This is a genomic window from Escherichia sp. KTE114 (assembly GCF_000407765.1).
GTDB classification, from domain to species: domain Bacteria; phylum Pseudomonadota; class Gammaproteobacteria; order Enterobacterales; family Enterobacteriaceae; genus Escherichia; species Escherichia ruysiae.
Map to the genome: position 1 here is coordinate 2,351,459 of NZ_KE136626.1, position 57,671 is coordinate 2,409,129.

The 57,671-nt window shown below is 52.6% G+C and carries 44 protein-coding genes, 1 other RNA gene and 1 other annotated feature (2 of these 46 running past the window's edge); of the genes, 27 read left to right on the top strand and 18 right to left on the bottom strand.

The annotated features are described in order from the left end of the window. On the bottom strand, positions 1-1,367 hold the 5' portion of the coding sequence (locus tag WC5_RS09790) for an SgrR family transcriptional regulator (protein WP_001238154.1). The gene continues 334 nt to the left of window position 1, outside the view; the window shows 1,367 of its 1,701 coding nt (coding positions 1-1,367); the start codon lies at positions 1,365-1,367; its stop codon lies beyond the left edge, outside the window. A 99-nt stretch (positions 1,368-1,466) separates the two neighbouring features. Between WC5_RS09790 and cof the strand changes: the two genes are divergently transcribed. From cof to amtB, 6 genes are all read left to right on the top strand, one after another. Next, complete coding sequence (gene cof / locus WC5_RS09785) at positions 1,467-2,285, top strand: HMP-PP phosphatase (RefSeq protein ID WP_010351660.1); 819 nt, start codon at positions 1,467-1,469, stop codon at positions 2,283-2,285. Between the two features lie 152 nt (positions 2,286-2,437). Then, positions 2,438-2,896 (top strand): DNA-binding transcriptional regulator DecR, encoded by a 459-nt coding sequence (decR, locus tag WC5_RS09780; RefSeq protein ID WP_000884589.1) that lies wholly within the window; start codon positions 2,438-2,440, stop codon positions 2,894-2,896. 29 nt (positions 2,897-2,925) lie between these two features. Beyond that, entirely contained in the window at positions 2,926-4,698 is a 1,773-nt protein-coding gene (locus WC5_RS09775; RefSeq protein WP_001235639.1) for a SmdA family multidrug ABC transporter permease/ATP-binding protein, read from the top strand. Then, a complete protein-coding gene (locus WC5_RS09770) occupies positions 4,691-6,472 on the top strand; it encodes a SmdB family multidrug efflux ABC transporter permease/ATP-binding protein (RefSeq protein ID WP_001256163.1) in 1,782 nt (593 codons plus the stop codon). The genes WC5_RS09775 and WC5_RS09770 overlap by 8 nt, the downstream gene beginning before the upstream one ends. Before the next feature lie 180 nt (positions 6,473-6,652). Further along, complete coding sequence (gene glnK / locus WC5_RS09765) at positions 6,653-6,991, top strand: P-II family nitrogen regulator (RefSeq protein WP_000780338.1); 339 nt, start codon at positions 6,653-6,655, stop codon at positions 6,989-6,991. Positions 6,992-7,020: 29 nt separating this feature from the next. Further along, positions 7,021-8,307: an ammonium transporter AmtB gene (gene amtB, locus WC5_RS09760; RefSeq protein ID WP_000685029.1), complete on the top strand. Its 1,287-nt coding sequence runs from the start codon at positions 7,021-7,023 to the stop codon at positions 8,305-8,307. A gap of 48 nt (positions 8,308-8,355) precedes the next feature. Here amtB and tesB read toward each other — a convergent pair whose 3' ends face one another. Then, complete coding sequence (gene tesB / locus WC5_RS09755) at positions 8,356-9,216, bottom strand: acyl-CoA thioesterase II (protein WP_010351654.1); 861 nt, start codon at positions 9,214-9,216, stop codon at positions 8,356-8,358. 217 nt (positions 9,217-9,433) lie between these two features. Here tesB and WC5_RS09750 point away from each other — a divergent pair, with 217 nt between their 5' ends. Beyond that, the gene (locus WC5_RS09750) at positions 9,434-10,006 is read left to right on the top strand and encodes a YbaY family lipoprotein (RefSeq protein ID WP_000779815.1); all 573 of its coding nucleotides are present in this window, start codon (positions 9,434-9,436) and stop codon (positions 10,004-10,006) included. A gap of 30 nt (positions 10,007-10,036) precedes the next feature. On the opposite strand, the gene WC5_RS09745 is transcribed toward WC5_RS09750, so the two are convergent. After that, on the bottom strand, positions 10,037-10,348 hold the full coding sequence (locus tag WC5_RS09745; RefSeq protein ID WP_000409909.1) for an MGMT family protein: 312 nt from the start codon (positions 10,346-10,348) through the stop codon (positions 10,037-10,039). Between the two features lie 162 nt (positions 10,349-10,510). Here WC5_RS09745 and ffs point away from each other — a divergent pair. Both ffs and WC5_RS09740 read left to right on the top strand, forming a co-directional pair. Further along, positions 10,511-10,607: signal recognition particle sRNA small type (gene ffs, locus WC5_RS24060), an RNA gene on the top strand. 118 nt (positions 10,608-10,725) lie between these two features. Continuing rightward, positions 10,726-11,079, top strand: a complete 354-nt coding sequence (locus WC5_RS09740; protein WP_000878148.1) for a DUF1428 domain-containing protein — start codon at positions 10,726-10,728, stop codon at positions 11,077-11,079. Between the two features lie 38 nt (positions 11,080-11,117). Here WC5_RS09740 and pdeB read toward each other — a convergent pair whose 3' ends face one another. The 7 genes from pdeB to acrA all read right to left on the bottom strand — a co-directional run bounded on the left by pdeB (position 11,118) and on the right by acrA (position 19,678). Further along, complete coding sequence (pdeB, locus tag WC5_RS09735) at positions 11,118-12,668, bottom strand: cyclic di-3',5'-guanosine monophosphate phosphodiesterase PdeB (protein WP_016231607.1); 1,551 nt, start codon at positions 12,666-12,668, stop codon at positions 11,118-11,120. 162 nt (positions 12,669-12,830) lie between these two features. Then, on the bottom strand, positions 12,831-13,301 hold the full coding sequence (locus tag WC5_RS09730) for a YlaC family protein (protein ID WP_010351650.1): 471 nt from the start codon (positions 13,299-13,301) through the stop codon (positions 12,831-12,833). Positions 13,302-13,415: 114 nt separating this feature from the next. Beyond that, a complete protein-coding gene (gene maa / locus WC5_RS09725) occupies positions 13,416-13,967 on the bottom strand; it encodes a maltose O-acetyltransferase (RefSeq protein ID WP_000102548.1) in 552 nt (183 codons plus the stop codon). Positions 13,968-14,138: 171 nt separating this feature from the next. After that, positions 14,139-14,357 carry a hemolysin expression-modulating protein Hha gene (gene hha, locus WC5_RS09720; RefSeq protein ID WP_001280991.1) on the bottom strand — a complete coding sequence of 73 codons (219 nt, stop codon included), beginning with the start codon at positions 14,355-14,357 and terminating at the stop codon, positions 14,139-14,141. A 4-nt stretch (positions 14,358-14,361) separates the two neighbouring features. Next, complete coding sequence (tomB, locus tag WC5_RS09715; protein ID WP_000344801.1) at positions 14,362-14,757, bottom strand: Hha toxicity modulator TomB; 396 nt, start codon at positions 14,755-14,757, stop codon at positions 14,362-14,364. A 555-nt stretch (positions 14,758-15,312) separates the two neighbouring features. Then, positions 15,313-18,462: an efflux RND transporter permease AcrB gene (acrB, locus tag WC5_RS09710; protein ID WP_001132458.1), complete on the bottom strand. Its 3,150-nt coding sequence runs from the start codon at positions 18,460-18,462 to the stop codon at positions 15,313-15,315. A gap of 22 nt (positions 18,463-18,484) precedes the next feature. Beyond that, positions 18,485-19,678 carry a multidrug efflux RND transporter periplasmic adaptor subunit AcrA gene (gene acrA, locus WC5_RS09705; protein WP_010347661.1) on the bottom strand — a complete coding sequence of 398 codons (1,194 nt, stop codon included), beginning with the start codon at positions 19,676-19,678 and terminating at the stop codon, positions 18,485-18,487. Between the two features lie 141 nt (positions 19,679-19,819). Between acrA and acrR the strand changes: the two genes are divergently transcribed. Continuing rightward, positions 19,820-20,473, top strand: a complete 654-nt coding sequence (gene acrR, locus WC5_RS09700) for a multidrug efflux transporter transcriptional repressor AcrR (protein ID WP_000101734.1) — start codon at positions 19,820-19,822, stop codon at positions 20,471-20,473. A 121-nt stretch (positions 20,474-20,594) separates the two neighbouring features. Then, positions 20,595-23,957, top strand: a complete 3,363-nt coding sequence (gene mscK, locus WC5_RS09695) for a mechanosensitive channel MscK (protein WP_000177767.1) — start codon at positions 20,595-20,597, stop codon at positions 23,955-23,957. A gap of 31 nt (positions 23,958-23,988) precedes the next feature. Here the strand turns inward: mscK and rsmS are convergent, their stop codons facing one another. Both rsmS and priC read right to left on the bottom strand, forming a co-directional pair. Further along, positions 23,989-24,156, bottom strand: coding sequence for a pleiotropic regulatory protein RsmS (gene rsmS, locus WC5_RS09690; RefSeq protein WP_000051150.1), 168 nt, complete (start codon positions 24,154-24,156; stop codon positions 23,989-23,991). A 13-nt stretch (positions 24,157-24,169) separates the two neighbouring features. Further along, positions 24,170-24,697: a primosomal replication protein N'' gene (gene priC / locus WC5_RS09685; protein WP_000858964.1), complete on the bottom strand. Its 528-nt coding sequence runs from the start codon at positions 24,695-24,697 to the stop codon at positions 24,170-24,172. Between the two features lie 69 nt (positions 24,698-24,766). Here priC and WC5_RS09680 point away from each other — a divergent pair, with 69 nt between their 5' ends. The 8 genes from WC5_RS09680 (at position 24,767) to hemH (ending at position 32,826) form a co-directional block, all read left to right on the top strand. Next, positions 24,767-25,144 carry a DUF454 family protein gene (locus tag WC5_RS09680; protein WP_001188909.1) on the top strand — a complete coding sequence of 126 codons (378 nt, stop codon included), beginning with the start codon at positions 24,767-24,769 and terminating at the stop codon, positions 25,142-25,144. A 152-nt stretch (positions 25,145-25,296) separates the two neighbouring features. Continuing rightward, positions 25,297-25,848, top strand: coding sequence for an adenine phosphoribosyltransferase (gene apt, locus WC5_RS09675; RefSeq protein WP_001515901.1), 552 nt, complete (start codon positions 25,297-25,299; stop codon positions 25,846-25,848). Positions 25,849-25,966: 118 nt separating this feature from the next. Then, a complete protein-coding gene (gene dnaX / locus WC5_RS09670) occupies positions 25,967-27,898 on the top strand; it encodes a DNA polymerase III subunit gamma/tau (RefSeq protein WP_016231608.1) in 1,932 nt (643 codons plus the stop codon). Beyond that, positions 27,231-27,295 (top strand) — a sequence feature (DnaX frameshifting element). (Overlaps the previous gene by 65 nt.) Before the next feature lie 52 nt (positions 27,899-27,950). Continuing rightward, complete coding sequence (locus WC5_RS09665; RefSeq protein ID WP_001515903.1) at positions 27,951-28,280, top strand: YbaB/EbfC family nucleoid-associated protein; 330 nt, start codon at positions 27,951-27,953, stop codon at positions 28,278-28,280. Further along, positions 28,280-28,885 carry a recombination mediator RecR gene (recR, locus tag WC5_RS09660; protein ID WP_001195027.1) on the top strand — a complete coding sequence of 202 codons (606 nt, stop codon included), beginning with the start codon at positions 28,280-28,282 and terminating at the stop codon, positions 28,883-28,885. The genes WC5_RS09665 and recR overlap by 1 nt, the downstream gene beginning before the upstream one ends. Before the next feature lie 109 nt (positions 28,886-28,994). After that, positions 28,995-30,869, top strand: coding sequence for a molecular chaperone HtpG (gene htpG / locus WC5_RS09655; protein ID WP_000678201.1), 1,875 nt, complete (start codon positions 28,995-28,997; stop codon positions 30,867-30,869). A gap of 218 nt (positions 30,870-31,087) precedes the next feature. Further along, positions 31,088-31,732: an adenylate kinase gene (gene adk / locus WC5_RS09650; protein WP_001313630.1), complete on the top strand. Its 645-nt coding sequence runs from the start codon at positions 31,088-31,090 to the stop codon at positions 31,730-31,732. Between the two features lie 131 nt (positions 31,733-31,863). Continuing rightward, complete coding sequence (gene hemH / locus WC5_RS09645; RefSeq protein WP_001250102.1) at positions 31,864-32,826, top strand: ferrochelatase; 963 nt, start codon at positions 31,864-31,866, stop codon at positions 32,824-32,826. On the opposite strand, the gene aes is transcribed toward hemH, so the two are convergent. Beyond that, a complete protein-coding gene (gene aes, locus WC5_RS09640) occupies positions 32,823-33,782 on the bottom strand; it encodes an acetyl esterase (RefSeq protein WP_000801862.1) in 960 nt (319 codons plus the stop codon). The genes hemH and aes overlap by 4 nt on opposite strands. Before the next feature lie 151 nt (positions 33,783-33,933). On the opposite strand from aes, the gene gsk reads away from it, so the two are divergent. Next, entirely contained in the window at positions 33,934-35,238 is a 1,305-nt protein-coding gene (gsk, locus tag WC5_RS09635) for an inosine/guanosine kinase (RefSeq protein WP_000671589.1), read from the top strand. 120 nt (positions 35,239-35,358) lie between these two features. On the opposite strand, the gene ybaL is transcribed toward gsk, so the two are convergent. Together ybaL and fsr are read right to left on the bottom strand one after the other, a co-directional pair. Next, a complete protein-coding gene (ybaL, locus tag WC5_RS09630) occupies positions 35,359-37,035 on the bottom strand; it encodes a YbaL family putative K(+) efflux transporter (RefSeq protein ID WP_000546194.1) in 1,677 nt (558 codons plus the stop codon). A 237-nt stretch (positions 37,036-37,272) separates the two neighbouring features. Beyond that, positions 37,273-38,493: a fosmidomycin MFS transporter gene (gene fsr / locus WC5_RS09625; protein ID WP_001251623.1), complete on the bottom strand. Its 1,221-nt coding sequence runs from the start codon at positions 38,491-38,493 to the stop codon at positions 37,273-37,275. Between the two features lie 220 nt (positions 38,494-38,713). On the opposite strand from fsr, the gene ushA reads away from it, so the two are divergent. Continuing rightward, positions 38,714-40,366, top strand: coding sequence for a bifunctional UDP-sugar hydrolase/5'-nucleotidase (gene ushA, locus WC5_RS09620; protein ID WP_000670594.1), 1,653 nt, complete (start codon positions 38,714-38,716; stop codon positions 40,364-40,366). Positions 40,367-40,402: 36 nt separating this feature from the next. Here the strand turns inward: ushA and ybaK are convergent, their stop codons facing one another. Further along, on the bottom strand, positions 40,403-40,882 hold the full coding sequence (gene ybaK / locus WC5_RS09615; protein WP_000186623.1) for a Cys-tRNA(Pro)/Cys-tRNA(Cys) deacylase YbaK: 480 nt from the start codon (positions 40,880-40,882) through the stop codon (positions 40,403-40,405). 202 nt (positions 40,883-41,084) lie between these two features. Beyond that, a complete protein-coding gene (locus WC5_RS09610) occupies positions 41,085-41,879 on the bottom strand; it encodes a TraB/GumN family protein (protein ID WP_000365167.1) in 795 nt (264 codons plus the stop codon). A gap of 132 nt (positions 41,880-42,011) precedes the next feature. Here WC5_RS09610 and WC5_RS09605 point away from each other — a divergent pair, with 132 nt between their 5' ends. Next, a complete protein-coding gene (locus WC5_RS09605; RefSeq protein WP_000372162.1) occupies positions 42,012-42,314 on the top strand; it encodes a type II toxin-antitoxin system RelE/ParE family toxin in 303 nt (100 codons plus the stop codon). A 35-nt stretch (positions 42,315-42,349) separates the two neighbouring features. Then, complete coding sequence (locus WC5_RS09600) at positions 42,350-42,691, top strand: HigA family addiction module antitoxin (RefSeq protein ID WP_000806436.1); 342 nt, start codon at positions 42,350-42,352, stop codon at positions 42,689-42,691. 57 nt (positions 42,692-42,748) lie between these two features. Here WC5_RS09600 and copA read toward each other — a convergent pair whose 3' ends face one another. Further along, positions 42,749-45,253: a copper-exporting P-type ATPase CopA gene (copA, locus tag WC5_RS09595; protein ID WP_000083985.1), complete on the bottom strand. Its 2,505-nt coding sequence runs from the start codon at positions 45,251-45,253 to the stop codon at positions 42,749-42,751. Positions 45,254-45,514: 261 nt separating this feature from the next. Between copA and glsA the strand changes: the two genes are divergently transcribed. The 4 genes from glsA to siiEA all read left to right on the top strand — a co-directional run. Further along, positions 45,515-46,447 carry a glutaminase A gene (gene glsA, locus WC5_RS09590; protein WP_001278188.1) on the top strand — a complete coding sequence of 311 codons (933 nt, stop codon included), beginning with the start codon at positions 45,515-45,517 and terminating at the stop codon, positions 46,445-46,447. 2 nt (positions 46,448-46,449) lie between these two features. Continuing rightward, complete coding sequence (locus WC5_RS09585; RefSeq protein ID WP_000982145.1) at positions 46,450-47,742, top strand: APC family permease; 1,293 nt, start codon at positions 46,450-46,452, stop codon at positions 47,740-47,742. Between the two features lie 340 nt (positions 47,743-48,082). Next, complete coding sequence (locus WC5_RS09580) at positions 48,083-49,438, top strand: TolC family outer membrane protein (protein ID WP_016231610.1); 1,356 nt, start codon at positions 48,083-48,085, stop codon at positions 49,436-49,438. A 108-nt stretch (positions 49,439-49,546) separates the two neighbouring features. After that, positions 49,547-57,671, top strand: the 5' end (the start) of a protein-coding gene (gene siiEA / locus WC5_RS09575; RefSeq protein WP_016231611.1) for a BapA-related adhesin SiiEA. 12,353 nt of this gene lie beyond the right edge of the window; the window shows 8,125 of its 20,478 coding nt (coding positions 1-8,125); its start codon is at positions 49,547-49,549; its stop codon lies beyond the right edge, outside the window.

Consider the following 57,671-nt stretch of genomic DNA (forward strand, 5'->3'; position numbering starts at 1 on the left):
TCTGCCTGTGCCAGTGGGGTAGTGTCGTCCCAGTTTTTCGCGTTATGAAAAACAGTCGTTAATTCGCAACCTTCTGCTGCCAGCGTCGTTCGTAATTGTTCTGCCATTGCATGAAGTTCCACTGGCAGGTGATAAACCAACGTTAATGTTTCTGGTAGTTTGACCTCATTCGGTACATCCCATTGTGGAATAGCCCAGCCAGGCAGCAATGCATTACTGGCAGTGATCAGATTTTCTCCGACTTCTAACGTTTGTAGTAAACCGGATTGATGGATAATGGAGATCACTTTTCGCGCCTGCCAGAGGGACAGTCGGGGACTTTTGCGCAATGTTAAATAGCAAAAACCTAAACTGATGCCGCTACTGACCTGGCTGACCCGTGGCAACTCTTCAGGTTTACCGATGGTTATTTGTACTGGATGCTGACAACTGGTTCCCAAATCTTTTTCAAAAAGTGGTGGGGTTATCCAGTACTCAACCGCTTTAAGCAGCGGATGACGTAAATGGTAATAATCATGGCTTTCCAGGCGCACCAGTTCCGCTGTGAATTTTGTTAAGCGAAAAGGACCCGTGCCAATCAGTGGGAATTGCGGATGCGCCAGATGGCTGCAATAGCTCGCCAGCCGGTGAGCAAGCCAGTAATCGGGGCGATGTAAAAAGAAGGTCAGACACTGCGGATGGGTGACCTCAATACGCTTCACGCTAATAAATAATTGATCCAGTGCTGGCAGTTGTAACAGCATCAATAATCGCTGGTGTAAGTGTGAGGCTTTTACCGCATCGCCGTTATGCCAGTGTAGGGTTGAACGAAGATAAAAGTCCCAGCGTAACCCGTCAGCAGAGGTTTCCCAGTGATGCGCTAAATCGCCAATCGGGCGCTGGGTATTATTATCGAAGCGGGTCAGGCCGGAAAATATCTGTCCGGCGAGATGCTGCTCGGCACGGCCGGGCAAAAAGCCCGGTTGTAGCGGTTCGAGCGGGCGATAATAGGGAATACGCAACGTCGGCGTATCGTTTTGCCATTGTCCACCCATAAACGGCTGTAACAGAGTGCGCAGCTCTCCTGGGGCCAGTTGCGCCAGCTCCAGCACATCTTGCTGCTTTCCCGTTTCCAGTGCCTGTTCCATCATCGCATTACGCAGGGATCCCGGTGTCACCAGAAAACGCAGTTGCCCGCGCTTTCCTCGTCCTGACTGCGCCTGCCACTCCAGCCATCCCGACTCCTGAGCCTGACGTAATAGTGTACGCACATGGCGTTCGCTGCAAAAACAGCGTTCGGCCAGTTCGCTGACGGTGACGGATTGCGGCTCTCCGGCAGAAGGTTGCCACAGACGTTGATACTGGTTAAGACGGTTAAGCAGTCGCATATAAACCCGGAACAATATTATTTAACTATTCACTATTACTTCCGTATATATCAGGTGATACTCAATCACCATTAACCGTGTCACAGAGTGGAGAAAGAAATGGCTCGTCTGGCAGCATTTGATATGGACGGCACTTTATTGATGCCTGATCACCATTTAGGTGAGAAAACCCTCTCGACTCTGGCGCGTCTGCGTGAACGCGATATTACCCTCACTTTTGCTACGGGTCGCCATGCGCTGGAGATGCAGCATATTATCGGGGTGCTATCGCTGGATGCGTATTTAATTACCGGCAACGGTACGCGCGTGCACTCTCTGGAAGGCGAACTTTTACATCGTGATGATTTGCCTGCGGGCGTGGCGGAATTAGTGCTCTACCAGAAATGGGATACCCAGGCCAGTATGCATATCTTCAATGACAATGGCTGGTTTACCGGGCAAGAGATCCCAGCATTGTTGCAGGCATTTGTGTATAGCGGTTTCCGTTATCAGATTATCGATGTCAAAAAAATGCCGCTCGACAGCGTCACCAAGATCTGTTTCTGTGGCGATCACGACGATCTTATGCGCTTGCATACCCAACTAAACGAAGCATTAGGCGAGCGCGCACATTTGTGTTTTTCGGCAATTAATTGCCTGGAAGTGCTGCCGGTGGGGTGTAATAAAGGCGCGGCGTTGGCGGTGCTGACCCAACATTTAGGTTTTTCACTGCGCGACTGCATGGCCTTTGGTGATGCGATGAACGATCGCGAAATGTTAGGCAGCGTCGGTAGCGGATTTATTATGGGCAATGCGATGCCGCAACTGCGCGCGGAACTCCCTCATTTACCAGTGATTGGACATTGCCGAAATCAGGCGGTCTCTCACTATTTGACGCACTGGCTGGACAATCCACATCTACCTTATTCCCCCGAATAACGAGATCTCTTCCAGCGCCGGGCAATAGCCCGGTTTTTTTTACTTTGAATTTGTCATTTTGTGCAGTGTCGTTTAAACCGCACAGAATAAATTGTCGGTATTTCGCCTTTAAAATAGAATTAAAAGAGAAAATAATTCTCTGTGGATTGGCGATGTTAGATAAAATTGACCGTAAGCTGCTGGCCTTACTACAGCAGGATTGCACCCTCTCTTTGCAGGCACTGGCAGAAGCCGTTAATCTGACGACCACGCCTTGCTGGAAGCGTCTGAAACGGCTGGAGGATGACGGTATCCTTATCGGCAAAGTCGCCCTGCTGGATCCGGAAAAAATTGGCCTTGGGCTGACTGCTTTTGTGCTGATTAAAACGCAACATCACAGCAGCGAATGGTATTGCCGCTTTGTCACGGTGGTAACGGAAATGCCAGAAGTGCTGGGGTTCTGGCGCATGGCCGGGGAATATGATTATCTGATGCGTGTTCAGGTTGCCGATATGAAACGCTATGACGAGTTTTATAAGCGTCTGGTCAACAGCGTTCCAGGGCTGTCGGACGTTACTTCCAGCTTCGCGATGGAACAGATTAAATACACCACTTCTTTACCCATCGAATAAATATCCAGAATCAGGTCAGGACACAACGCGTGCGATTATTTGCTCAACTAAGCTGGTATTTTCGTCGGGAATGGCGTCGCTATCTCGGGGCTGTGGCCTTGCTTGTCATTATCGCGATGCTGCAACTGGTTCCGCCGAAAGTGGTCGGTATTGTTGTCGATGGAGTGACGGAACAACACTTTACTACCGGGCAGATCCTGATGTGGATCGCCACCATGGTGCTGATTGCAGTCGTGGTTTATCTCCTGCGTTACGTCTGGCGCGTACTGCTGTTTGGCGCGTCTTATCAACTGGCTGTTGAACTGCGTGAAGATTATTACCGCCAGCTAAGTCGCCAGCATCCAGAATTTTACCTGCGTCATCGCACGGGCGACCTTATGGCTCGTGCGACCAATGACGTCGATCGCGTCGTGTTTGCCGCCGGAGAAGGGGTGCTGACGCTGGTGGATTCACTGGTAATGGGCTGCGCTGTGTTGATTATGATGTCTACGCAAATTAGCTGGCAGTTGACCTTATTCGCACTATTACCGATGCCAGTGATGGCAATCATGATTAAGCGCAACGGCGATGCCTTGCATGAACGCTTTAAGCTGGCGCAGGCGGCATTTTCTAGTCTCAACGATCGCACCCAGGAGAGCCTCACCAGTATCCGCATGATCAAAGCCTTTGGTCTGGAAGATCGCCAGTCGGCGCTATTTGCCGCAGATGCTGAAGACACTGGCAAGAAAAACATGCGTGTGGCGCGTATTGATGCCCGTTTTGATCCGACAATCTATATCGCGATTGGCATGGCGAATTTGCTGGCGATTGGCGGGGGAAGCTGGATGGTGGTGCAGGGCAGCTTAACGCTGGGGCAGCTCACCAGTTTTATGATGTATCTGGGGTTAATGATTTGGCCGATGCTGGCGCTGGCCTGGATGTTTAACATTGTGGAACGCGGCAGCGCGGCATATAGCCGTATTCGGACGATGCTGGCTGAAGCGCCGGTGGTGAATGATGGTAGCGAACCAGTGCCGCAAGGGCGTGGCGAACTGGATGTAAATATTCGCCAGTTTACTTATCCACAAACTGATCATCCTGCGCTGGAGAATGTCAGTTTCGCACTCAAACCCGGTCAGATGCTGGGTATTTGCGGGCCGACCGGTTCTGGCAAAAGTACCCTGCTGTCACTCATTCAGCGTCATTTCGACGTCAGCGAGGGGGATATTCGCTTTCATGATATTCCCCTGACGCAGCTTCAACTCGATAGCTGGCGTAGCCGCCTGGCGGTGGTCAGCCAGACGCCGTTCCTTTTTTCCGACACCGTGGCGAATAACATCGCGCTGGGTTGCCCGAATGCCACCCAGCAAGAGATTGAACACGTAGCGCGGTTAGCCAGCGTACATGACGATATTTTGCGTCTACCGCAAGGTTACGACACTGAAGTGGGCGAGCGCGGCGTGATGCTTTCCGGTGGGCAAAAGCAGCGTATCTCCATTGCTCGTGCGTTATTAGTCAACGCGGAAATCCTTATTCTGGATGATGCGCTTTCGGCGGTGGACGGACGCACAGAGCATCAGATCCTGCATAACCTGCGTCAGTGGGGGCAGGGGAGAACGGTGATTATCAGCGCCCATCGACTTTCTGCACTGACAGAAGCCAGTGAAATAATTGTGATGCAACACGGACACATCGCCCAGCGTGGCAATCATGATGCGCTGGCGCAACAAAGCGGCTGGTATCGCGATATGTATCGCTATCAACAACTGGAGGCGGCGCTCGACGACGCTCCGGAAATTCGCGAGGAGGCCGCCGATGCGTAGTTTTAGCCAACTGTGGCCGACTCTCAAGCGCCTGTTAGCGTATGGTTCGCCGTGGCGTAAACCGCTGGGGATTGCGGTTCTGATGATGTGGATTGCGGCGGCGGCAGAAGTCAGTGGACCGCTACTCATCAGCTATTTCATCGATAATATGGTGGCAAAAAATAATCTGCCGTTGAAAGTGGTTGCCGGTCTGGCGGCGGCGTATGTTGGGCTGCAACTGTTTGCCGCTGGACTGCACTACGCACAGTCGCTGTTGTTTAATCGGGCGGCGGTTGGCGTGGTACAACAGTTGCGAACGGATGTGATGGATGCTGCGCTACGCCAGCCATTAAGCGAGTTTGATACCCAGCCGGTCGGTCAGGTGATTTCCCGCGTCACTAATGACACTGAAGTGATCCGCGACCTCTACGTTACCGTAGTGGCAACTGTCCTGCGCAGCGCCGCACTGGTGGGTGCGATGCTGGTGGCGATGTTCAGCCTCGACTGGAGAATGGCACTGGTGGCGATAATGATTTTCCCGGTGGTGCTGGTGGTGATGGTGATATACCAGCGTTACAGTACGCCGATTGTCCGCCGTGTGCGCGCCTATCTGGCGGATATCAACGACGGCTTTAACGAAATCATCAATGGCATGAGCGTTATCCAGCAGTTCCGTCAGCAGGCGCGATTTGGCGAACGTATGGGGGAGGCCAGTCGTTCACACTATATGGCGAGGATGCAAACCCTGCGCCTCGACGGTTTTCTGCTGCGTCCGCTGCTGAGTCTGTTTTCATCGCTCATTCTTTGTGGCTTGTTAATGCTGTTTGGCTTCTCCGCCAGCGGCACCATTGAAGTGGGCGTGCTGTATGCGTTTATCAGCTATCTTGGGCGGCTTAACGAACCCTTAATCGAACTGACCACGCAACAGGCGATGCTGCAACAGGCTGTGGTGGCGGGTGAACGCGTGTTCGAACTGATGGATGGGCCGCGTCAGCAATATGGCAATGATGATCGCCCGTTACAGAGTGGCACCATCGAAGTCGATAACGTGTCATTTGCTTATCGCGATGACAATCTGGTACTGAAGAACATTAATCTCTCTGTGCCTTCGCGTAACTTTGTGGCGCTGGTGGGGCATACCGGCAGCGGTAAAAGTACCCTCGCCAGTTTATTGATGGGCTATTACCCGCTAACGGAAGGTGAGATTCGTCTCGACGGTCGTCCATTAAATTCGCTAAGTCACAGCGCATTACGCCAGGGTGTGGCGATGGTGCAGCAAGATCCGGTGGTGCTGGCGGATACTTTCCTCGCCAACGTGACGCTGGGGCGCGATATCTCCGAAGCGCGCGTCTGGCAGGCACTGGAAACCGTGCAACTGGCGGATCTGGCGCGCAGCATGAGCGACGGTATTTATACGCCGCTGGGCGAGCAGGGGAATAACCTTTCCGTCGGGCAGAAGCAACTGCTGGCGCTGGCGCGCGTGCTGGTGGAGACGCCGCAAATCCTGATCCTTGATGAGGCAACCGCCAGTATCGATTCCGGTACTGAACAGGCGATCCAGCACGCACTGGCGGCGGTGCGTGAACATACCACGCTGGTGGTGATTGCTCACCGCTTATCGACCATTGTCGATGCCGACACCATTCTGGTGCTCCATCGTGGTCAGGCGGTGGAACAGGGGACACACCAGCAACTGCTGGCGGACCAGGGGCGCTACTGGCAGATGTATCAACTGCAACTTGCAGGCGAGGAGCTGGCTGCCAGCGTGCGTGAAGAGGAATCATTGAGCGCCTGATTAGCGCAAAATTTCATCGGTGGTGCAAAAATGTAACGCACTGTGCACTGTTATAGTGCGTTTTCATTTTCAATCTTCTTAACTTCCTGCTCTCTTTCTCGTTTTTCATTTCTGGCATACCGCTTGCAATACCTTCTTCGTGTAGCAGAACCATTACCGAATTCTGACCGGAGGGGATCTATGAAGCTGGTGACCGTGATAATCAAACCATTCAAGCTGGAAGACGTTCGTGAAGCGTTATCTTCCATTGGTATTCAGGGCCTGACCGTCACCGAAGTGAAAGGTTTCGGGCGTCAGAAAGGACATGCCGAGCTGTACCGGGGGGCGGAATACAGCGTCAACTTCCTGCCAAAAGTAAAAATTGATGTGGCGATTGCTGATGACCAACTCGATGAAGTGATCGATATCGTCAGTAAGGCGGCTTACACCGGAAAAATTGGCGACGGCAAAATCTTTGTCGCTGAATTGCAACGCGTCATTCGTATTCGTACCGGCGAAGCCGACGAAGCGGCGCTGTAATCTCTGGCACACAGCAACAGGAACGAAAAATGAAAATAGCGACGATAAAAACTGGGCTTGCTTCACTGGCGATGCTGCCGGGACTGGTAATGGCTGCACCTGCGGTGGCCGATAAAGCCGACAATGCGTTTATGATGATTTGTACTGCGCTGGTGCTGTTTATGACTATTCCGGGGATTGCCCTGTTTTACGGTGGGTTGATTCGCGGCAAAAACGTGCTGTCGATGCTAACGCAGGTGACGGTGACGTTTGCACTGGTCTGTATTCTCTGGGTGGTTTACGGCTACTCGCTGGCGTTTGGTGAGGGTAACAACTTCTTTGGTAACATTAACTGGCTGATGCTGAAAAACATCGAACTGACGGCGGTGATGGGCAGTATTTATCAGTATATCCACGTGGCGTTTCAGGGATCGTTTGCCTGCATTACCGTCGGCTTGATCGTTGGGGCGCTGGCGGAACGGATTCGTTTCTCTGCGGTGTTAATTTTCGTGGTGGTGTGGCTGACGCTTTCCTACATTCCGATTGCGCATATGGTGTGGGGCGGTGGTTTGCTGGCTTCTCACGGTGCGCTGGATTTCGCGGGTGGCACGGTGGTGCACATTAACGCCGCAATCGCCGGTCTGGTGGGCGCGTATCTGATAGGCAAACGCGTGGGCTTCGGCAAAGAGGCGTTTAAACCGCACAACCTGCCAATGGTCTTTACCGGTACTGCCATTCTCTATATCGGTTGGTTTGGCTTTAACGCCGGGTCAGCGGGCACGGCGAATGAAATCGCGGCACTGGCATTTGTGAATACTGTGGTCGCAACGGCGGCGGCAATTCTTGGCTGGATCTTCGGTGAATGGGCGCTGCGCGGTAAGCCTTCACTGCTGGGGGCGTGTTCTGGCGCGATTGCCGGTCTGGTCGGCGTGACGCCTGCCTGTGGCTACATTGGTGTTGGCGGCGCGTTGATTATCGGCGTGGTAGCTGGTCTGGCGGGCTTGTGGGGCGTTACCATGCTCAAACGCTTGCTGCGGGTGGATGATCCTTGCGATGTCTTTGGGGTACACGGCGTTTGTGGCATCGTCGGCTGTATCATGACCGGGATTTTTGCCGCCAGTTCGCTGGGTGGTGTGGGCTTCGCCGAAGGTGTGACGATGGGGCATCAGCTGCTGGTACAGCTGGAAAGCATCGCCATTACGATTGTCTGGTCTGGTGTGGTGGCGTTTATCGGCTACAAACTGGCGGATTTGACAGTTGGCCTGCGTGTACCAGAAGAGCAGGAGCGCGAAGGACTGGACGTTAACAGTCACGGCGAAAATGCTTATAACGCGTAACAAGCACTGCAAAAAATAGCCGGACGGTTTTCACCTCCGGCTGTTTTTTTAATTGTGATTACGCATTACCCCTTCCTGAACGGTCGAGGCAACCAGCACGCCGTCCTGGGTATAAAACTCTCCGCGCACAAAGCCGCGTGCGCTGGAAGCAGATGTGCTCTCCACGCTATACAACAGCCATTCGTTCAGATTAAACGGACGATGGAACCACATCGAATGGTCGATGGTGGCAATCTGGATCCCCGGCTCGAGAAAACCGATGCCGTGCGGCTGCAGGGCAACAGGCAGGAAGTTAAGATCAGAAGCGTAACCGAGTAAGTACTGATGAACGCGCAGATCATCTGGCACGCTACCATTTGCGCGGATCCATACCTGACGATGAGGTTCTGCGACGTGACCTTTCAGCGGGTTATGAAATTCCACCGGACGGACTTCCAGCGGACGATCGCAGATGAATTTATCTTTCAACACTGGCGGCAGCAGGTGCGCCAGCGATTGGGCGATTTGCGTTTCTGAAGGCAGACCATCAGGTGCTGGTGCGGGCGGCATTGCTTTTTGGTGCTCGAATCCGGTCTCTGGTGCCTGGAAAGAGGCCGTCATATAAAAAATCGGTTTACCGTTTTGAATAGCAGCAACCCGACGGGCGCTGAAGCTGTTACCGTCACGCAGCGTTTCAACATCATAAATAATCGGCTTTTTACTATCGCCTGGGCGAAGAAAGTAGCTGTGAAACGAATGTACCAGACGCTCTTCAGGGACAGTTTCTTTTGCAGCATACAAGGCCTGACCCACAACCTGGCCACCAAAGACCTGGCGTAAACCTAAATCTTCACTCTGGCCGCGAAAGAGTCCTTCCTCAATTTTTTCCAGATTTAACAATGTCAGTAAATTTTTTAGCGCCTGACTCATATAACTCTCCAGTAACAAAGCTGCCGCAGCAAGCCAAAGTGAGTTGAGTATAACGCAATTTTGGTACTGGTCCGATGGGTGCAATGGTCTGAATTACGGGCTAAATGCAGGCGTTAATACGTGACATGTGCCACACTTATTGACGTTACTATTTTGTTAACCACTCTTCCGGCGAGGAAAGTTAGCCCGCTGGTGCATTGATAATAAGGAGAAGTGAATGAAACTCGTGCACATGGCCAGTGGTTTAGCGGTTGCGATTGCGTTGGCGGCTTGCGCGGATAAAAGCGCGGATATCCAGACGCCAGCACCGGCTGCAAATACGTCTATTGCAGCGACACAGCAACCTGCTATACAACAACCGAATGTTTCCGGTACGGTCTGGATCCGTCAGAAAGTCGCACTGCCGCCTGATGCCGTGCTGACCGTGACACTTTCTGACGCGTCGTTAGCGGATGCGCCTTCTAAAGTTCTGGCGCAGAAAGCAGTACGTACCGAAGGTAAACAGTCACCGTTCAGTTTTGTTCTGCCATTTAACCCGGCAGACGTTCAACCGAACGCACGTATCCTGTTGAGTGCGGCGGTTACCGTGAACGACAAACTGGTGTTTATCACCGATACCGTTCAACCGGTGATCAATCAGGGCGGAACCAAAGCTGACCTGACATTAGTGCCGGTTCAGCAAACCGCCGTGCCGGTTCAGGCCAGCGGTGGTGCGACGACTACCGTACCTTCGACTTCACCAACTCAGGTGAATCCGTCTTCGGCAGTTCCGGCCCCTACGCAATACTAAGCGCCATTAACCCTCTCCGCCTGGAGAGGGTTAGTAATCCCAGCGATAACGCTGTAAGTCGATTTGCCCGCTTCCCGATACCATCACGCCTTCTGCCAGTAATGCCTGCCGTTGACGCTGCAAATCCGGGCCGGTTAACGAAATTGTGCCGTGACGATTAACCACCCGATGCCAGGGGAGGGTGCTGCCTTCGGGTAGACGCTTTAATACTCCACCGACCTGGCGTGCGGCGCGGGGTGATCCCGCCAGTTTCGCGACATCGCCGTAAGTGGTGACGTAGCCTTCGGGAATAGCGGCGACGATTTGCCAGACGCGTTGGGGAAATGAATCTTCTTTTTCCATCTTTTCTTCCTGAGGTAATTTTTCAGCATAATCTGGAAAAACGCCAGAGTGAAGCCGCATTGCGCAAGAAACCAGCATCCGGCACGCAATGGGTTGCAATTAGCAGGGGCAGCAGTGATAATGCGCCTGCGCGTTGGTTCTCAACGCTCTCAATGGGGGCTCTGTTGGTTCTCCCGCAACGCTACTCTGTTTACCAGGTCAGGTCCGGAAGGAAGCAGCCAAGGCAGATGACGCGTGTGCCGGGATGTAGCTGGCAGGGCCCCCACCCATTTCTGCTCCCGCCGTTTCGTCAAAAAATCCTAATATGGCTAAACTTTAACCACGACTGACGCCGCAAGAATTGTCTGGCTGCGCAGTACGCTTCGGAGGTATTTCTGATGAAGTATGTTGATGGTTTTGTGGTTGCTGTTCCTGCCGAAAATAAAGATGCCTATCGAGAAATGGCCGCAAAGGCCGCGCCACTGTTTAAAGAGTTTGGCGCGCTTCGCATTGTTGAATGTTGGGCCAGCGATGTGCCAGACGGCAAAGTGACCGATTTTCGCATGGCAGTGAAAGCGGAAGAGAATGAGGAAGTGGTGTTTAGCTGGATTGAATATCCTTCAAAAGAGGTCCGCGACGCTGCCAATCAAAAAATGATGTCTGACCCACGAATGAAAGAGTTCGGCGAATCAATGCCGTTTGATGGCAAACGGATGATTTACGGTGGGTTTGAGTCAATCATCGACGAGTAGCGTGACGGGCTGTGCGGCGTGCCGCCAGCCCCCAAAATTTACAGATGGTATTCTGCCCAGCGTATGAAATCTTCTTTTGGCAACGCTTTGCTGTACAGCCAACCCTGACCGTAATGCACGCCATGCTGACGTAGCCACTCTTCCTGTTTACCCGTTTCGATCCCTTCCGCCACCATTTTCAGTTTCAACGTTTTTGCCATTTCGATGATATGCGGTGTGACGTTTTTATATTCCAGCGCATCAACGAAAGATTTATCGATCTTCAGAATGTCGACATCCAGATCCTGTAAATAACTTAAACTTGAATACCCCGTACCAAAATCATCGAGATAAATTTCATGGCCCGCCTCCCGGTAGCGAGAAATTATCGGGGCGCTGGTTTTCGGAGCGGCAAACTCACGTTCAGTGAGTTCAAGAGCGATCTGTTTGGGGTTAACCTGGTAGTGATTGATCATGTCTCGCAGCAGTTGTGGAATTTTTTCCGAGGCGAGCACGGTGGATTCAAGATTGATGGAAATATGTTGTTCCGGGTGCTGTCGCAGCCAGTCGCCCATATCTTCAAACACGTTTCTTATAATCAGCAGCGTCAGTGGCTCAGAAAGACCCGTTTGCTGTGCCAGCGGAATAAAACTATCTGGCGACAACCAACTACCGTCTGTCTGCGGCCAGCGCGCCAGTGCTTCAGCTCCGACAATTTTGCCATTGGCTAAGGAGACAATCGGCTGGTAGTGCACGCAAATATCACGATTTTCGATGGCATCCTGCAGGCGATGATGCGGAGACTGGATACGGCGCAAAATGCGCAACACAAACATTGCTGCCAGCAGGCCAATTAACAACCCTACAGGCAACCAGATAAAGACCTGCCGATGCCAGCCTTTTTGCAACATTTTCGTTGAAGCCCAGGTGATGATGGAAATATTCATCTCCGGGAAGGGCAGAATATCGTAAATGATCCCATTATTTTCGATATGCTCACCGGGGGTTTTTTGCAGTTGGGTAATAATACCCCGGGCAATTTCGTCGCTGCTGGTTATGACAATATTATGGGCATTGCCAATAATGGCGGCATCAATTTGCCATGAGCTATAAGGAATCACGTCGATAAAGGAAGCGGGGTCGATCATCACTACATAATGTGCGGTTCCCATAGCAACCATGTAACGGGTAATACCTAAGTCATTGTGTGAGGTTAACCAGACCCGATAACCATCTTTTGAAATCTTCCCCGGCTCCGGGAAGGTATCCGGTGGGCTTTCATGTTCCAGAGAAGAGCATTGGGGAACGTTGTTATCGATATAAACCACTTCCTGAATATAGCGATAGCTGTATGAAACCCGGCGCATTTCCATGAGATGCTCTTCACTACAGGCTCCGCCTTGCCATCTTTCCAGCTCTTGTAGTGCATCTTTTCCTTGCGTCGCCACTTTATTGGCCCGAATAGCGACGCGGGAGGAATAGGTATTCAGCTCTTCAACAAACGACGCTTCTACCTGCTGATGGGCCAGCCAGATGCTTAAGCCGACAGGCAGCAGTACTGAAAGAATCAGTACTCCCGAAATCAGGCCGACCAGATGTCGTGTTCTCACCAGCATGTCCTTATTAACACAGTGTAGGGAAAGTATATCTGATTGTGAAAAAAGGCTGGCAGGAGATAAGTGGGTAAGGTCAGTATTTCATGAAATGATGGGTGGCAACGATCATTGTCAATTGACCAGGCGCAGAGCTTACGCCTGGTGTGAAATCCTGACTTAAGATGTTGATTCGGCGCGAGCCAGGGTGAAAATATCGTAAAAAGACAGCTCACCTTTACGGGCGATCATTTTTTGCAACTGTTCTTTGTGGATATTCGCGACACGCGGCGAGTTCAGTATGGTTTCAACCAGCGCAGCAGGGACAAAGCGCGTGTTATACCATTCGCCGTTATAGCAAACGCGAAAATCCAGTACGTCGATATCTTCGTAGCGGTAGCGTGGGTAGACATCAAAAAAGAAGAAACCGTTGAGCAGGATGAATAACACTACCAGGAGCCAGACTGAACCTGACAGGGTTTCGGACTGCAACATCACTGCCAGCGTGGCAAAAAAGGCAACATACATGCCAATAAACAGCCCCGGATGTTTGCGGATAAAACTGATACTAAAGCGGGGCTTGTTGTCGCGTTTTTCGCGCGTATTCAGAGACTCTATCGTTTCGGTCAGCAGGCGTTGTATTTCGGTCATCTTTTGCCTTCGTGGTATCTGCAACTCTCCAGGGAACACCCTATTTTAACGTGGGAATGATATGAGAAAAGTAACAGATTAACTACAATTTTGCATAACAGTTGCAAATTGTAGTTACAGTTTTTTAATGATTCTGGCCGGGTTACCGCCTACGACAACATTATCAGGGACATCTTTGGTGACGACGGCTCCTGATGCCACTACGACGTTATCGCCAATAGTAACCCCCGGGTTAATGATGGCACGACCACCAATCCAGACGTTGTTACCGATAGTCACCGGTTTCCCTAGTTCAGCACCGCTATTACGTGCTACGGGATCGACAGGATGGGTCGCGGTATAAATATGGACGCCAGGCGCCAGCATACAATTATCGCCTATACGAATAGGGCAGACATCAAGCATCACGCAATCGAAGTTCGCGTAAAACCCTTTACCGAGAAAAATGTTATAGCCATAGTCGCAGCGAAAGGAGGGCTCAATATACGCATCCGCAACCTGACCGAGTAAATCGGTGAGGATTTGTTGGCGTAATGATTGATCTTCCGGCAAGGAATGATTGTATTGGTGAATAAGCTGACGAGCGCGCAGGCGATCGCGAGATAAAGTCTCATCTGCCGAGCGATACAACTCACCAGCAATCATCTTTTCTTTTTCTGTGCTCATTACTGACGACCCGGTTGCTGGAAATGGGGCAACACAGTAATACGAAATGTCAGTGATGAGAACGTTCCCGTTACCTCTGTGTGACGGAGGTAACACGCGGCATGTCGTCATAGTAAAAATAAAATATGTCTAATAAACAGATGGTTATAGTTCAGGGGTTATACTGTTTAATTATCGAATAAATTTCCACACCGAGGAAGGGATTTTGTCGTAAAGCTTATTCATGGTCAATTCTGCAAGACGGTGATCTGCGGCTGAGTAAAATACCGCCAGTTCATTATCTGATAATTCGTATTTATTTTTCTCGATAACACGTTCCAGCGTGTCAATTGTCTGACAACGACGCAAACGCATCAAATAATCGGTTTTCGTTAAAGGCTTATCGGACATACTTCTACCCATGGTTGTAATAATTAGAACAAGATAAACTCGCAGGATTCTCTTTAGTGGCGTTCACAAAACAACGGAACAGTCGGTTACCTGACTTCCGCCATTTCTGGAGATCCTGCATATTAATACCATAACTACTGAACAACATAAAGGTGTCGTCCAGATATTCATCTATCTGCTCAATGAGCTTATTGTCTTCATTATACTTAATTTTGTAATTAAGTGCGAAGGTCGCAATATGCTCAATGAGTTCATTTAGCTGCAGATTGATAGCCGAGGTAGGGTCGTTAACCCAACCATGATTGCTTTCTTCAAGGTTTGCAAGACAGTCATGATACAGGGTTTCGCAGAGAAATTTAAGCTGTGCAATATCATGTCTTTTTGGTGAGTATTCATCCATAACGCGTCCCCTTCTTAGTGGTTGAACTAACGGACACCTTTCGGGGTGGGAAAACCTACTGACCTGGACTTGCCCTCACAGTTGTTAGATTAACTATAATCCACTCTATGAAGGTTTTCATCGCATTATTACGAAAAATTACAATTAGTGGGAGGAGAGGGAAAAGGCTTACTTTTTCACCTTGCATCAACCACGTAAAGGCTAAAGCAGTTTGTTTGATGCTATTCATAACGTAATCAGGATCCTTGCGTCGGGGGTGATAAAATGAGACGGGAATTTGTCACACTAATACCCAGGATTACTCTGATTATGATGTAATTGATATGAATAAATAAAGGATTGCCGCAAATAATTAAGAATAGCCTCTAGATGTCTATGGGTTATTATACCTATTGCTACCACTTAATATAAATTAACTAACAATAAGCATTTTTTATGAATTTTATGTAGCGTTAAAACTAACTTCCGTTTGTGAGCTTAGCTGTAAACATTGTTATTTTAAGATTATACGTATTAAAAAGGCCGCTTACGCGGCCTTAGTGATTACGAGATCTATCAATGATGATCGACAGTATGGTTATGTTCGATATCTTCATTCTTGCGACTAAAGCGGCGGCGAACCACCACAAAGAACACCGGAACGAAGAAGATTGCCAGTACCGTTGCCGTCACCATCCCGCCCATTACGCCGGTCCCTACTGCGTTTTGTGCTCCGGAACCAGCACCAGTGCTGATAACCAGCGGCATAACACCGAGGATAAACGCCAGTGAGGTCATCAGGATTGGGCGTAAACGCATACGCACCGCGTCCAGAGTTGCTTCAATCAGACCTTTACCTTCTTTATCCATCAAGTCTTTGGCGAATTCGACGATAAGTATCGCGTTCTTCGCCGACAGCCCAATGGTTGTAAGCAGGCCCACCTGGAAGTATACGTCATTGGTTAAGCCACGGAAGGTGGCTGCCAGCAACGCACCGATAACCCCCAGCGGAACAACCAGCATAACGGAGAACGGAATCGACCAGCTCTCATACAGCGCCGCCAGACACAGGAACACCACAATCAACGAAATTGCGTACAGCGAAGGCGCCTGGTTGCCAGAGAGACGTTCCTGATAGGACATCCCCGTCCAGTCGTAGCCAACCCCCGTAGGCAGTTTGCTCGCCAGTTGTTCCATCAACGCCATCGCTTCACCGGTACTCTTACCCGGTGCCGCCTGACCTAAGATCTCCATGGATGGCAGACCGTTGTAACGTTCCAGACGTGGCGAACCGTATTCCCAACGGGAAGAGGAGAACGCCGAGAATGGCACCATCTGACCATTAGCAGCGCGGACATACCAGTTACCGATATCTTCCGGCAACATGCGGTATTTCGCTTCTGACATCACGTAAACTTTCTTCACACGACCACGGTCGATAAAGTCGTTCACGTAGCTGCCACCCCATGCCGCACCCAGAGTGGTGTTAATGTCGTTGATAGAAACACCCAGCGCCTGAGCTTTTTCCTGGTCGATATCAATCTTAAACTGCGGCGTGTCTTCCAGACCGTTTGGACGCACGCTGGTCAGCAGATCAGGATGTTTCGCTGCTTCGCCCAGCAACTGGTTACGTGCCTGGGTCAGTTTTTCGTGACCGAGGCCGGCCTGGTCAATCAACTCAAAGTCAAAACCGGTTGCCGTACCCAGTTCCACAATCGCAGGCAGGTTAAAGGCGAACACCATCGCATCTTTAATCTGCGAGAAGGCGCGCGTTGCACGCGTGGTAATTGCTTCAACTTTGTTCTCATCACCCGGACGGTCAGCCCAGTCCTTCAACGAAACGAACGCAATACCCGTGTTCTGACCACGTCCCGCAAAGCCGAAGCCGTTAACGGCGAACACCGACTCAACGTTGTTCTTTTCTTTGGTCAGATAGTAATTCGTCACTTCGTTGAGCACTTTCTGCGTGCGTTCCTGCGTTGCGCCTGCAGGCAGCTGAACCATGGTCATAAATACGCCCTGGTCTTCATCCGGCAAGAAGGAGCTTGGCAGACGCACAAACAGATAGGCCATGCCGACCACGATGATCAGATACAGCACCAGATAACGCCCCGTACTGCGCAGAATACCGCCTACGCTGTCGGTGTAGTGGTGCGTGCTCTTCTCGAACATGCGGTTAAACCAGCCAAAGAAGCCTTTTTTGCCTTCACCGTGATCGCCTTTAGCGATAGGTTTTAGCATGGTCGCACAAAGCGCCGGAGTCAGGATCAACGCCACCAGTACTGACAGTGCCATTGCCGAAACAATGGTAATGGAGAACTGACGATAGATTGCACCAGTCGAACCGCCGAAGAAGGCCATCGGTACGAATACCGCAGAGAGCACCATCGCGATACCAACCAGCGCGCCCTGAATCTGCCCCATCGATTTACGAGTGGCTTCTTTCGGCGGCAAACCTTCTTCCGCCATCACACGTTCCACGTTTTCTACGACAACGATGGCGTCATCCACCAACAGGCCGATAGCGAGCACCATCCCGAACATCGTTAGCGTGTTTATCGAGAAGCCAAAGGCTGCAAGGACCGCAAAGGTTCCCAGCAATACCACCGGAACGGCAATGGTTGGAATCAACGTCGCGCGGAAGTTCTGCAAGAACAGATACATTACCAGGAACACGAGGATGATCGCTTCAACCAGCGTTTTAACCACTTCGTGAATGGAGATTTTCACGAACGGCGTAGTGTCGTACGGGTAAACGATTTTCAGACCCGACGGGAAGAACGGCTCCATCTTCGCCAGTTCAGCACGGATAGCCGCAGCCGTATCCAGCGCGTTCGCACCGGTCGCCAGTTTGATACCCAGACCAGAAGCGGGTTGTCCGTTAAACTCCGCGATGATGTCGTAGTTCTCACCACCCAGCTCAATTTTCGCCACATCACGCAGCAGTACGCGGGAACCGTCCTGATTCACTTTCAGCAGAATTTTGCCGAACTCTTCAGTGGAGGTCAGACGCGTCTGAGCAATAATAGAGGCATTAAGCTGCTGGCCTTTCACCGGCGGCGTACCACCGAGCTGACCGGCTGCGACCTGGGCGTTCTGTGCTTTGATAGCAGTAATGACATCAACCGGCGTTAACTGGTATTTGTTCAGCTCATTCGGGTTCATCCAGATACGCATTGCATACTGTGAACCGAACAGCTGAACGTCACCGACGCCTGATGTACGGCTGATGGCATCTTTCATATTCGCCGCTACATAGTCAGAGATATCCTCCTGCGTCATGGAGCCATCGGTGTTGATAACGCCGACAACCATCAGGAAGCTACTGGAAGATTTCTCAACGCTCACCCCTTGCTGCTGTACTTCCTGCGGCAGTAATGGCATCGCCAGTTGCAGTTTGTTCTGCACCTGAACCTGAGCAATATCCGCATCAGTACCAGACTCAAAGGTCAGGGTGATCTGCACAGTACCCGTGGAGTCACTGTTGGAGGACATGTACATCAGGTTATCGATACCGTTCATATTCTGTTCGATAACCTGTGTAACAGTATCCTGCACTGTTTTTGCATCAGCGCCAGGATAGGAAGCGGAGATCGTTACTGCCGGCGGTGCAATCGTAGGATATTGCGCCACCGGCAGTTTGAGGATCGCCAGCCCCCCTGCCAACATGATGATGATGGCGATCACCCACGCAAAAATCGGGCGATCAATAAAGAAATTAGGCATGTCTTAACGGCTCCTGTTTAAGTTAAGACTTGGACTGTTCAGGCTGAGCACCGCTTGCGTCTTGCTGGTTGTTATCAGCGGTTATCTCTTGTGCTTTCACCTGGACACCAGGACGCACTTTCTGCAGCCCACTTACTACTACTCGTTCGCCTGCTTTCAGCCCCTCAGTCACCAGCCACTTATCGCCAATGGCCTGGCTTGCGACGATCGGACGAGTTTCCACTTTGTCATCCGCGCCAACGACCAGTACGGTAGCTTCGCCGCGTGGTGTACGAGTTACACCTTGTTGCGGAACTAAAATGGCGGTTGGATTAAGCCCTTCTTCCAGACGTGCGCGCACGAACATACCCGGCAGCAGGGTGTGATCCGGGTTCGGGAAGATAGCGCGTAAAGTGATAGAACCGGTGGTCTGATCAACGGTAACGTCAGAGAACTCCAGCGTACCGTCCTGCGGGAACTTAATGCCGTCACTGGTGATCAGCGACACTTTGGCTTTACCGTTCTCTTGCTTCAGTGTGCCGTTGGCGAGTTCTTGTTTCAGACGCAGGAAATCGTTACTGGACTGAGTAACATCAACGTAGATCGGATCCAGTTGCTGCACGGTCGCCAGCGCAGTTGCCTGACCGTTTTGCACCAATGCGCCTTCCGTCACGTTCGATTTACCAATACGACCGGTAATCGGAGAGGTGACTTTGGTGTAAGCCAGATTGATGCGCGCGGTTTCAACAGCCGCTTTCGCCGCAGTGACAGCCGCATTTGCCTGTTGCGCATCAGCCAGCGCCTGATCGTACTCTTGCTTACTGATGTACTGAGTACCCAGCAGCTTCTGGTAACGATTAACAGTCAATTGCGCGATATTGGCTGCTGCCTGCGCTTTAGCCAGATCGCCCTTTGCACTGTCGTACGCCGCCTGATAGGTCGCAGGATCAATCTGATAGAGAGAGACACCTGCTTCGATGTCGCTACCTTCTTTGAAATTACGCTTCAGGATAATCCCGCTAACTTGAGGACGAACTTCTGCGATCCGGTAGGCACTGGTGCGACCCGGAAGCTCGGTTGTGATCTGCAGAGGTTCAGTTTTGACTGTTACTACCCCAACAGCGGGCATCTGCTGGCCACCTTGTTGGGCCTGTTTGTCGTCACATCCTGTAAGCGCTAAGCTGCCTGAGAGCATCAGAACGATCGCCAGAGGCGTAAACCCTCTGTTTTTGTTCATATGTAAACCTCGAGTGTCCGATTTCAAATTGGTCAATGGTCAAAAGTCGATAAACCCATTGCTGCGTTTATATTATCGTCGTGCTATGGTACATACATTCATAAATGTATGTAAATCTAACGCCTGTAAATTCACGAACATATGGCACGAAAAACCAAACAAGAAGCGCAAGAAACGCGCCAACACATCCTCGATGTGGCTTTACGTCTTTTCTCACAGCAGGGGGTATCATCCACCTCGCTGGGAGAGATTGCAAAAGCAGCAGGCGTTACGCGTGGTGCAATCTACTGGCATTTTAAAGATAAGTCGGATTTGTTCAGTGAGATCTGGGAGCTGTCAGAATCCAATATTGGTGAACTAGAGCTTGAGTATCAGGCAAAATTCCCTGACGATCCACTCTCAGTATTAAGAGAAATACTAATTCATGTTCTTGAATCGACGGTGACAGAAGAACGCCGTCGATTATTGATGGAGATTATTTTCCACAAATGTGAATTTGTCGGGGAAATGGCTGTTGTTCAACAGGCACAACGTAATCTCTGTCTGGAAAGTTATGACCGTATAGAACAAACGTTAAGACATTGTATTGAAGCGAAAATGTTGCCGGCAGATTTAATGACGCGTCGCGCAGCAATTATTATGCGCGGCTATATTTCCGGCTTAATGGAAAATTGGCTCTTTGCCCCGCAATCTTTTGACCTCAAAAAAGAAGCCCGCGATTACGTTGCCATATTGCTGGAAATGTATCTTCTTTGCCCTACGCTTCGTACACCGGCCACCAACGAAAAATCCTGAATCAGACTCCAGGATTTTTCCTGGACATTTTCGCTGTTGCTATTCTGGCTCTCTACGCCGTGCTATTCTAGCCGCTTGACTATTTCAGGTCGTTCTTCAGGTTCAGAAACCTTCATTCATCATGACTATGTTCCAGTATTACAAACGATCACGGCATTTTGTTTTTTCAGCATTTATTGCTTTTGTTTTGGTCTTGTTATGCCAGAACACGGCCTTTGCGCGGGCGTCATCGAATGGTGATCTACCGACGAAAGCGGATCTACAGGCACAACTTGACTCGCTTAATAAACAAAAAGATCTTTCTGCTCAGGACAAACTGATTCAGCAGGATCTGACAGACACATTAGCCACTCTCGATAAAATCGATCGCGTAAAAGAAGAGACGGTTCAGCTACGACAAAAAGTGGCTGAAGCGCCAGAAAAAATGCGCCAGGCGACCGCAGCGTTAACCGCACTTAGCGATGTGGACAACGACGACGAAACGCGCAAAATTCTGAGCACGCTTTCGTTGCGCCAACTGGAAACTCGCGTTGCTCAGGCGCTGGACGATTTGCAAAACGCACAAAACGATCTGGCGTCTTATAACAGCCAGTTAGTTTCTTTACAGACGCAGCCTGAACGCGTGCAAAATGCGATGTATACCGCCTCACAGCAGCTGCAACAAATTCGCAGCCGCCTGGATGGCACGGAAGTCGGTGAGACAGCCTTACGTCCCAGCCAGAAAGTGCTGATGCAGGCGCAGCAGGCTTTGTTGAATGCCGAGATTGACCAGCAACGTAAAAGCCTTGAAGGGAACACAGTCTTACAGGATACCCTGCAAAAGCAACGCGATTACGTGACGGCGAACAGCACTCGTCTGGAACATGAACTGCAACTATTGCAGGAGGCGGTGAACAGCAAGCGTCTGACATTAACTGAAAAAACGGCGCAGGAAGCGGTAACGCCGGACGAAGCTGCGCGTATTCAGGCTAATCCGCTGGTGAAACAAGAGCTGGAAATTAACCAGCAGTTAAGTCAGCGTCTGATTAGCGCCACTGAAAACGGCAATTTGTTGATGCAGCAAAACATCAAAGTCAAAAACTGGCTGGAGCGGGCGCTGCAATCGGAACGCAATATCAAAGAGCAGATTTCTGTCCTGAAGGGCAGCCTGCTGCTGTCACGTATTCTTTATCAGCAACAACAAACGCTGCCCTCGGCGGACGAACTGGAAAATATGACCAACCGCATTGCGGATTTGCGTCTCGAACAGTTCGAAGTGAACCAGCAGCGTGACGCACTCTTCCAGAGCGATGCTTATGTCGCCAAACTGGAAGAGGGTCATGCGAATGAAGTCAACGATGAAGTTCGTGACGCATTGTTGCAAGTAGTTGATATGCGTCGCGAATTGCTGGATCAGCTTAACAAACAGTTGGGCAACCAACTCATGATGGCCATTAACCTGCAAATCAACCAGCAACAGTTAATGAGCGTATCGAAAAACCTGAAATCCATCCTGACCCAGCAGATTTTCTGGGTGAACAGTAACCGCCCGATGGACTGGGACTGGATTAAAGCGTTCCCACAAACGCTGCAGGATGAATTCAAGTCGATGAAAATTACGGTGAACTGGGAAAAAGCCTGGCCTGCCGTCTTTATCGCTTTCCTCGCTGGTTTGCCGCTGCTGCTGATTGCCGGGTTGATTCACTGGCGTCTTGGATGGCTGAAAGCGTATCAACAAAAGCTGGCTTCCGCCGTAGGTTCCCTGCGTAACGACAGCCAGCTCAACACACCAAAAGCGATCCTTATCGATCTGATCCGCGCGCTGCCGGTGTGTCTGATTATTCTCGCCGTCGGTTTAATTCTGCTCACCATGCAGCTCAACATCAGTGAACTACTGTGGTCGTTCAGCAAAAAACTGGCGATTTTTTGGCTGGTATTTGGTCTGTGCTGGAAGGTGCTGGAGAAAAATGGCGTTGCTGTTCGTCACTTTGGTATGCCGGAACAGCAGACCAGCCACTGGCGTCGGCAAATTGTCCGCATCAGCCTCGCGTTGCTGCCGATCCATTTCTGGTCTGTGGTGGCAGAACTCTCCCCACTGCATCTGATGGATGATGTACTGGGACAGGCGATGATTTTCTTCAACCTGCTGCTGATTGCCTTTCTGGTGTGGCCGATGTGCCGCGAAAGCTGGCGTGATAAAGAGTCGCACACCATGCGTCTGGTCACCATTACCGTGTTGTCGATTATCCCGATTGCGCTGATGGTGCTGACCGCCACGGGTTATTTCTACACCACGCTGCGCCTCTCCGGGCGTTGGATTGAAACCGTTTATCTGGTGATCATCTGGAACCTGCTGTACCAGACCGTACTGCGCGGATTAAGCGTGGCGGCACGGCGTATCGCCTGGCGCCGTGCGCTGGCGCGTCGGCAGAATCTGGTGAAAGAGGGGGCTGAAGGCGCCGAACCGCCGGAAGAACCCACCATTGCACTGGAGCAGGTTAACCAGCAGACGCTGCGTATTACCATGCTGCTGATGTTTGCACTGTTTGGTTTGATGTTCTGGGCGATTTGGTCCGATTTGATCACCGTGTTCAGCTATCTCGACAGCATCACACTGTGGCATTACAACGGCACTGAAGCCGGGGCTGCGGTGGTGAAAAGCGTCACTATGGGCAGTCTGTTGTTTGCGATTATCGCATCGATGGTTGCCTGGGCGCTGATCCGCAACCTGCCTGGTTTGCTGGAAGTGCTGGTGCTCTCGCGGTTGAACATGCGCCAGGGCGCGTCGTACGCCATTACCACCATCCTTAACTACATCATCATTGCCGTTGGTGCGATGACAGTGTTTGGGTCGCTTGGTGTGTCATGGGATAAACTCCAGTGGCTGGCTGCGGCATTATCTGTAGGTCTGGGTTTTGGTTTACAAGAGATCTTCGGTAACTTCGTTTCTGGTTTGATCATCCTGTTCGAACGTCCGGTGCGCATTGGCGATACGGTAACTATCGGTACTTTCTCCGGAACGGTCAGTAAGATCCGTATTCGTGCAACGACTATTACGGACTTCGATCGCAAAGAAGTGATCATCCCGAACAAAGCGTTCGTAACCGAGCGTCTGATCAACTGGTCGTTAACCGACACCACCACTCGTCTGGTGATCCGTCTGGGTGTGGCTTACGGTTCTGATCTGGAAAAAGTACGCAGAGTCCTGCTTCAGGCAGCGACTGAGCATCCAAGGGTGATGCACGAACCGATGCCGGAAGTCTTCTTTACTGCGTTTGGCGCCAGCACGCTGGATCACGAGCTGCGCCTGTACGTTCGTGAACTGCGCGACCGTAGCCGTACTGTCGATGAACTGAACCGTACCATCGATCAGCTGTGCCGTGAAAACGACATCAACATTGCCTTTAACCAACTTGAAGTGCATCTGCATAACGAGAAGGGCGATGAAGTGACGGAAGTGAAACGAGACTACAAAGGCGACGATCCGACGCCTGCGGTAGGGTAATAACGAAAGGGGCGGCATTTAGCCGCCCCATTTATTTTTCGCTTTGAGCCTCATCATCGTTCTGTAATTTCTTTTCATAATCACGTTTTACAATATCCAGCGCGCGCAGCACGGTACTGGCTGGGATCTGATTTTCTTCCAGCAGCACAATTAAATCGACGGCCAGTTTGACATCGTCAGGGGCATTTTCCAGTGACATACTTTCTCCATTGCTAGCGAGTTAAACGCGCTAACCTGTTTTCGATTTTTTCCAGCGCATGGCGACACCGCGCCAGACGCGCTTCGTAGGCTTCTACTTCACGATGCAGCGTTTGCTGCTCTACTAAATCGGTTGCCTGTGCCAGACGGGCTTTACGTTCCGCTACCATCTCACGTAATCGCCGTTCAAAATCCTGATGTTGAATCCTTTTTCGTTGCCAGCGGGCAATTTTTGGCGGCGCGCTGTCCCACTCGCGCAGTGACCAGGATGCCGCTTCACGGGCAATCGCTTCCAGTTGGGCGACCAGGTGTTCTGCCAGCCAGGCTACTTGCGGCAGCTGCTGCTGTTCGACTGCGTGACGAAGCGCAGCCATGTTATCGCCCGCCTCATCGAGACAAGCCTGTAACGTTGTCGCGCGAGTCTGAAAAAGATGCCTGTCGAAACGGGCGCTTAACGTGCTGAACTGCGCCACCGGGACACAACGCTGGCGCAGCGTGGCGAGCTGACCTTCCAGTTTTTCCAGCAGCAGGGTCGTTTTCACGATAAGACCTCAATGAAAATGATAATTGTTATGCTAAAGTAGCCACTCTGTAAGCTGACAACACTCAATATGCAACGAATCATTTTAATCATCATTGGCTGGCTGGCGGTAGTGTTGGGTACGCTGGGGGTGGTATTACCGGTATTACCGACTACGCCGTTTATCCTGTTGGCTGCCTGGTGCTTTGCCCGCTCTTCCCCGCGTTTTCACGCCTGGCTGCTGTATCGCTCATGGTTTGGTAGCTATTTACGCTTCTGGCAGAAATACCATGCAATGCCGCGTGGCGCAAAACCACGGGCGATTTTATTGATACTCGTGACTTTTGCTATTTCACTGTGGTTTGTGCATATGACGTGGGTACGCATTTTGTTGCTGGTGATCCTCACTTGTTTGCTGATTTTTATGTGGCGAATCCCAGTGATTGATGAAAAGCAAGAAAAGCACTGAAGCACAACAATCGCTGTTGCAATTATCGCCCACAGCCAGTACATTCTGGCGTTTTCGAGCACAGGCGCAGGCGGTCAAAGGTTAAACAAAAGTTACTTTTGATACGTTTAAAACGCGCCGTGAGTACCACCGTAACAAGCAGGCATACACTTATGACCGCGACTGCACAGCAGCTTGAGTATCTCAAAAATAGCATCAAAAGCATTCAGGACTACCCAAAACCCGGCATTCTGTTCCGTGATGTCACCAGCTTACTGGAAGACCCGAAAGCTTACGCTCTCAGCATCGACCTGCTGGTTGAGCGTTACAAAAATGCGGGTATTACCAAAGTTGTCGGCACCGAAGCACGTGGCTTCTTGTTTGGTGCTCCGGTAGCATTGGGGCTGGGCGTAGGTTTTGTTCCGGTACGTAAACCGGGCAAACTGCCGCGCGAAACCATCAGCGAAACTTACGAACTGGAATACGGCACCGATAAGCTGGAAATCCACGTTGATGCCATTAAACCTGGTGACAAAGTATTGGTAGTCGACGATTTGCTGGCAACTGGGGGCACCATTGAGGCGACAGTGAAATTGATCCGTCGTCTGGGCGGTGAAGTCACTGACGCTGCATTCATCATTAATCTGTTCGACCTCGGCGGTGAACAGCGTCTCGAAAATCAAGGCATTACCTGTTATAGCCTTGTCCCGTTCCCGGGCCACTAATTTTCGACAGCCCGCGCCATGGGCAGCACAAGATGTACATTCAGCCTCGCCGTTCTGACGGGGCTGTGTTAGCATTACCCCTTCGTGAATCCACCTTCCAGCGTTTCAGAGCCTGCCAATGAGTTATCAGGTCTTAGCCCGAAAATGGCGCCCACAAACCTTTGCTGACGTCGTCGGCCAGGAACATGTGCTGACCGCACTGGCGAACGGCTTGTCGTTAGGGCGTATTCATCATGCTTATCTTTTTTCCGGCACTCGTGGCGTCGGAAAAACCTCTATCGCCCGACTGCTGGCGAAGGGGCTAAACTGCGAAACAGGTATTACCGCGACGCCGTGCGGCGTATGCGATAACTGCCGCGAAATCGAACAGGGGCGCTTTGTTGATCTGATTGAGATCGATGCCGCCTCGCGCACCAAAGTCGAAGATACCCGCGACCTGCTGGATAACGTTCAGTACGCGCCAGCGCGCGGTCGCTTTAAAGTCTATCTGATCGACGAAGTGCATATGCTGTCGCGCCACAGCTTCAACGCACTGTTAAAAACCCTTGAAGAGCCACCAGAGCATGTGAAGTTTCTGCTGGCAACCACCGATCCGCAGAAATTGCCGGTGACGATTTTGTCGCGCTGCCTGCAATTTCATCTCAAGGCGCTGGATGTCGAGCAAATTCGTCATCAGCTTGAGCACATTCTCAACGAAGAACATATCGCCCACGAGCCTCGGGCGCTGCAACTGCTGGCGCGCGCCGCTGAAGGCAGCCTGCGAGACGCGTTAAGTCTGACTGACCAGGCGATTGCCAGCGGTGATGGTCAGGTTTCTACCCAGGCGGTCAGTTCGATGCTCGGTACGCTCGACGACGATCAGGCGCTGTCGCTGGTCGAAGCGATGGTGGAAGCCAACGGCGAGCGTGTAATGGCGCTGATTAACGAAGCTGCTGCCCGTGGTATCGAGTGGGAAGCGTTGCTGGTGGAAATGCTCGGCCTGCTGCACCGCATTGCGATGGTACAGCTTTCGCCTGCTGCGCTTGGCAATGGTATGGCCGCCATTGAGCTGCGGATGCGTGAACTGGCACGCACCATACCGCCAACAGATATTCAGCTTTACTACCAGACGCTATTGATTGGTCGTAAAGAATTACCGTATGCGCCAGACAGACGCATGGGCGTTGAAATGACGCTATTGCGCGCGCTGGCGTTCCATCCGCGTATGCCGCTACCCGAACCGGAAGTGCCGCGCCAGTCCTTTGCGCCAGTCGCGCCGACGGCGGTAATGACACCAATGCAGGTGCCGCCACAGCCGCAATCAGCGCCGCAGCAGGCACCGACCGTTCCGCTCTCAGAAACCACCAGCCAGGTGCTGGCGGCGCGCCAGCAACTACAGCGCGCACAGGGAGCAACCAAAGCAAAAAAGAGTGAACCGGCAGCCGCTACCCGCGCGCGGCCGGTGAATAACGCTGCGCTGGAAAGACTGGCTTCGGTCACCGATCGCGTTCAGTCGCGTCCGGCACCATCGGCGCTGGAAAAAGCGCCAGCCAAAAAAGAAGCGTATCGCTGGAAGGCTACCACCCCAGTGATGCAACAAAAAGAAGTGGTCGCCACGCCAAAGGCGCTGAAAAAGGCGCTGGAACATGAAAAAACGCCAGAGCTGGCGGCGAAGCTGGCGGCAGAAGCCATTGAGCGCGATCCGTGGGCAGCACAGGTGAGCCAACTTTCGCTACCAAAACTGGTCGAACAGGTGGCGTTAAATGCCTGGAAAGAGGAGAACGGCAACACGGTGTGTCTGCATTTGCGCTCCTCTCAGCGTCATTTGAATAACAGCGGTGCACAACAAAAACTGGCTGAAGCGTTGAGTACGTTAAATGGCTCAACGGTTGAACTGACTATCGTTGAAGATGATAATCCAGCGGTGCGTACGCCGCTGGAGTGGCGTCAGGCGATATACGAAGAAAAACTTGCGCAGGCGCGCGAGTCCATTATTGCGGATAATAATATCCAGACCCTGCGTCGATTCTTCGATGCGGAGCTGGATGAAGAAAGTATCCGCCCCATTTGATCGTAAGCACAGCTTACGATCGTCATCCTTAACGTGATTGAGAGAGAAACCTATGTTTGGTAAAGGCGGTCTGGGCAACCTGATGAAGCAGGCCCAGCAGATGCAAGAAAAAATGCAGCAGATGCAGGAAGAAATCGCGAAGCTGGAAGTGACCGGCGAATCCGGCGCAGGTCTGGTTAAAGTGACCATCAACGGCGCACACAACTGCCGTCGCGTTGAGATCGACCCAAGCCTGCTGGAAGACGACAAAGAGATGCTGGAAGACCTGGTGGCTGCGGCATTCAACGATGCAGCACGTCGTATCGAAGAAACTCAGAAAGAAAAAATGGCCTCTGTTTCCTCCGGAATGCAGCTGCCGCCTGGCTTTAAGATGCCGTTCTGATGCAAACCAGCCCGCTGTTAACACAGCTTATGGAAGCACTGCGCTGTCTGCCGGGCGTTGGCCCGAAGTCGGCGCAGCGTATGGCGTTCACGCTGCTTCAGCGCGATCGTAGCGGCGGGATGCGTCTGGCGCAGGCGCTCACCCGGGCGATGTCGGAAATCGGTCACTGCGCCGATTGCCGCACCTTCACTGAGCAGGAAGTCTGTAACATCTGTTCAAACCCGCGTCGTCAGGAAAACGGTCAAATCTGCGTGGTGGAGAGTCCGGCGGACATCTACGCCATTGAGCAGACGGGGCAGTTTTCAGGCCGTTATTTTGTGTTGATGGGGCACCTGTCACCGCTGGACGGCATCGGACCGGATGATATCGGACTTGATCGTCTGGAACAGCGTCTGTCGGAGGAAAAAATCACCGAAGTGATCCTCGCCACCAACCCAACGGTCGAAGGTGAAGCCACCGCTAACTACATTGCCGAGCTTTGCGCGCAGTATGACGTGGAAGCCAGCCGTATTGCCCACGGCGTACCGGTTGGCGGCGAACTGGAAATGGTCGACGGCACCACGCTGTCGCACTCACTTGCCGGGCGTCATAAGATTCGTTTTTAAGCAAACGAGAGCAGGATCACCTGCTCTCGCTTGAAATTATTCCTCCTTGTCCCCATCTCTCCCTCATCCTGTTTTTAACCTTAAAATGGCATTATTGAGGTAGACCTACATGAAAGGACAAGAAACTCGTGGTTTTCAGTCAGAAGTGAAGCAGCTTCTGCATCTGATGATCCATTCTCTCTATTCCAATAAAGAAATCTTCCTGCGTGAGCTTATCTCTAACGCCTCCGATGCGGCGGACAAGCTGCGTTTCCGCGCGCTCTCTAACCCGGATCTGTACGAAGGTGACGGCGAACTGCGCGTTCGTGTCTCTTTCGACAAAGACAAGCGCACGCTGACTATTTCCGACAACGGCGTGGGCATGACCCGCGACGAAGTGATCGACCATCTGGGGACTATCGCTAAATCCGGCACCAAATCGTTCCTCGAATCCCTGGGTTCTGACCAGGCGAAAGACAGCCAGCTGATCGGTCAGTTTGGTGTTGGTTTCTACTCTGCGTTTATCGTGGCCGATAAAGTGACCGTGCGCACCCGTGCGGCAGGTGAAAAACCAGAAAACGGCGTATTCTGGGAATCGGCGGGCGAAGGTGAATACACCGTTGCCGATATCACCAAAGAAGATCGCGGTACTGAAATTACCCTGCATCTGCGCGAAGGCGAGGATGAATTCCTCGATGACTGGCGCGTGCGTTCCATCATCAGCAAATACTCCGACCATATCGCGCTGCCGGTAGAGATCGAAAAACGCGAAGAGAAAGACGGCGAAACCGTTATTTCCTGGGAGAAAATCAACAAAGCGCAGGCGCTGTGGACTCGCAACAAGTCGGAAATCACCGATGAAGAATACAAAGAGTTCTACAAACACATCGCCCACGACTTTAACGATCCGCTGACCTGGAGCCATAACCGAGTTGAAGGTAAGCAAGAGTACACCAGCCTGCTGTACATCCCGTCCCAGGCTCCGTGGGATATGTGGAACCGCGATCATAAACACGGCCTGAAACTGTACGTCCAGCGTGTGTTCATCATGGACGACGCAGAACAGTTCATGCCGAACTATCTGCGCTTCGTGCGTGGTCTGATTGACTCCAGCGATCTGCCGCTGAACGTTTCCCGTGAAATCCTCCAGGACAGCACAGTAACGCGTAACCTGCGCAATGCGCTGACCAAGCGTGTACTGCAAATGCTGGAAAAACTGGCGAAAGACGACGCGGAAAAATACCAGACCTTCTGGCAACAGTTTGGCCTGGTACTGAAAGAAGGTCCGGCGGAAGATTTCGCTAACCAGGAAGCGATCGCCAAACTGCTGCGTTTTGCTTCTACTCATACCGACTCTTCTGCTCAAACCGTGTCTCTGGAAGACTACGTTTCCCGCATGAAAGAAGGGCAGGAGAAAATCTACTACATCACCGCAGACAGCTACGCGGCAGCGAAGAGCAGCCCGCACCTGGAACTGCTGCGTAAGAAAGGCATCGAAGTTCTGCTGCTTTCCGACCGCATCGATGAGTGGATGATGAACTATCTGACTGAGTTCGACGGTAAACCGTTCCAGTCTGTGTCCAAAGTTGACGAGTCGCTGGAAAAACTGGCTGACGAAGTTGATGAGAGCGCGAAAGAAGCGGAGAAAGCACTGACTCCGTTTATCGACCGTGTGAAAGCCCTGCTCGGCGAGCGTGTGAAAGATGTCCGTCTGACTCACCGTCTGACCGATACGCCAGCGATTGTGTCTACTGATGCGGACGAAATGAGCACCCAGATGGCGAAACTGTTCGCTGCGGCGGGCCAGAAAGTGCCAGAAGTGAAATACATCTTCGAACTGAACCCGGATCACGTACTGGTGAAACGTGCGGCAGATACTGAAGATGAAGCGAAGTTCAGCGAGTGGGTAGAACTGCTGCTGGATCAGGCGCTGCTGGCAGAACGCGGCACGCTGGAAGATCCGAACCTGTTTATTCGTCGTATGAACCAGCTGCTGGTTTCCTGATGTAATGCCGGATGAATTTTATCCGGCATACAGATGAATGTGGTGCCGGATGACCTTCGTGTCATCCGGCATTTTTCTTTTCATTATCTGCACTTTCCGCAAATTATCTCCCCCTTAACCGTTTCAGCCCCAGGTGCCTTTCTTGAGGCAATCGCCTGATGGTGGTATCGTTTATCGCTTTTTCAAAAAATTCGACACATTTTAAGGGGATTTTCGCAATGCGTATCATTCTGCTTGGCGCTCCGGGCGCGGGGAAAGGGACTCAGGCTCAGTTCATCATGGAGAAATATGGTATTCCGCAAATCTCCACTGGCGATATGCTGCGTGCTGCGGTCAAGTCTGGCTCCGAGCTGGGTAAACAAGCAAAAGACATTATGGATGCTGGCAAACTGGTCACCGACGAACTGGTGATCGCGCTGGTTAAAGAGCGCATTGCTCAGGAAGACTGCCGTAACGGTTTCCTGCTTGACGGCTTCCCGCGTACCATTCCGCAGGCAGACGCGATGAAAGAAGCGGGCATCAACGTTGACTACGTTCTGGAGTTTGACGTACCGGACGAACTGATTGTTGACCGTATCGTAGGCCGCCGCGTTCACGCGCCGTCTGGTCGTGTTTATCACGTTAAATTCAATCCGCCGAAAGTCGAAGGCAAAGACGACGTTACCGGTGAAGAACTGACTACCCGTAAAGACGATCAGGAAGAAACCGTGCGTAAACGTCTGGTTGAATACCATCAGATGACTGCACCGCTGATCGGCTACTACTCTAAAGAAGCGGAAGCGGGCAACACCAAATACGCAAAAGTCGATGGCACCAAACCGGTTGCTGAAGTTCGCGCGGCTCTGGAAAAAATCCTCGGCTAATCAAGTTGCAGCAGATCTGCTTTCGGGCAGGTCTGCTCATCCTCCTCAGGCAATACCTCTCACAGCAATTAGTTCTTCTTCCTCACTTTTCCGCTACAATTATCAACAAGTTGAATCGATAAGAGGCGGTAATGCGTCAAACTAAAACCGGTATCCTGCTGGCAAACCTGGGTACGCCCGATGCCCCCACTCCTGAAGCGGTAAAACGCTACCTGAAACAATTTTTAAGCGACAGACGCGTAGTCGATACTTCACGGCTGTTGTGGTGGCCATTGCTGCGCGGCGTGATTTTGCCTCTGCGCTCGCCGCGTGTGGCGAAGCTGTATGCCTCTGTCTGGATGGAAGGTGGCTCGCCACTGATGGTTTACAGCCGCCAGCAACAACAGGCGCTGGCACAACGTTTACCGGATACGCCCGTGGCGCTGGGGATGAGCTACGGCACGCCATCGCTGGAAAGCGCCGTAGATGAACTACTGGCTGAACATGTTGATCATATCGTGGTGCTGCCGCTCTACCCGCAATACTCCTGTTCAACGGTCGGTGCGGTATGGGATGAACTGGCACGTATTCTGGCGCGCAAACGTAGCATTCCGGGGATATCGTTTATTCGCGATTATGCCGATAACCACGATTACATTAATGCGCTGGCGAATAGTGTTCGCGCCTCTTTTGCCAAACATGGCGAACCAGATTTACTTTTACTCTCTTATCACGGTATTCCCCAGCGTTATGCGGATGAAGGCGATGATTATCCGCAACGTTGTCGCACAACGACCCGCGAGCTGGCTTCTGCGCTGGGAATGGCACCGGAAAAAGTGATGATGACCTTTCAGTCGCGCTTTGGTCGGGAACCCTGGTTGATGCCTTATACCGACGAAACGCTGAAAATGCTGGGAGAAAAAGGTGTCGGCCATATTCAGGTGATGTGTCCGGGCTTTGCTGCGGATTGTCTGGAAACACTGGAAGAGATTGCCGAGCAAAACCGTGAAGTCTTCCTCGGTGCAGGCGGTAAAAAATACGAATATATTCCGGCGCTTAATGCCACGCCGGAACATATCGAAATGATGGCTAATCTTGTTGCAGCGTATCGCTAAAGCTGAGCGGTAAAGAATTGAGCGCCGTCGCGAAGAGCATCATCGGCGGTTTTCATCATCCGTGAATAATGCAAAAAGGCGTGCAGCGTTCCTGGGTAGAGTCTGAACTCACAGGGCTGCTGATGCGCCGCCAATGTCTGGTAAAGCAGGTGACTGTCATCCAGCAGCGGATCGAATTCTGCACCGGCGATATAGCAGGGGGGCACATCGCGAGTGAGATCGTTATTAAACAGGCAGTAATACGGCGACTCGCGGTCTGCTTCGTTGCTTAAATACGCCTCTTCATACATCTGCAAATCCTGTTGCGTTAAGCCATCCCAGTCACCGCCCAACAGACGGCGAGTCACGGAATCGCGTAATCCGTAAAGCCCATACCACAGCAAAACGCCCACAACTTTGCCGCAATCGATCTGCTTATCACGCAACCATAAAGCACTGGCGAGCGCCAGCATGGCGCCAGCGGAATCACCGGCAAAACCAATGCGTGACATATTGATCTGATAATCGCCCGCCTGCTGGTGGAAGTAACAACAGGCAGCCACGACTTCCTCTATCGCTTGCGGAAAACGCGCTTCAGGCGAAAGTGTGTAATCAATACCAATCACCGTACACTGGGTGTACTTTGCCAGCAGGCGCATAATGCGATCGTGGGTATCGAGATTGCCGAGAATAAAACCGCCGCCATGCAGATAAAACAACGTCGCCGGGCTATCCGGGTTCGGACAAAATTGCCGTGCTTCTACCTGACCATATTTTGTCGGAACCGCGTAAGCTCTGGTTTCCATTTCTGGAGCGCCAGCATTCCAGAATCGGCTCTCAAGCGTGTAATGCTGGCGTTGTTCGGCAATCGTTCCCGTTGCGGGCCAGGGCGGTAAATCGGGCTGAAGAGTATTAACAACCGCCTTCATTTCGGCAGAGATTAGCTCCAGCACGGGTAGTTTGTTTTCCGGCTTCATGCAAAAACTCCTTTCAAATTGCGTCATTGTAAGGAACATCTCCCATGAAAATGCGATCCCGTCGGCTGATATTGAAACTGCCTGCGTCTCGCGCGTTCAGGCATGATTGTGTTAACATTCGCCGTTCAGTTAACCACCCGTAAAAACAACCATGAAATTTCCCGGCAAACGTAAATCCAAACATTACTTCCCCGTAAATGCACGCGATCCGCTGTTGCAGCAAATCCAACCAGAAAACGAAACCAGCGCAGCCTGGGTGGTCGGTATCGACCAGACGCTGGTTGATATTGAAGCCAAAGTGGAAGACGATTTTATTGAACGTTATGGATTAAGCGCCGGGCATTCACTGGTCATTGAAGATGATGTTGCTGAAGCACTTTATCAGGAGCTGAAACAGAAAAACCTGATTACTCATCAGTTTGCAGGTGGCACTATTGGCAATACCATGCACAACTATTCTGTACTGGCAGACGACCGTTCGGTGCTGCTGGGCGTGATGTGCAGCAATATTGAAATTGGCAGCTACGCCTATCGTTACTTGTGCAATACATCCAGCCGTACCGATCTTAACTATCTGCAGGGCGTGGATGGCCCGATTGGTCGTTGCTTTACGCTGATTGGCGAGTCTGGCGAACGTACCTTTGCTATCAGTCCAGGTCATATGAACCAGTTACGGGCAGAAAGCATTCCGGAAGATGTTATCGCCGGAGCGTCGGCGCTGGTATTAACGTCCTATCTGGTGCGTTGCAAGCCGGGTGAACCGATGCCGGAAGCGACCATGAAAGCCATTGAGTATGCCAAAAAATATAACGTACCGGTGGTGCTAACGCTGGGTACTAAATTTGTCATCGCCGAGAATCCGCAATGGTGGCAGCAATTCCTCAAAGAGCACGTCTCCATCCTCGCGATGAACGAAGAAGAAGCCGAAGCGTTGACCGGAGAGAGCGATCCGCTGCTGGCATCTGACAAGGCGCTGGACTGGGTAGATCTGGTGCTGTGCACCGCCGGGCCCATCGGCTTGTATATGGCGGGCTTTACGGAAGACGAAGCGAAACGCAAAACCCAGCATCCGCTGTTGCCGGGCGCTATCGCGGAATTTAACCAGTATGAGTTTAGCCGCGCTATGCGTCATAAAGATTGCCAGAATCCGCTGCGTGTCTATTCGCACATTGCGCCGTACATGGGCGGACCAGAAAAAATCATGAACACCAATGGTGCCGGAGACGGTGCGCTGGCCGCGTTGTTGCATGACATTACCGCCAATAGCTATCACCGCACTAACGTGCCAAATTCCAGCAAGCATAAATTCACCTGGCTGACTTATTCGTCGTTAGCACAGGTGTGTAAATATGCTAACCGTGTGAGCTATCAGGTACTGAACCAGCATTCACCACGCTTAACGCGCGGTCTGCCGGAGCGAGAAGACAGCCTGGAAGAGTCTTACTGGGATCGTTAAGCCATCGAACCAATGACAGTCGGATGCGGCATAAACGCCTTATCCAACCTACGGAAGATGGCACGCGTAGGCCGGATAAGATGCGTCAGCATCGCATCCGGCAATGGCGACATTAATGTATTACCCCGTCACCACCTCGCCAGCCGGTGGTGTTTCCAGCAGTTCCAGCATAGTACGGGCGATTTCACGTTCACCCATCACCACCTGATTCGCGCCACGTTCGGTGATATACGCCACCTCATCGTCATAATGGGCGCGGGCGATAATCTCAATATCCGGGTTTTTGGCGCGAGCAGAGGCCACAATCTCGCCAGCTTCGTAACCGTTAGGAATGGTCAGAATCAGCCATTTTGCGCACTCCAGATGCGCCAGGTGCATAATCTCTTCATTCGCCGCGTTGCCCAGTACCGCGCGAACGCCACGCTCACGCAGTTCATCGACGCGGGTTCGTGATGTTTCAATCACCACTAACGGAATATCAGAGGCGAGTAATTTCTCGCCCAGCAGACTGCCTACACGACCGTAGCCAACCAGTAGCGCATGGTTGCAAATATCCACCGGGATCTGCTTCTCTTCTTCGATAGCCTCTTCCAGCGTCTGTTCTTCCAGCGTTTCGGTCTTTGCCAGATATTTTTCCAGCAGCGCGAACAGTACCGGGTTGAGCATAATAGACAGGATCGCGCCTGCCAGTACCAGGTTTTGCCCGGCCTGCGGCAGTAAATTTAATGCCATCCCCAGCCCCGCCAGGATAAACGCGAACTCACCAATTTGCGCGAGGCTGGCGGCGATAGTTAACGCCGTGCGCTGGGAGTGACCAAACAACCGAACGAGGAACAGTGCCGCAACTGATTTACCAAACAGAATAATCGCCAGCGTTGCCAGCACTGCCAGCGGTTGCTGAATCAGAATTAACGGATCAAATAGCATCCCAACGGAGACGAAAAACAGCACCGCAAACGCATCGCGCAATGGCAGCGTATCATGCGCCGCGCGGTGGCTAAGTTCGGATTCATTTAGCACCATCCCGGCGAAGAATGCGCCGAGTGCAAAGGAGACGTCAAACAGTTCTACCGCACCAAAAGCAATGCCTAATGCCAGCGCCAGCACCGACAGGGTAAACAGTTCTCGCGAACCGGTTGCTGCGCTTCGCGCCATAATCCACGGCACCAGACGGCGACCCACTAACATCATAATGGCGATAAATGCCACCACCTTGCCGATGGTGATTCCCATATCAACCGCCAGCGTCGCAAAGCCCACGTCGCCCTGTTCCAGCATTCCAGCCACTGCGGGCAGCAACACCAGCGTCAGAACCATTACCAGGTCTTCCACAATCAACCAGCCGATGGCGATTTGCCCGCGCTGACTGTCTATCAACTGCCGTTCTTCAAGCGCACGCAGCAGTACCACGGTACTGGCGGTAGAAAGACACAAACCGAACACGATGCCAGTCATTAACGACCAGCCGATCACGGCAGAAAGAGCCATACCCAGCAACGTCGCTACCGCTATCTGGGCGATCGCGCCGGGAATGGCGATGGACTTTACCGCCATCAAATCCTTGAGCGAAAAATGCAGACCGACGCCGAACATCAGCAGAATAACGCCCAGCTCCGCCAGCTCTGGTGCCAGTTTGGTATCGGCAACAAACCCTGGAGTAAAAGGTCCTGCCAGCACGCCTGCTAACAGATATCCCACCAGAGGAGAAATACGCAGTTTATTAGCAATCATGCCGAGGATAAAAGCGAGCACAAGGCCGCCAACAATGGTGGTGATAAGCGGGGTGGCGTGATGCATTCCGTCTCCTGTTCCTGGTGGTTGTTGTCCATTTTTGGCTGGGAAAACCAAAATTACAGGTAATAGTTTATGACAATTTCATAGTTGATGTTTATGAATAATTGTTGAATTTTGCAGAAAAATGGAATTAACCGCAAAAAAGGCACGGATCGGAAAAGTGATAAGGTGCAGGAAGAGGAAAGGCTTATGGCTACTGTAAAATGAGGCAGCCAAAGTTTACCTTTGGCTGCCTGGAAATCAGGATTTATGCCGGTTATCAGGCAAGAATATGGTCAACATACCAAGAAGTGGAAGGAAAGCACAGATTTTATAAACTAACTCGATACTGGTATGGTCGGCGATAAGCCCCAGAACCGCAGCACCCAGCCCCCCCATACCGAAAGCGAAACCAAAAAACAGTCCAGAAACCATGCCTATACGCCCCGGAAGTAGCTCCTGAGCGTAGACCAGAATGGCAGAAAACGCCGAGGCGAGGATAAATCCAATAATCACCGTTAAAACCCCCGTCCAGTACAGGCTGGCGTAGGGTAAAATCAGCGTAAACGGCGCAACGCCGAGGATAGAGCCCCAAATTACATATTTTCGACCAATTTTATCCCCGACAGGCCCGCCAATCACCGTACCCGCTGCGACGGCAAACAGGAAGGCAAACAGATGAAGCTGGGCATTCTGGATAGATAATCCGAATTTTTGCATCAGATAAAAGGTGTAATAGCTGCTGATGCTCGCCATATAGAAATATTTCGAGAAAATCAGCACTAACAGCACGCAAACAGCCAGTACGACCTTATTACGCGGCAGTGGATTGATTATTATTGCTTTGGGTTTGCCTTTACTCATCCGATGTTGTGCTGAGTACCAACGGCTGATTTGCGCCAGAACCACGATAGCCAGCAACGCCGCCAGCACAAACCATGCAACGTTGCCTTTGCCGTAAGGGGCAATGATGACCGCCGCCAGCAATGGCCCCAACGAACTGCCAAAGTTACCGCCCACCTGGAAGATAGATTGCGCCAGGCCATGACGTCCACCAGACGCCATACGCGCCACGCGGGAAGATTCCGGGTGAAAGACCGACGAACCCGTACCGACCAGCGCCGCCGCCAGCAGAACCGTACCAAAACTACCCGCCAGCGCCAGCAGTATCAGGCCGCTCATGGTAAAGCACATGCCAATCGGTAATGACCACGGCATTGGGTATTTATCTGTCCAGTAGCCGACTACCGGTTGCAGCAGCGAAGAGGCGAGCTGAAAGGTGAGGGTAATCATCCCAATCTGCATAAACGTCAGGGAAAACTCTGACTGAAGCAGCGGATAAATCGCCAGAATTAGCGATTGGATCATGTCGTTCAGCAGATGCGAGAGGCTGATTGCGCCTAAAATACCAAATGATGTACGAGCCTTAGTGGTCGATGCAGCCGCGCCCGCCGCAGGCTGGGTTTGTTCACTCATTGCCATAGGAAAGTCACTTTTTTAGAGTTGCGATGTAAAGAATTATCTTATTTGTGATTATTACCCGACTAACATACCTGTATGCGCTGTCTGAAGGAAGTCTCAATGCTTAATACAGAATTTCCATTTTTGCATGTAGATTTACCATCAGCGAACACAGACTTGTCTATTATGTCGCGTCATACTAATTTTCAACACGTTGATATCTGGTCAGGGAGAGAGAAATATGAAGTTTTTGCAGCGGGGTGTGGCATTAGCATTATTAGCCGCATTTACACTGGCGAGTGAAACCGCCCAGGCTTATGAGCAGGATAAAACCTACAAAATTACGGTACTTCATACCAACGACCACCACGGTCATTTCTGGCGTAATGAATATGGCGAATATGGTCTGGCGGCGCAAAAAACGCTGGTGGATGGTATCCGCAAAGAAGTCGCGGCTGAAGGCGGTAGCGTGCTGTTACTTTCAGGTGGTGACATTAACACTGGTGTACCGGAATCAGATTTACAGGACGCCGAACCTGATTTTCGCGGTATGAATCTGGTGGGCTATGACGCGATGGCGATCGGTAATCATGAATTTGATAACCCGCTCACCGTATTACGCCAGCAGGAAAAATGGGCAAAGTTCCCGTTACTCTCCGCCAATATCTATCAAAAAAGTACCGGCGAGCGCCTGTTTAAACCCTGGGCGTTGTTTAAGCGTCAGGATCTGAAAATCGCGGTAATTGGTCTGACGACCGATGACACGGCGAAAATTGGTAACCCGGAATACTTCACTGATATCGAATTTCGTAAGCCCGCCGATGAAGCGAAGCTGGTGATTCAGGAGCTGCAACAGACAGAAAAGCCAGACATTATTATTGCAGCCACGCATATGGGGCATTACGACAATGGTGAACACGGTTCAAACGCACCGGGCGATGTAGAGATGGCGCGCAGCCTGCCTGCCGGATCGTTGGCGATGATCGTCGGCGGTCACTCGCAAGATCCGGTCTGCATGGCAGCAGAAAATAAAAAACAGGTGGATTACGTGCCGGGTACGCCTTGTAAGCCGGATCAACAAAACGGCATCTGGATTGTCCAGGCGCATGAGTGGGGCAAGTACGTGGGACGAGCCGATTTTGAGTTTCGCAATGGCGAAATGAAAATGGTCAATTACCAGTTGATTCCGGTGAACCTGAAGAAAAAAGTGACCTGGGAAGACGGAAAAAGCGAACGCGTGCTGTACACCCCGGAAATCGCTGAAAACCAGCAAATGATCTCGCTGTTATCCCCGTTCCAGAACAAAGGCAAAGCGCAACTGGAAGTGAAAATTGGTGAGGTTAGTGACCGCCTTGAAGGCGACCGCAGCAAAGTTCGTTTCGTACAGACCAATATGGGAAGGTTGATTCTGGCAGCACAAATGGATCGCACCGGAGCCGACTTTGCGGTGATGAGCGGAGGCGGGATTCGTGACTCCATCGACGCGGGTAACATCAGTTATAAAAACGTGCTGAAAGTGCAGCCGTTCGGCAATGTGGTGGTGTATGCCGACATGACCGGTAAAGAGGTGATTGATTACCTCACCGCCGTCGCGCAAATGAAACCAGATTCCGGTGCCTATCCGCAATTTGCCAACGTCAGCTTTGTGGCGAAAGACGGCAAACTGAACGACCTGAAAATCAAAGGCGAACCGGTCGATCCGGCAAAAACTTACCGTATGGCGACATTAAACTTCAATGCCACCGGCGGTGATGGTTATCCGCGCCTTGATAACAAACCGGGCTATGTGAATACCGGCTTTATTGATGCCGAAGTGCTGAAAGACTATATCCAGAAAAACTCGCCGCTGGATGCGAGCGTGTATGAGCCGAAAGGTGAGGTAAGCTGGCAGTAATCTGAAAGTGCCGGATGTTCGCATCCGGCACAATGCTTAATCGCGGCGGGCGATATCGGCAAATTTGGCATCGAGGATCTTCGCCAGATCACCTGCCGCAAGTTCAATATCCAGCCCGCGCTTGCCGCCGGAAACATAAATAGTGGCAAATTCTTGCGCGGGGGCATCAATAATCGTCGGCAGACGTTTTTTCTGCCCCAGTGGGCTAATTCCCCCAACCAGATATCCCGTCGAACGCTGCGCGACCATCGGATCGGCCATTTCCACTTTTTTGGCACCCAGCGCCTTTGCCACCTTTTTAAGATCCAGTTGGCCGGCGACAGGCGTAACGGCTACCGCCAGATGTTTCATATCGCCGTTCACTGCGACCAACAGCGTTTTGTACACCTGATCTGCATTCAACCCTAATTTTTTGACCACTTCATCGCCAAAGTTGGTTTCAGCCGGATCGTGATCGTAGGTATGAATCTGGAATGAAATCTTGTTTTTTTCGAGTAATTTAACTGCGGGTGTCATCGTAATTTTCCTGCCTCAAACAAAAAACGGAGAAAGCATACGCCTGATGGCGGCTCAAAAAAAAGAGTCATCTTGCCTAATAGTATTGGCAGGATGGTGAGATTGAGCGACAATCGAGTTACACCGTCGCTTAAAGTGACGGCATAATAATAAAAATATGAAATTCCTCTTTGACGGGCCAATAGCGATATTGGCCATTTTTTTAGCGCAACATTTGTGGCAAATTCCCTTCTCCATAAAGATGTAACGCACCGACCGCGACCACATAGCGCCCCGGTGGCATAGCGCGTAATTTATCCCGCCAGGCAAGATTTCGCCGATGCATCAGCACGTCGTACAGCGACTGGCTGAACGTATTGGGCAGTGTTATTTCATTATTTTGCGGCGGCGCATTCAGCCACCAGCTCATCATTTGTTGTAGTAGCCGTGCGTTGGTATGCCAGTGGGTCAGCGTATCGTCCAGCAGCGCCAGTCCTTTGTCGGGGAGCTGGAGCAACATGGCAATCTGGTTTTCTGCCCCTTCCAGTTCAATTACGGTTTTATGTTGTTGTTTCGCCGCCTGCAATAGCTGGTAATCGATACCATATTCAGCCCTCAGCCCCAGTTTTTGCGCCTGCGTCGCCTGAAGAACCATCGCGATTTGCCACAGCGGTTGGCTAGAAAAGAGCGACGGAGAAATGCCCATCTCCTGGCTGATGTGCTGCAGATTTTGCCATTGTTCTTCGCTGATGCGCTCTTCCAGCGCCTCGCAGGCAGGCAAATTAGCAAAAGGCGTATCGCTGGTGGAAACATCCGCCTCGACAATCAGCGCATCGGCTTGTTTGAGCTTTTTAAGCAAACGGGCGGGTAGAGGAGCCATATCGTGGCTACCCATATGAATACTGCCAATCAGATGAAAATGGCGATTGCCGGTGAGAGAGATATCGATGGCAGGCCAGGTGTAATGATTACCGCGCAGCGCGGCCCAAAGTGTTTTTACCCGGTACAACAGATCCATACGACCTCCCTTTGTGAAATATCATGCTAGCGCGCGGGGAGGGATGGCGCAAATGGAGTTGATTGTTGCACTTGTGCACAGTGCTTGTGTGCATTATAATGATTAAATAATGGACAAGGAGATGAGAATGGAATGGATCAAAAAATCAACATAAGGAGTTTTCGTGATGCCTGGCTGGCTGATTTTTTTGTCCACTCAACGCCACATCGAAAGATCCCAGCTGAAATCCATAACGCGTTATCAAGAAAATTGGACATCATTAATGCTGCAACTTCTCATCGGGATTTACGTTCCCCACCAGGGAACCGGTACGAAGAGTTATCGGGGAAATTGCAGGAATACTCCTCCATTAGAGTGAATAAACAGTACCGACTGATTTTTAAATGGGTTAATGGCAAGGCCGAAGAATTGTATTTAGATCCACACGACTACTAAAACATAGCTGTCGCGATGACGAGAAAGGTAAAACCATGAAACAGGCAACAAGAAAACCGACGACACCCGGAGATATTCTTCTCTATGAATATCTGGAACCGTTCGATTTGAAAATCAATGAGTTAGCAGAGTTGCTACATGTTCATCGTAATAGCGTCAGTGCACTGATTAATAACAATCGTAAACTCACAACGGATATGGCATTTCGCCTGGCTAAAGTTTTTGATACCTCAGTCGATTTTTGGCTAAACCTCCAGGCGGCAGTTGATCTTTGGGAAGTTGAAAACAACATGCGCACCCAGGAAGAATTGGGACGGATTGAAACAGCGGCTGAATATTTGGCACGCCGTGAAAAGCGAGCAAAGAAGGTCGCGTAGAATAATTTCCCCATAACGGATGCGCCACCCTAAAGCAGCGCATCCGCAATGACATACTTATTCCTTCGGTTTAAACCGCAGCAACCGGTTGGCGTTACTCACTACGGTAATCGATGAGAGTGCCATTGCCGCCCCGGCAACTACCGGGTTAAGCAGCGTTCCGGTGAACGGCCACAAAATACCTGCGGCGACCGGAATACCGATACTGTTGTAGATAAACGCGCCAAGCAGGTTTTGCTTCATATTGCGTAGCGTCGCGCGGGAGATGGAGAGTGCGTCTGCAACCCCCATCAGGCTATGGCGCATCAGGGTAATCGCCGCTGTTTCAATGGCAACATCACTGCCGCCACCCATCGCAATACCGACATCCGCCTGGGCCAACGCTGGCGCGTCGTTAATGCCGTCGCCCACCATCGCTACCTGGCGTCCCTCGCTTTGCAGACGTTTAATCGCTTCGGCTTTACCATCCGGCAATACACCCGCAATCACTTCATCAATCCCTGCTTCTTTGGCGATCGCATTGGCTGTGGTTGGGTTATCGCCGGTTAACATTACCAGACGATATCCTGCTTTATGCAGGCGTTGCAGCGCCGCCACGCTATCGCTACGCAATGGATCGCGTACCGCCAACAGAGCCACCGCTTTGCCATCAACGGCCAGCAACACCGGCGTTGCGCCTTGTGATGCCTGGGCTGAAATATCAGCTTCAATCGCTTTCGTATCGACTTGCTGGTCATTTAACAGCGCCTGATTCCCCAGCAGCAGTGAATGGCCTTCCACTTCGCCACTTACCCCTAGTCCGCGCAATGTGCGGAAGCCATTGACCTGTGGCAGCGTGATATTGCCTGCTTTATCGAGGATCGCCCGTGCCAGCGGATGGCTGGAACCTTGTTCCAGCGCCGCCGCCAGACGCAACGCCTGCGCTTCATCAACATCAGAAAACGTTTTTACTGCGACAACCTGCGGTTTACCTTCGGTCAGCGTCCCGGTTTTATCGAACACCACGGTGTCGAGCGTACTGGCGCGTTGCAGCGCGTCGGCGTCACGCACCAGCACACCAAATTCTGCCGCGCGCCCGACGCCGGAAATAATCGACATCGGTGTTGCCAGCCCCAGCGCACATGGACAGGCGATAATCAGCACCGTGGTGGCAATCACCAGGGTATAAACAATTTGCGGTGCTGGCCCAAAGAAATACCAGATTGCTGCACTGATCAACGCAATCACCACTACCACCGGTACAAATACGGCAGAGATTTTATCCGCCAACTGACCGATTTCTGGCTTACTGCTCTGGGCCTGGCGCACCATGCGAATGATCCGCGACAGCGTGGTATGGCTGCCGACTGCGCTGGCGCGAAACAGCACACTACCGTCCTGCACCACCGTCCCGGCATGAACGCTGTCGCCTTCGCCTTTTTGCTGTGGAATAGGTTCGCCCGTCAGCATCGCCTCATCCAGCCACGCTTCGCCCTGAGTGATTTCGCCATCCACCGGCACACGATCACCGGTTGTCAGGCGCAGCAACATACCTGGCTGAACGTCTGCCAGCGGCACACTCTTTTCACCTTCGTCAGTGACCAGTCTCGCCGTCGGTGGGGTTAAATCGAGTAATTTCTCCAGCGCCTTCGATGAACGCTGGCGTGCACGCGCTTCCAGCATATGACCGAGGTTGATCAGACCGATAATCATCGCGCTGGCTTCGTAATAAAGATGCCGCGCTTCCATCGGGAACCACTGCGGCCACAGGTTAACGCTCATCGAATAGAGCCACGCCACGCCAGTACCCAGCGCCACCAGCGTATCCATCGTCGCCGCACCGTTGAGCAGGCTTTTCCATGCACTGCGGTAAAAATGCCCGCCCGCGAAAACCATTACCGCCAGCGTTATCAGACCGATTACCAGCCACAGGCTGCGGTTGTCGGCGGTGACCATCATGTTATCGCCGATCATCCCCCAGACCATTACCGGGATACCCACCGCCAGGGCGACAATCGCCTGCCAGCGGAAGCGTTTCATGGTTGCGACGGCAGTTTCTTGCTGGCGCTCACGGCGTTTAGCGTCATCTTCAATCGCTTCCGCGCCGTAGCCTGCTTTTTCCACCGCCTGCACTAAATCTTGTGCGGAGGCACTGCCCATCACCAGCGCAGTGCGCTCTGCCAGGTTTACCCGTGCCTGGGTGACGCCCGGTACGCTTTGCAGCGCATTTTGTACGCGGGTGACACAACTGGCGCAGCTCATGCCGCTCAACAGCAACTGCTGGCTATCGTCGTCATCGGCGGTTGCTGCCGGAAGCTCCTCAGAAACCGCTGTCAGTGCTTCCGACGGGATTGATGACTCCGCCAGCGGTTTAGCCTTTGGGTGGCTTACAGATGCGTCATAACCCGCTTGCTTGATGGTTTCGATAAGCTGTTCCGCGCTGGCAGTACCGGTGACGTGCGCTTCCGTAATTGACACATCTGCCTGCTCAACGTCCGGGCGCTGTTCGAGACTTTCTTTCACGCGTTTAACACAGTGACCGCAGGACAGGCCGTCCAGGGTCAGGTCGATAGTTTGTGACATAACGTACTCCTTTAAGACAGTTTTGACTGACTGTGATAAAGGGTAAACCTTCCAGCAAGGGGAAGGTCAAGAAATTATTTCGTCGCGCAATGAAAACGCGGTAGAGATTAAAAAATTGGCTCAATTTGCATCAGGATTAGACATTTATCTCTTTGTTTTCCTTTGGTTAAGTTGCGGGTGCTAAGTTAAATCAGGATGCCTGAAAATTGGCATCGGGATGAGGAATAGCCTCCCGCATCTATAAAAAGGAGTTAACAACAGATGTCAGATGCAAAAAATTTACAGCAGGCAGTGGATCAGGCATATACCCAATTTCACTCACTTAACGGCGGGCAAAATGCCGATTACATTCCCTTTCTGGCGAATGTCCCCAGCCAACTGGCGGGGGTAGCTATTGTGACTTGCGATGGCAATATCTATCGCGCTGGTGATAGCGATTACCGCTTTGCGCTGGAGTCCATCTCGAAAGTCTGTACTTTAGCCCTCGCGCTGGAAGATGTCGGCCCGCAGGCGGTGCAGGACAAAATTGGCGCTGACCCGACCGGATTGCCTTTTAACTCAGTCATTGCCTTAGAACTTCATGGTGGCAAGCCGTTGTCGCCGCTGGTGAATGCTGGCGCTATCGCCACTACCAGTCTGATCAAAGCCGATAATACTGAACAACGCTGGCAGAGAATTTTACACATCCAACAACAACTTGCTGGTGAGCAAGTGGCGCTCTCTGAGGAAGTGAACCAGTCGGAACAGACCACCAACTTCCACAACCGGGCGATTGCCTGGCTGCTGTATTCCTCTGGATATCTCTATTGCGATGCGATGGAAGCCTGTGATGTGTACACCCGCCAGTGCTCCACGCTTATCAATACCGTTGAACTGGCTACGCTTGGCGCGACGCTGGCGGCGGGCGGTGTTAATCCGCTAAGCCAAAAACGCGTTCTTCAGGCCGACAATGTGCCGTACATCCTGGCCGAAATGATGATGGAAGGGCTGTATGGTCGCTCCGGTGACTGGGCGTATCGCGTTGGCTTACCTGGCAAAAGCGGCGTCGGTGGTGGCATTCTGGCGGTAGTGCCTGGCGTGATGGGTATTGCCGCGTTCTCGCCACCATTGGATGAAGAAGGCAACAGTGTTCGTGGACAAAAAATGGTGGCATCGGTCGCTAAACAACTCGGCTATAACGTGTTTAAGGGCTGATCATGATGAACACGGAAGGTAATAACGGTGACAAACCCCTGGGACTATGGAATGTGGTTTCCATAGGCATCGGGGCGATGGTAGGGGCGGGGATCTTTGCCCTGCTGGGGCAGGCGGCGTTGCTAATGGAAGCCTCGACCTGGGTCGCTTTTGCTTTTGGCGGCATTGTGGCGATGTTTTCCGGATATGCCTATGCGCGCCTTGGCGCAAGTTATCCCAGCAATGGCGGGATTATTGACTTCTTTCGCCGGGGATTAGGCAACGGTGTTTTTTCGCTGGCGCTCTCGTTGCTGTACCTGATGACGCTGGCGGTGAGCATCGCGATGGTTGCCCGTGCCTTTGGTGCTTATGCCGTGCAGTTTTTGCATGAGGGCAGCCAGGATGAGCATCTTATTTTGCTCTACGCGCTGGCGATCATTGCCCTGATGACGCTGTTCAACTCTTTAAGCAACCATGCGGTAGGGCGGCTGGAAGTGATCCTTGTCGGCATCAAAATGATGATCCTGCTGTTGCTGATTATTGCGGGCGTCTGGTCGCTGCAACCGGCGCATATTTCCGTCTCTGCGCCCCCCAGCTCCGGCGCGTTCTTCTCCTGCATCGGGATTACTTTCCTCGCCTATGCGGGCTTTGGCATGATGGCGAACGCGGCGGATAAAGTGAAAGATCCGGCGGTCATTATGCCGCGAGCATTTTTGCTGGCGATAGGCGTTACCACGCTGCTCTATATTTCCCTGGCACTGGTACTGCTTAGTGATGTTTCGGCATTAGAGTTAGAAAAATATGCTGATACCGCCGTAGCGCAGGCTGCTTCTCCACTGCTCGGGCATGTGGGTTATGTGATAGTGGTGATAGGTGCCTTGCTGGCGACGGCATCAGCCATCAACGCAAACCTGTTTGCGGTGTTTAATATCATGGACAACATGGGCAGCGAGCGCGAGTTGCCAAAGATAATGAATAGGTCCCTGTGGCGGCAGAGTACGTGGGGTAACATCATCATCGTGGTGTTGATCATGCTGATGACGGCGGCGCTTAATTTAGGTTCCCTGGCCAGCGTTGCCAGCGCCACCTTTTTGATCTGCTACCTTGCGGTGTTTGTGGTGGCGATCCGTCTGCGTCATGATATTCACGCCTCGTTGCCAATTCTCATTGTCGGTATGCTGGTCATGCTGTTGGTAATCATCGGTTTTATTTACAGTTTATGGTCCCAGGGCAGCAGCGCACTAATGTGGATTATTGGCGCACTATTACTAAGCCTTATTGTGGCAATGGTAATGAAACGGAATAAAACCATATAAAATCTACCTGCGCGCAGTGCTTTCTGCGCTGCGCCTTTATTTTTTCTTAATCAAATCCTCCGTCTTATACCTTTAATAAATAAGTCACAAAAAAATGGTATATACAGGATAAAACTGTGATTCTTATCACTTCTTCCTATAGATTATTCTCAATGCGGATGATGGTAATCTAAAACTCGTAGTGTATTCTTAATAAATAACGTATAAGATTTTTAGCTGCATTTCTTTTAATAGGGGGAATAAAACGAAAGAGATGCACAAGTTATTACCCTTCTTAAATAAAATGAGGCTGGTTATAAAAACCAGTTAAAATAATGACCTGGAAGGAAGTGACTTATCTATGGCGCGATTACAATTAAAAAACCGTAAAAATAAATGCCTGATATTTTTAATAAGTTTTATTGTGATGGGAGAAAACGCGCTTGCAGCGCCATTACCACAATGGGCTACCGCCCCTGCGGTTACGTCGGTTGCCAGTTTATCCTTACAGGAAAGTATATTACGCGCATTTGCGCGAAACCCCGACGTCACCCAACAGGCGGCGCAGATAGGTATTGGCGAAGCGCAAATCGATGAAGCCAAAAGTGCCTGGTATCCGCACGTTGGCTTAACCGGTAACGCGGGGCCGTCCCGACAAACGGACTCCAGCGGCAGGCTTGATAACAACGTTTCGTATGGCATAACCCTGACGCAGCTAGTATATGACTTTGGTAAAACGAACAACGATATCAAACTGCAAACTGCCGCTCGTGACAGCTACCGCTTCAAATTGATGGCAACCCTAACCGATGTCGCAGAGAAAACGGCGACCACCTATATGGAAGTTAGCCGTTATCAGGCTTTGTGCGATGCGGCTCAACGCAATATTCACTCGCTGGAAACTGTCTACAACATGGCGGCACTGCGCGCCAACGCCGGCCTGAATTCATCTTCTGATGAATTGCAGGCTCAGACACGCATTGCCGGAATGCGCTCGACGCTGGAGCAATATCAGGCGCAAATGGCGAGCGCCAAAGCGCAACTGGCGGTGCTGACTGGCGTACAGCCGGAGGCGATAGCCGCGCCACCTGCGGAATTAGCCGAGCAGCCGGTATCGCTAAAAAATATTGATTACCAGTCCATTCCGCTGGTGCTGGCGGCAGAAAATTTACGCCAGTCGGCACAGTACGGCGTGGAAAAAACCAAAGCGCAATACTGGCCGACGCTCAGTATTCAGGGGGGCAAAACGCGCTACCAGACCAGCGATCGCTCGTACTGGGACGACCAGTTACAGCTGAACGTTAACGCGCCGTTGTATCAGGGCGGTGCGGTTTCAGCCCAGGTACAACAGGCCGAAGGGCAACAAAAAATCTCCGCCTCGCAGGTCGAACAGGCAAAACTGGATGTATTACAACGGGCATCGGTGGCGTATGCCAACTGGACTGGCGCACGGGGGCGCGAAGAAGCCGGTTTAGCGCAATCCGAAAGCGCACACAAAACGCGAGATGTGTACCAAAATGAATATAAATTAGGTAAACGCAGTCTGAATGATCTATTAACCGTCGAGCAAGATGTCTTTCAGGCGCAATCGGCTGAAATAAATGCCAATTATGATGGCTGGGTTGCCGCAGTAAATTATGCCGCTGCGGTTAATAACCTTATTCCATTAGCGGGAATTAAACAGGGCTTATACAACGACTTACCCGACTTAAAATAATCCTGCCATTATTAATATCAGGTAGGCATCGTTGTTGAGTTATTACCTTTGTCTTATTTAGATAAATGGACTCGCTAAGGATGTGCGCCATTTATCAGGAATGCCATTATGAGCCTGATTATTGATGTTATTTCGCGTAAAACATCCGTCAAACAAACGCTGATTAATCCTGGCGACGTTACGGTTGTTATTTATGAGCCCTCTGTGGTGCAGGTTCATGCTCAGGCATCTGCCGTTGCGCGTTACGTTCGCGAAGGAAATGACCTGCTGATCTATATGCAGGATGGCACGGTTATCCGTTGCAACGGCTATTTCCTGCAAGCGACAAATACCAGTGAACAATCTGAACTGGTCTTTGCCGATGGACAACAGCTAACCCACGTAACCTTTGCCGATGCCGCAGCGGGGGGGTTAGCCCCCGTAGAACTGACCGCCCAGACCACCGCTATTGAAAGTATTGCACCATTTCTTGATACCGTTGCTCAGACCAGCACCTTCCCGTGGGGATGGTTAGCGGGGGCAGCGGTAGGTGGCGGTGCGCTTGGCGCTTTACTGGCAAGCGGTGGTGATGACGATTCAAAAACTGAAGTGGTTAACAACCCTCCGCCACCCGCCGAGCCAGGCAATGCAACCCCATCATTTTTAGTCACCGATAATCAGGGCGATCAGCGCGGCATTCTCGCCACCAATGACATCACAGATGACACCACGCCAACCTTTAGCGGTAGCGGGCAGGCGGGTGCGACCATCCAGATCAAAGACAGTAACGGCAATACTATTGCCAGTACTCAGGTAGACAGCAACGGGCACTGGAGCGTCTCTTTACCCACGCAAAGCGCAGGTGAACATACCTGGTCAGTGGTGCAAATTGTCGGCAGCACCATCACTGACGCTGGTTCGATAACGTTAACCATCGACGACAGCCAGGCCAGCGTGCAGGTCGCCACCACCGCAGGCGATAACATTATTAACGCCAGCGAACAGGCCGCCGGATTTACGCTTTCAGGCACGACGAGCAACTTGCCGCAGGGAACAGAACTCAGCGTCACGCTAAACGGCAAAACCTACACGACCAGCGTAGGTGCTAACGGCGCGTGGAGCGTGCAGGTGCCGACCGCTGACGCCCAGGCGTTAGGCGAAGGGAATCAGGCAGTGCTGGTCAGCGGGAAAGATGCTACGGGCAATACGGTCACCAGCGCGCAACTGTTAACCGTCGATACCCAGCCGCCGACGCTTGCTATCAACACCATCGCCCAGGACAACATTGTCAGCGCCGCAGAACATAACGCCGCGCTGGTACTGAGCGGTACTTCGAATGCTGAAGCCGGGCAAATCGTTACACTGACAGTAAATGGTAAAAGCCATACAGCAACCGTCGGTAGCGATGGCACATGGCAGGTGGCGCTGCCTGCCGCAGAAGTGCAGGCGCTGGCAGATGGTAACTACGCCGTAAATGCCAGCGTCAGCGACCGGGCAGGAAATACCACCAGCAACAGCGCGAATTTCGCGGTAGATACCAGCGCGCCGACGATCAACGTCAACACCGTGGCGGGCGACGATATTCTTAATAATGCAGAACAGGCCGTTGCGCAGATCATCTCCGGAAACGTCAGCGGTGCTTCTCCTGGCGATACGGTGACTGTGAAATTGGGCGCTCATGTCCTGACGGGCGTCGTGCTGGCAGACGGTAGCTGGAATGTGGCGCTGGATCCGGCGGTAACCCGCACGCTGGATCGCGGAGCCAATACGATTTTCGTCACCGTGACAGATGCCGCCGGAAATACTGGCACGGCATCACGTGCAATCACGCTGGTGGGTGTTTCTCCGTTGATCACCATTAACACGGTTTCCGGCGATGACATTATCAGTGGTGCAGAAAAAAATGCGCCACTGACCCTCACCGGTAGCACTCAACAAGCTGAGCCAGGACAAACGGTTACAGTAACCCTCGCCGGACAGAGTTTTACCACTACTGTGCAGGCCGATGGCTCCTGGAGTCTGACAGTACCCGCTGCCGATATGGGTAATCTGCCTGACGGTGCGGTGGCAATTACTGCATCCGTAACGGATCTCAGCGGTAATACCGGAAACACCTCCCGCACCATTACCGTCGACAGCCAGGCGCCGGCCTTAAGCATCGACTCGCTGACCGCCGACAACATCATCAACGCCGCCGAAAGCGGGCAGGATTTGCTCATCACTGGCACTACCGACGCCCAGCCAGGGCAGACGGTTACCGTCACGCTGAATGGACAGACCTATCAGGGCATCGTGCAGCCAGACGGAACCTGGAGCGTGACCGTTCCCGCCGCCAACGTTGACACACTGGCTGACGGCAACGCTACGGTCACCGCCAGCGTAAACGATGTCGCCGGTAATCCGAGCAGCGTTTCACGCGTGGCGCTGGTCGATGCCACGCCGCCGGTGGTGACCATTAATCCGGTGGCGACCGATAACGTCATCAACACGCCGGAACATACCCAGGCGCAAATCATCAGTGGCACGGTCACTGGCGCACAGGCGGGCGATATTGTCACCGTTACGCTGAATAATGTGGATTACACCACGGTGGTGGATGCTTCTGGCAACTGGAGCCTGGGCGTTCCGGCTTCCGTCGTCAGCGGACTGGTGGACGGCAGTTATCCGATCAACGTTTCAGTCACCGACCGCGCCGGAAACAGCGGCAGCCAGTCACTCACCGTCACGGTCGATACCGCCGCGCCGGTGATTGGTATTAACACCATTGCTGGCGATGATGTGATTAACGCCAGCGAAAAAGGAGCCGATGTCCAGATTACCGGCACCAGCGATCAACCTGCTAATACCGCCATCACCGTGACGCTGAACGGGCAAAATTATGCGGCGACGACCGACGCCTTCGGCAACTGGAGCGTGACGGTTCCGGCATCGGCGGTAACCGCACTGGGCCAGGCCAACTATACGGTGACAGCAGCGGTGACCAGCAGTATTGGCAACAGCGCCACCGCCAGCCATAACCTCCTGGTCGACAGCTCGCTGCCCGGCGTGACCATTAACCCGGTGGCGAGCGACGATATTATTAACGCCGCCGAAGCGGGCGTAGCGCAAACCATCAGCGGGCAGGTGACTGGCGCAGCCGTTGGCGACACGGTAACTATTACGCTGGGCGGCAATACCTACACGACTACTGTCCAGGCTGGTTTAAGCTGGAGCGTGAGCGTTCCGGCAGCAGATATTCAGGCGCTGGGTAATGGTGATTTAACGGTTAATGCCTCGGTCACCAATGAAAACGGCAACACCGGTAGCGGCTCGCGTGATATCACCATCGACGCCAATCTGCCCGGCCTGCGGGTCGATACGGTGGCGGGTGATGATGTGGTCAATATCATCGAGCACGGGCAGGCGCTGGTCGTCACCGGCAGCAGCTCGGGGCTGGCTGAAGGCACGCCGCTTACCGTCACGATTAACAACGTCGACTACACCACTGCGGTGCAGGCCGATGGTAGCTGGAGCGTGGGCGTGACGGCGGCGCAGGTTAGCGCCTGGCCTGCGGGGACGGTGACGGTTGCCGTGTCCGGGGAAAGTAGCGCCGGAAATCCGGTGAGCATCACCCATCCCGTTACGGTGGATCTCACTCCGGCGGCGATCGCCATCAACACTATCGCCACGGACGATGTGATTAACGCCGCAGAAAAAGGCACTGATTTAACCCTTTCCGGCACCACCACTAACGTAGAAGCCGGACAAACGGTCACCGTCACTTTTGGCGGTAAAAATTACACAGCCACGGTTGCAGGCGATGGTAGCTGGACAACCACTGTACCCGCTGCCGATTTAGCGTCATTAACCGATGGTAGCGCCACCGCGCAGGCCAGCGTCAGCAATATCAACGGCAATAGCGCCTCGGCGGTGCATAACTACAGCGTCGACAGCAGCGCGCCAACCATCATTATCAATACCGTTGCCAGCGACAATATCGTCAACGCCAGCGAAGCCGATGCGGGCGTGACGGTGAGCGGCAGCACCACCGCCGAGGCGGGGCAGATTGTTACGATAACGCTTAACAGCCCGACCGTGCAGACGTATCAGGCAACGGTACAGGCCGACGGCAGTTGGAGCATTAACATTCCGGCGGCAGATCTTGAGGCATTGACGGATGGCAGCCACACCCTGACCGCGACGGTCAATGACAAAGCAGGCAACCCGGCGAGCACCACGCATAATCTGGCGGTGGATCTCACTGTTCCGGTGCTGACCATCAACACCATTGCGGGCGACGATATTATTAACGCCACCGAGCACGGGCAGGCTCTGGTGATCTCCGGTTCCAGCACCGGCGGGGACGCGGGGGATGTCGTTACCGTCACGCTAAACAGTAAAACCTATACCACGACGCTGGACGCTTCCGGCAACTGGAGCGTCGGCGTTCCGGCAGCGGACGTCACCGCGCTGGGCAGCGGTTCACAAACCGTAACGGCGAGCGTTACTGATGCGGCAGGCAACAACGATAGTGAGACGCACACGGTCACCGTCAACCTTACCGCGCCAACCATTGGCATTAACACCATCGCTACCGATGACATAATTAACGCCACGGAAAAAGGCTCGGATCTGCAAATTACCGGCACCAGTAATCAGCCAGCAGGCACCACAATTACGGTGACGCTGAACGGGCAAAATTACACCGCGACGACGGACGCCGCAGGCAACTGGAGCACCACGGTGCCCGCTTCCGCAGTAGGTGCGCTGGGCGAAGCCAGCTACACGGTGACGGCGAACGTCACCGACAGCGCAGGTAACAGCAATTCCGCCAGCCATATCGTGCAGGTCAATACCGCGCTGCCTGGTGTCACCATTAATCCGGTGGCGAGCGACGATATTATTAACGCCGCCGAATCGGGCGTGGCGCAGACTATCAGCGGGCAAGTAACGGGCGCGGCGGCGGGCGATACCGTCACCGTAACGCTGGGTGGCAAAACGTATACCGCCACCGTACAGGGCAATTTAAGCTGGAGCGTGGACGTTCCGGCGACGGATATTCAGGCCATCGGTAATGGCTCTCTCACGGTTAACGCCTCGGTGACCAACGGCGTTGGCAACACCGGCAACGGCACGCGCGAGATCGCGATAGACGCTAATCTTCCGGGGCTGCGCGTCGATACCGTGGCGGGCGATGATGTGGTCAACAGCATCGAGCACGCTCAGGCGCTGGTGATAACCGGTAGCAGCAGCGGGCTGGCGGCGGGCGCGGCGCTGACGGTGGTGATTAACTCGGTCACTTACGCTGCGACCGTATTAGCCGATGGCACATGGAGCGTTGGTGTTCCGGCGGCAGATGTGGGCAATTGGCCTGCGGGTACGGTGAATATTACGGTTTCAGGCGCCAGTAGCGCAGGAAACCCGGTCACTATCACTCATCCGGTCACCGTCGATCTGGCGGCGGTGGCGATTTCCATTAACACCGTTTCCGGCGACGATGTGATTAACGCTGCCGAAAAAGGGGCAGATTTAATCCTTTCCGGCAGCACCTCTGGCGTGGAAGCTGGGCAAACTGTCACCGTCACCTTTGGCGGAAAAAGCTATACCGCCACCGTAGCGGGCGATGGTAGCTGGACAACCACCGTACCTGCCGCCGATCTTGCTACATTACGCGACGGCGACGCCACCGCGCAGGCCAGCGTCAGCAATATTAACGGCAACACGGCTTCGGCAACCCACGCCTACAGCGTCGATGCTACGGCACCGACGCTTGCCATTAACACCATCGCCGCTGACGATATTCTGAACGCCGCCGAGGCGGGCAATCCGTTAACCATCAACGGCAGCAGTACCGCCGAAGCGGGGCAGACGGTAACCGTCACGCTTAATGGCGTGACTTACAGTGGCACCGTTCAGGCGGACGGTAGCTGGAGCGTCAGCGTGCCGACGGCAGATCTCAGCAATCTGACCGCCAGCCAGTACACCGTCAGCGCCTCAGTCAACGATAAAGCGGGTAACCCGGCGTCCACTACTCACGGGCTGGCGGTGGATCTCACCGTGCCGGTGCTGACCATTAACACCGTCTCGGGCGATGACATTATTAACGCCGCCGAACACGGGCAGGCACTGGTGATCTCTGGTTCCAGCACAGGCGGGGAAGCAGGCGATGTCATCACCGTTACGTTAAACAGTAAAACCTATACCACGACGCTGGACGCTTCCGGCAACTGGAGCGTCGGCGTTCCGGCGGCAGATGTCACTGCGCTTGGCAGCGGTGCACAAACCATCACCGCGACCATTACCGACGCGGCAGGCAACAGCGACGACGCCAGCCACACGATCACTGTGAATCTCACCTCGCCAACCATTGGTATCAACACTATCGCCAGCGATGACGTGATTAACGCCACGGAAAAAGGCGCGGATCTGCAAATTTCCGGCACCAGTAATCAGCCTGCTGGCACTACGGTTACGGTGACGCTGAACGGGAAAAATTACACCGCCACCACAGATGCTTCCGGTAACTGGAGCGCCACGGTGCCAGCCTCGGCGGTTAGCGCGCTGGGTGAAGCCAACTACACGGTAACGGCAAATGTCACCGACACGGCAGGCAACAGCAATTCCGCCAGCCATAATGTGCTGGTCAACAGCGCCTTACCTGCTGTCACCATTAACGCGGTGGCGACCGACGATATTATTAACGCTGCTGAATCCGGCAACGCGCAAACCATCAGCGGGCAGGTCACGGGTGCGGCGCAGGGAGATACGGTCACCGTCACGTTGGGCGGCAACACCTACACCGCCACGGTGCAGGCTAATTTAAGCTGGAGCGTGGACGTTCCAGCGGCGGATATTCAGGCGCTGGGCAACGGTTCTCTCACCGTACACGCCTCGGTCACCAATGGCGTTGGCAACACGGGCAGCGGCTCGCGGGATATCACAATCGACGCTAATCTGCCTGGCTTACGCGTCGATACGGTGGCGGGCGATGACGTCATAAACAGCATTGAGCACAATCAGGCGCTGGTGATCACCGGGAACAGCACCGGATTAACGGTGGGAACCGCGTTAACGGTCGTTATCAATAACGTCACTTACGGCGCGACGGTGTTAGCCGACGGCACATGGAGCCTCGGCGTTCCGGCGGCAGACGTCAGCAACTGGCCTGCGGGAACGGTGAATATTACGGTAAGCGGCACCAACAGTGCCGGAACAACCTCCACCATTACCCATCCGGTTACCGTCGATCTGGCGGCGGTCGCCATCACCATTAACACCCTTTCCGGCGATGATGTGATCAACGCCGTCGAAAAAGGCGAAACGCTGGTCGTAAGCGGCAGCACCAGCGGTGTCGAAGCCGGGCAGACGGTGACCGTCACCTTTGGTGGCAAAAATTACACCACTACCGTTGAAGCCAACGGCAGTTGGACGGTGAATGTGCCGCCTGCCGATCTCGCTGCGCTGCCGGACGGTGCGGGCAACGTGCAGGCGAGCGTCAGCAACATTAACGGCAACAGCGCCCAGGCCGATCGCGCGTACAGCGTCGATGCCACCGCACCGCTTGTGACCATTAACACCATCGCCAGCGACGATATCCTTAACGTAAGCGAAGCAGGCGCGGGGATCACCATCAGCGGTACCACCACGGCACAGGCCGGACAGACGCTGACCGTCACGCTCAATAACAACACGTACCAGACCACCGTTCTCGCGGATGGCACCTGGAGCGTGAATGTTCCGGCATCGGATTTAAGCGGATTAACCGCCAGCAGCTATACCGTGACCGCCACGGTAAGCGACAAAGCGGGTAACCCGGCCAGCGCCGACCATGCGCTGGCGGTGGACGTTACCGCGCCGGATCTCACCATTAACATCGTTGCGGGCGATGACATCATCAACACCATCGAACACGGGCAGGCGCTGGTGGTGAGCGGAACCAGTACGGGCGCGGCGGCGGGCGATGTGGTTACGGTTAACCTGAACGGTAAAAACTACACCACCACGCTGGATGCCTCCGGTAACTGGAGCGTGGGTATTCCGGCGGCTGATGTCACGGCGCTGGCAACCGGCAGCCAGACGATCACCGCCAGCCTGAGCGATCGCGCGGGCAACAGCGACAGCACGACTCACGATGTGACCGTTGATCTCAGCGGCCCGACGCTGACCATCAATATCGTCTCCGGCGACGACATCATCAATAATGCGGAGAAAACTCAGGATCTGACCATCAGCGGCGGCTCCAGCGGTCTGGCGACCGGCACCACGGTCACCGTGA

Coding starts and splice junctions, on each gene's coding strand:
- cof (WP_010351660.1), top strand. CDS start 1,467: ATGGCTCGTCTGGCAGCATTTGATATGGACGGCACTTTATTGATGCCT.
- decR (WP_000884589.1), top strand. CDS start 2,438: ATGTTAGATAAAATTGACCGTAAGCTGCTGGCCTTACTACAGCAGGAT.
- WC5_RS09770 (WP_001256163.1), top strand. CDS start 4,691: ATGCGTAGTTTTAGCCAACTGTGGCCGACTCTCAAGCGCCTGTTAGCG.
- glnK (WP_000780338.1), top strand. CDS start 6,653: ATGAAGCTGGTGACCGTGATAATCAAACCATTCAAGCTGGAAGACGTT.
- amtB (WP_000685029.1), top strand. CDS start 7,021: ATGAAAATAGCGACGATAAAAACTGGGCTTGCTTCACTGGCGATGCTG.
- tesB (WP_010351654.1), bottom strand. CDS start 9,216: ATGAGTCAGGCGCTAAAAAATTTACTGACATTGTTAAATCTGGAAAAA.
- WC5_RS09750 (WP_000779815.1), top strand. CDS start 9,434: ATGAAACTCGTGCACATGGCCAGTGGTTTAGCGGTTGCGATTGCGTTG.
- WC5_RS09745 (WP_000409909.1), bottom strand. CDS start 10,348: ATGGAAAAAGAAGATTCATTTCCCCAACGCGTCTGGCAAATCGTCGCC.
- WC5_RS09740 (WP_000878148.1), top strand. CDS start 10,726: ATGAAGTATGTTGATGGTTTTGTGGTTGCTGTTCCTGCCGAAAATAAA.
- WC5_RS09730 (WP_010351650.1), bottom strand. CDS start 13,301: ATGACCGAAATACAACGCCTGCTGACCGAAACGATAGAGTCTCTGAAT.
- maa (WP_000102548.1), bottom strand. CDS start 13,967: ATGAGCACAGAAAAAGAAAAGATGATTGCTGGTGAGTTGTATCGCTCG.
- hha (WP_001280991.1), bottom strand. CDS start 14,357: ATGTCCGATAAGCCTTTAACGAAAACCGATTATTTGATGCGTTTGCGT.
- tomB (WP_000344801.1), bottom strand. CDS start 14,757: ATGGATGAATACTCACCAAAAAGACATGATATTGCACAGCTTAAATTT.
- acrB (WP_001132458.1), bottom strand. CDS start 18,462: ATGCCTAATTTCTTTATTGATCGCCCGATTTTTGCGTGGGTGATCGCC.
- acrA (WP_010347661.1), bottom strand. CDS start 19,678: ATGAACAAAAACAGAGGGTTTACGCCTCTGGCGATCGTTCTGATGCTC.
- acrR (WP_000101734.1), top strand. CDS start 19,820: ATGGCACGAAAAACCAAACAAGAAGCGCAAGAAACGCGCCAACACATC.
- mscK (WP_000177767.1), top strand. CDS start 20,595: ATGACTATGTTCCAGTATTACAAACGATCACGGCATTTTGTTTTTTCA.
- rsmS (WP_000051150.1), bottom strand. CDS start 24,156: ATGTCACTGGAAAATGCCCCTGACGATGTCAAACTGGCCGTCGATTTA.
- WC5_RS09680 (WP_001188909.1), top strand. CDS start 24,767: ATGCAACGAATCATTTTAATCATCATTGGCTGGCTGGCGGTAGTGTTG.
- apt (WP_001515901.1), top strand. CDS start 25,297: ATGACCGCGACTGCACAGCAGCTTGAGTATCTCAAAAATAGCATCAAA.
- dnaX (WP_016231608.1), top strand. CDS start 25,967: ATGAGTTATCAGGTCTTAGCCCGAAAATGGCGCCCACAAACCTTTGCT.
- WC5_RS09665 (WP_001515903.1), top strand. CDS start 27,951: ATGTTTGGTAAAGGCGGTCTGGGCAACCTGATGAAGCAGGCCCAGCAG.
- recR (WP_001195027.1), top strand. CDS start 28,280: ATGCAAACCAGCCCGCTGTTAACACAGCTTATGGAAGCACTGCGCTGT.
- htpG (WP_000678201.1), top strand. CDS start 28,995: ATGAAAGGACAAGAAACTCGTGGTTTTCAGTCAGAAGTGAAGCAGCTT.
- adk (WP_001313630.1), top strand. CDS start 31,088: ATGCGTATCATTCTGCTTGGCGCTCCGGGCGCGGGGAAAGGGACTCAG.
- hemH (WP_001250102.1), top strand. CDS start 31,864: ATGCGTCAAACTAAAACCGGTATCCTGCTGGCAAACCTGGGTACGCCC.
- aes (WP_000801862.1), bottom strand. CDS start 33,782: ATGAAGCCGGAAAACAAACTACCCGTGCTGGAGCTAATCTCTGCCGAA.
- gsk (WP_000671589.1), top strand. CDS start 33,934: ATGAAATTTCCCGGCAAACGTAAATCCAAACATTACTTCCCCGTAAAT.
- ybaL (WP_000546194.1), bottom strand. CDS start 37,035: ATGCATCACGCCACCCCGCTTATCACCACCATTGTTGGCGGCCTTGTG.
- fsr (WP_001251623.1), bottom strand. CDS start 38,493: ATGGCAATGAGTGAACAAACCCAGCCTGCGGCGGGCGCGGCTGCATCG.
- ushA (WP_000670594.1), top strand. CDS start 38,714: ATGAAGTTTTTGCAGCGGGGTGTGGCATTAGCATTATTAGCCGCATTT.
- ybaK (WP_000186623.1), bottom strand. CDS start 40,882: ATGACACCCGCAGTTAAATTACTCGAAAAAAACAAGATTTCATTCCAG.
- WC5_RS09610 (WP_000365167.1), bottom strand. CDS start 41,879: ATGGATCTGTTGTACCGGGTAAAAACACTTTGGGCCGCGCTGCGCGGT.
- WC5_RS09605 (WP_000372162.1), top strand. CDS start 42,012: ATGGATCAAAAAATCAACATAAGGAGTTTTCGTGATGCCTGGCTGGCT.
- WC5_RS09600 (WP_000806436.1), top strand. CDS start 42,350: ATGAAACAGGCAACAAGAAAACCGACGACACCCGGAGATATTCTTCTC.
- copA (WP_000083985.1), bottom strand. CDS start 45,253: ATGTCACAAACTATCGACCTGACCCTGGACGGCCTGTCCTGCGGTCAC.
- glsA (WP_001278188.1), top strand. CDS start 45,515: ATGTCAGATGCAAAAAATTTACAGCAGGCAGTGGATCAGGCATATACC.
- WC5_RS09585 (WP_000982145.1), top strand. CDS start 46,450: ATGATGAACACGGAAGGTAATAACGGTGACAAACCCCTGGGACTATGG.
- WC5_RS09580 (WP_016231610.1), top strand. CDS start 48,083: ATGGCGCGATTACAATTAAAAAACCGTAAAAATAAATGCCTGATATTT.